52 protein-coding genes (2 of these 52 running past the window's edge) are annotated in these 57,671 nt (G+C 56.2%); 34 read left to right on the top strand and 18 right to left on the bottom strand.

The window, feature by feature from the left end:
* On the bottom strand, positions 1-649 hold the 5' portion of the coding sequence (locus ADIMK_RS02165; RefSeq protein WP_156042748.1) for a ComF family protein. Its footprint begins 59 nt before the window's first position; only the first 649 of its 708 coding nucleotides appear in the window; the start codon lies at positions 647-649; its stop codon lies off the left edge, out of view.
* A gap of 108 nt (positions 650-757) precedes the next feature.
* Here ADIMK_RS02165 and bioB point away from each other — a divergent pair, with 108 nt between their 5' ends.
* The 7 genes from bioB to ADIMK_RS21180 are packed head-to-tail and all read left to right on the top strand — an operon-like array spanning position 758 to position 6,546.
* Positions 758-1,807: a biotin synthase BioB gene (bioB, locus tag ADIMK_RS02160; protein ID WP_036182947.1), complete on the top strand. Its 1,050-nt coding sequence runs from the start codon at positions 758-760 to the stop codon at positions 1,805-1,807.
* A gap of 8 nt (positions 1,808-1,815) precedes the next feature.
* Positions 1,816-2,982, top strand: coding sequence for an 8-amino-7-oxononanoate synthase (bioF, locus tag ADIMK_RS02155; RefSeq protein WP_036182945.1), 1,167 nt, complete (start codon positions 1,816-1,818; stop codon positions 2,980-2,982).
* Positions 2,979-3,749, top strand: coding sequence for a pimeloyl-ACP methyl ester esterase BioH (gene bioH, locus ADIMK_RS02150; protein ID WP_036182943.1), 771 nt, complete (start codon positions 2,979-2,981; stop codon positions 3,747-3,749). Before bioF ends, bioH begins: the two co-directional genes overlap by 4 nt.
* Complete coding sequence (gene bioC, locus ADIMK_RS02145; protein WP_036182941.1) at positions 3,746-4,537, top strand: malonyl-ACP O-methyltransferase BioC; 792 nt, start codon at positions 3,746-3,748, stop codon at positions 4,535-4,537. The genes bioH and bioC overlap by 4 nt, the downstream gene beginning before the upstream one ends.
* The gene (bioD, locus tag ADIMK_RS02140) at positions 4,534-5,223 is read left to right on the top strand and encodes a dethiobiotin synthase (RefSeq protein ID WP_036182939.1); all 690 of its coding nucleotides are present in this window, start codon (positions 4,534-4,536) and stop codon (positions 5,221-5,223) included. The genes bioC and bioD overlap by 4 nt, the downstream gene beginning before the upstream one ends.
* Positions 5,224-5,283: 60 nt before the next feature.
* The gene (locus ADIMK_RS02135; RefSeq protein ID WP_051692327.1) at positions 5,284-5,532 is read left to right on the top strand and encodes a hypothetical protein; all 249 of its coding nucleotides are present in this window, start codon (positions 5,284-5,286) and stop codon (positions 5,530-5,532) included.
* Between the two features lie 57 nt (positions 5,533-5,589).
* Positions 5,590-6,546, top strand: coding sequence for a putative metalloprotease CJM1_0395 family protein (locus ADIMK_RS21180; RefSeq protein WP_051692325.1), 957 nt, complete (start codon positions 5,590-5,592; stop codon positions 6,544-6,546).
* On the opposite strand, the gene ADIMK_RS02125 is transcribed toward ADIMK_RS21180, so the two are convergent.
* From ADIMK_RS02125 to xseA, 4 genes are read right to left on the bottom strand one after another with little or no spacing between them, the layout of a single operon-like run.
* Complete coding sequence (locus ADIMK_RS02125; RefSeq protein WP_036182937.1) at positions 6,537-7,304, bottom strand: alpha/beta fold hydrolase; 768 nt, start codon at positions 7,302-7,304, stop codon at positions 6,537-6,539. The two genes, ADIMK_RS21180 and ADIMK_RS02125, sit on opposite strands and share 10 nt — an antisense overlap.
* Before the next feature lie 59 nt (positions 7,305-7,363).
* Positions 7,364-7,990 (bottom strand): BamJ family beta-barrel-assembly machinery protein, encoded by a 627-nt coding sequence (gene bamJ, locus ADIMK_RS02120; protein ID WP_036182935.1) that lies wholly within the window; start codon positions 7,988-7,990, stop codon positions 7,364-7,366.
* 55 nt (positions 7,991-8,045) lie between these two features.
* Positions 8,046-8,858 (bottom strand): peptidoglycan DD-metalloendopeptidase family protein, encoded by an 813-nt coding sequence (locus tag ADIMK_RS02115; RefSeq protein WP_036182933.1) that lies wholly within the window; start codon positions 8,856-8,858, stop codon positions 8,046-8,048.
* Positions 8,859-8,860: 2 nt separating this feature from the next.
* Positions 8,861-10,207: an exodeoxyribonuclease VII large subunit gene (gene xseA, locus ADIMK_RS02110; protein ID WP_036182931.1), complete on the bottom strand. Its 1,347-nt coding sequence runs from the start codon at positions 10,205-10,207 to the stop codon at positions 8,861-8,863.
* A gap of 163 nt (positions 10,208-10,370) precedes the next feature.
* On the opposite strand from xseA, the gene guaB reads away from it, so the two are divergent.
* Together guaB and guaA are read left to right on the top strand one after the other, a co-directional pair.
* Positions 10,371-11,840 carry an IMP dehydrogenase gene (guaB, locus tag ADIMK_RS02105; RefSeq protein WP_036182929.1) on the top strand — a complete coding sequence of 490 codons (1,470 nt, stop codon included), beginning with the start codon at positions 10,371-10,373 and terminating at the stop codon, positions 11,838-11,840.
* Between the two features lie 97 nt (positions 11,841-11,937).
* Complete coding sequence (gene guaA, locus ADIMK_RS02100; RefSeq protein WP_036182927.1) at positions 11,938-13,518, top strand: glutamine-hydrolyzing GMP synthase; 1,581 nt, start codon at positions 11,938-11,940, stop codon at positions 13,516-13,518.
* Between the two features lie 361 nt (positions 13,519-13,879).
* Here the strand turns inward: guaA and ADIMK_RS02095 are convergent, their stop codons facing one another.
* Positions 13,880-14,761, bottom strand: a complete 882-nt coding sequence (locus ADIMK_RS02095; protein ID WP_036182925.1) for a LysR family transcriptional regulator — start codon at positions 14,759-14,761, stop codon at positions 13,880-13,882.
* A 129-nt stretch (positions 14,762-14,890) separates the two neighbouring features.
* Here ADIMK_RS02095 and ADIMK_RS02090 point away from each other — a divergent pair, with 129 nt between their 5' ends.
* The 5 genes from ADIMK_RS02090 (at position 14,891) to tadA (ending at position 18,685) form a co-directional block, all read left to right on the top strand.
* Positions 14,891-15,529 (top strand): glutathione S-transferase family protein, encoded by a 639-nt coding sequence (locus tag ADIMK_RS02090; protein ID WP_036182922.1) that lies wholly within the window; start codon positions 14,891-14,893, stop codon positions 15,527-15,529.
* Positions 15,530-15,563: 34 nt separating this feature from the next.
* Positions 15,564-16,334, top strand: coding sequence for an enoyl-CoA hydratase/isomerase family protein (locus ADIMK_RS02085; RefSeq protein WP_081849623.1), 771 nt, complete (start codon positions 15,564-15,566; stop codon positions 16,332-16,334).
* A 63-nt stretch (positions 16,335-16,397) separates the two neighbouring features.
* Positions 16,398-17,072 (top strand): peroxiredoxin-like family protein, encoded by a 675-nt coding sequence (locus tag ADIMK_RS02080; RefSeq protein ID WP_036182920.1) that lies wholly within the window; start codon positions 16,398-16,400, stop codon positions 17,070-17,072.
* 47 nt (positions 17,073-17,119) lie between these two features.
* Positions 17,120-17,836 (top strand): SDR family oxidoreductase, encoded by a 717-nt coding sequence (locus tag ADIMK_RS02075; protein ID WP_036182918.1) that lies wholly within the window; start codon positions 17,120-17,122, stop codon positions 17,834-17,836.
* Positions 17,837-18,169: 333 nt separating this feature from the next.
* Complete coding sequence (tadA, locus tag ADIMK_RS02070) at positions 18,170-18,685, top strand: tRNA adenosine(34) deaminase TadA (protein ID WP_231516980.1); 516 nt, start codon at positions 18,170-18,172, stop codon at positions 18,683-18,685.
* On the opposite strand, the gene mltF is transcribed toward tadA, so the two are convergent.
* Positions 18,677-20,188 (bottom strand): membrane-bound lytic murein transglycosylase MltF, encoded by a 1,512-nt coding sequence (gene mltF, locus ADIMK_RS02065; RefSeq protein ID WP_051692323.1) that lies wholly within the window; start codon positions 20,186-20,188, stop codon positions 18,677-18,679. The genes tadA and mltF overlap by 9 nt on opposite strands.
* A 108-nt stretch (positions 20,189-20,296) precedes the next feature.
* On the opposite strand from mltF, the gene purL reads away from it, so the two are divergent.
* Positions 20,297-24,199: a phosphoribosylformylglycinamidine synthase gene (gene purL / locus ADIMK_RS02060; RefSeq protein WP_036182917.1), complete on the top strand. Its 3,903-nt coding sequence runs from the start codon at positions 20,297-20,299 to the stop codon at positions 24,197-24,199.
* Positions 24,200-24,315: 116 nt separating this feature from the next.
* On the opposite strand, the gene ADIMK_RS02055 is transcribed toward purL, so the two are convergent.
* The 3 genes from ADIMK_RS02055 to ADIMK_RS02045 all read right to left on the bottom strand — a co-directional run bounded on the left by ADIMK_RS02055 (position 24,316) and on the right by ADIMK_RS02045 (position 25,907).
* On the bottom strand, positions 24,316-24,918 hold the full coding sequence (locus ADIMK_RS02055; protein ID WP_036182916.1) for an OmpA family protein: 603 nt from the start codon (positions 24,916-24,918) through the stop codon (positions 24,316-24,318).
* A 125-nt stretch (positions 24,919-25,043) separates the two neighbouring features.
* Positions 25,044-25,343: a YciI family protein gene (locus ADIMK_RS02050; protein ID WP_036182914.1), complete on the bottom strand. Its 300-nt coding sequence runs from the start codon at positions 25,341-25,343 to the stop codon at positions 25,044-25,046.
* An 18-nt stretch (positions 25,344-25,361) separates the two neighbouring features.
* On the bottom strand, positions 25,362-25,907 hold the full coding sequence (locus ADIMK_RS02045) for a septation protein A (RefSeq protein ID WP_036182912.1): 546 nt from the start codon (positions 25,905-25,907) through the stop codon (positions 25,362-25,364).
* A gap of 60 nt (positions 25,908-25,967) precedes the next feature.
* Here ADIMK_RS02045 and ADIMK_RS02040 point away from each other — a divergent pair, with 60 nt between their 5' ends.
* The 4 genes from ADIMK_RS02040 to rluB all read left to right on the top strand — a co-directional run bounded on the left by ADIMK_RS02040 (position 25,968) and on the right by rluB (position 29,053).
* Positions 25,968-26,825 carry a PHP domain-containing protein gene (locus ADIMK_RS02040; RefSeq protein ID WP_197027452.1) on the top strand — a complete coding sequence of 286 codons (858 nt, stop codon included), beginning with the start codon at positions 25,968-25,970 and terminating at the stop codon, positions 26,823-26,825.
* A 70-nt stretch (positions 26,826-26,895) separates the two neighbouring features.
* Positions 26,896-27,516, top strand: coding sequence for an L-threonylcarbamoyladenylate synthase (locus ADIMK_RS02035; RefSeq protein ID WP_036183224.1), 621 nt, complete (start codon positions 26,896-26,898; stop codon positions 27,514-27,516).
* 110 nt (positions 27,517-27,626) lie between these two features.
* A complete protein-coding gene (locus ADIMK_RS02030) occupies positions 27,627-28,016 on the top strand; it encodes an H-NS family histone-like protein (protein WP_036182908.1) in 390 nt (129 codons plus the stop codon).
* Positions 28,017-28,144: 128 nt separating this feature from the next.
* Positions 28,145-29,053 carry a 23S rRNA pseudouridine(2605) synthase RluB gene (rluB, locus tag ADIMK_RS02025; RefSeq protein ID WP_036182906.1) on the top strand — a complete coding sequence of 303 codons (909 nt, stop codon included), beginning with the start codon at positions 28,145-28,147 and terminating at the stop codon, positions 29,051-29,053.
* Positions 29,054-29,122: 69 nt separating this feature from the next.
* On the opposite strand, the gene ADIMK_RS02020 is transcribed toward rluB, so the two are convergent.
* Genes ADIMK_RS02020 through ubiG form a run of 3 tightly spaced genes read right to left on the bottom strand, consistent with a single transcriptional unit; the run spans position 29,123 to position 31,303 of the window.
* Positions 29,123-29,878: a YciK family oxidoreductase gene (locus tag ADIMK_RS02020; protein WP_036182904.1), complete on the bottom strand. Its 756-nt coding sequence runs from the start codon at positions 29,876-29,878 to the stop codon at positions 29,123-29,125.
* Positions 29,879-29,912: 34 nt separating this feature from the next.
* Positions 29,913-30,590, bottom strand: coding sequence for an HAD family hydrolase (locus ADIMK_RS02015; RefSeq protein WP_036182902.1), 678 nt, complete (start codon positions 30,588-30,590; stop codon positions 29,913-29,915).
* Positions 30,590-31,303 (bottom strand): bifunctional 2-polyprenyl-6-hydroxyphenol methylase/3-demethylubiquinol 3-O-methyltransferase UbiG, encoded by a 714-nt coding sequence (ubiG, locus tag ADIMK_RS02010; RefSeq protein ID WP_036182900.1) that lies wholly within the window; start codon positions 31,301-31,303, stop codon positions 30,590-30,592. The genes ADIMK_RS02015 and ubiG overlap by 1 nt, the downstream gene beginning before the upstream one ends.
* Positions 31,304-31,577: 274 nt before the next feature.
* Here ubiG and gyrA point away from each other — a divergent pair, with 274 nt between their 5' ends.
* The 12 genes from gyrA (at position 31,578) to ADIMK_RS01950 (ending at position 45,287) form a co-directional block, all read left to right on the top strand.
* A complete protein-coding gene (gene gyrA / locus ADIMK_RS02005) occupies positions 31,578-34,226 on the top strand; it encodes a DNA gyrase subunit A (RefSeq protein WP_036182898.1) in 2,649 nt (882 codons plus the stop codon).
* Positions 34,227-34,315: 89 nt separating this feature from the next.
* A complete protein-coding gene (gene serC / locus ADIMK_RS02000; RefSeq protein WP_036182896.1) occupies positions 34,316-35,398 on the top strand; it encodes a 3-phosphoserine/phosphohydroxythreonine transaminase in 1,083 nt (360 codons plus the stop codon).
* A 13-nt stretch (positions 35,399-35,411) separates the two neighbouring features.
* Positions 35,412-36,521 carry a prephenate dehydratase gene (pheA, locus tag ADIMK_RS01995; RefSeq protein WP_036182894.1) on the top strand — a complete coding sequence of 370 codons (1,110 nt, stop codon included), beginning with the start codon at positions 35,412-35,414 and terminating at the stop codon, positions 36,519-36,521.
* 24 nt (positions 36,522-36,545) lie between these two features.
* Complete coding sequence (gene hisC, locus ADIMK_RS01990) at positions 36,546-37,652, top strand: histidinol-phosphate transaminase (protein WP_036182892.1); 1,107 nt, start codon at positions 36,546-36,548, stop codon at positions 37,650-37,652.
* A complete protein-coding gene (locus tag ADIMK_RS01985; protein ID WP_368085814.1) occupies positions 37,646-39,859 on the top strand; it encodes a bifunctional prephenate dehydrogenase/3-phosphoshikimate 1-carboxyvinyltransferase in 2,214 nt (737 codons plus the stop codon). Before hisC ends, ADIMK_RS01985 begins: the two co-directional genes overlap by 7 nt.
* Positions 39,859-40,554, top strand: coding sequence for a (d)CMP kinase (cmk, locus tag ADIMK_RS01980; RefSeq protein WP_036182891.1), 696 nt, complete (start codon positions 39,859-39,861; stop codon positions 40,552-40,554). Before ADIMK_RS01985 ends, cmk begins: the two co-directional genes overlap by 1 nt.
* A 28-nt stretch (positions 40,555-40,582) precedes the next feature.
* Entirely contained in the window at positions 40,583-42,262 is a 1,680-nt protein-coding gene (gene rpsA, locus ADIMK_RS01975; RefSeq protein ID WP_036182889.1) for a 30S ribosomal protein S1, read from the top strand.
* A 67-nt stretch (positions 42,263-42,329) separates the two neighbouring features.
* Positions 42,330-42,626 carry an integration host factor subunit beta gene (locus ADIMK_RS01970; protein ID WP_036182887.1) on the top strand — a complete coding sequence of 99 codons (297 nt, stop codon included), beginning with the start codon at positions 42,330-42,332 and terminating at the stop codon, positions 42,624-42,626.
* A 32-nt stretch (positions 42,627-42,658) separates the two neighbouring features.
* Positions 42,659-42,964, top strand: coding sequence for a LapA family protein (locus ADIMK_RS01965; protein WP_036182885.1), 306 nt, complete (start codon positions 42,659-42,661; stop codon positions 42,962-42,964).
* Positions 42,965-42,966: 2 nt separating this feature from the next.
* Entirely contained in the window at positions 42,967-44,163 is a 1,197-nt protein-coding gene (gene lapB, locus ADIMK_RS01960; protein ID WP_036182883.1) for a lipopolysaccharide assembly protein LapB, read from the top strand.
* A gap of 19 nt (positions 44,164-44,182) precedes the next feature.
* The gene (pyrF, locus tag ADIMK_RS01955) at positions 44,183-44,899 is read left to right on the top strand and encodes an orotidine-5'-phosphate decarboxylase (RefSeq protein WP_036182882.1); all 717 of its coding nucleotides are present in this window, start codon (positions 44,183-44,185) and stop codon (positions 44,897-44,899) included.
* Positions 44,900-45,008: 109 nt separating this feature from the next.
* Entirely contained in the window at positions 45,009-45,287 is a 279-nt protein-coding gene (locus ADIMK_RS01950; protein WP_081849621.1) for a ComEA family DNA-binding protein, read from the top strand.
* A 50-nt stretch (positions 45,288-45,337) separates the two neighbouring features.
* On the opposite strand, the gene ADIMK_RS01945 is transcribed toward ADIMK_RS01950, so the two are convergent.
* From ADIMK_RS01945 to ADIMK_RS01935, 3 genes are all read right to left on the bottom strand, one after another.
* Positions 45,338-46,231: an AEC family transporter gene (locus tag ADIMK_RS01945; RefSeq protein ID WP_036182880.1), complete on the bottom strand. Its 894-nt coding sequence runs from the start codon at positions 46,229-46,231 to the stop codon at positions 45,338-45,340.
* A gap of 78 nt (positions 46,232-46,309) precedes the next feature.
* On the bottom strand, positions 46,310-46,798 hold the full coding sequence (locus tag ADIMK_RS01940; RefSeq protein ID WP_036182877.1) for a universal stress protein: 489 nt from the start codon (positions 46,796-46,798) through the stop codon (positions 46,310-46,312).
* A gap of 49 nt (positions 46,799-46,847) precedes the next feature.
* Positions 46,848-49,685 (bottom strand): FAD-binding and (Fe-S)-binding domain-containing protein, encoded by a 2,838-nt coding sequence (locus ADIMK_RS01935; protein WP_036182875.1) that lies wholly within the window; start codon positions 49,683-49,685, stop codon positions 46,848-46,850.
* A 260-nt stretch (positions 49,686-49,945) separates the two neighbouring features.
* Between ADIMK_RS01935 and pdhR the strand changes: the two genes are divergently transcribed.
* The 3 genes from pdhR (at position 49,946) to aceF (ending at position 55,641) form a co-directional block, all read left to right on the top strand.
* Positions 49,946-50,707 carry a pyruvate dehydrogenase complex transcriptional repressor PdhR gene (pdhR, locus tag ADIMK_RS01930; protein WP_036182873.1) on the top strand — a complete coding sequence of 254 codons (762 nt, stop codon included), beginning with the start codon at positions 49,946-49,948 and terminating at the stop codon, positions 50,705-50,707.
* A gap of 273 nt (positions 50,708-50,980) precedes the next feature.
* Positions 50,981-53,629: a pyruvate dehydrogenase (acetyl-transferring), homodimeric type gene (gene aceE / locus ADIMK_RS01925; RefSeq protein WP_036183216.1), complete on the top strand. Its 2,649-nt coding sequence runs from the start codon at positions 50,981-50,983 to the stop codon at positions 53,627-53,629.
* Positions 53,630-53,670: 41 nt separating this feature from the next.
* A complete protein-coding gene (gene aceF, locus ADIMK_RS01920) occupies positions 53,671-55,641 on the top strand; it encodes a dihydrolipoyllysine-residue acetyltransferase (RefSeq protein ID WP_036182871.1) in 1,971 nt (656 codons plus the stop codon).
* A 65-nt stretch (positions 55,642-55,706) separates the two neighbouring features.
* Here aceF and astB read toward each other — a convergent pair whose 3' ends face one another.
* Both astB and ADIMK_RS01910 read right to left on the bottom strand, forming a co-directional pair.
* The gene (gene astB / locus ADIMK_RS01915; RefSeq protein WP_036182869.1) at positions 55,707-57,041 is read right to left on the bottom strand and encodes an N-succinylarginine dihydrolase; all 1,335 of its coding nucleotides are present in this window, start codon (positions 57,039-57,041) and stop codon (positions 55,707-55,709) included.
* Positions 57,038-57,671 carry the 3' portion of a hydrolase gene (locus ADIMK_RS01910; protein ID WP_036182867.1) on the bottom strand. Its footprint extends 617 nt past the window's final position, so 634 of the gene's 1,251 nt are visible here — the last part of the coding sequence; the start codon falls outside the window, past its right edge — the gene reads right to left on this strand; its stop codon occupies positions 57,038-57,040. Before ADIMK_RS01910 ends, astB begins: the two co-directional genes overlap by 4 nt.

Genomic DNA, 57,671 nt, shown 5'->3' with positions numbered 1-57,671 from the left:
CTTTAAGTAGCCTGGCCAACTCCTGAGCTGTGCTGCCAGTGGTCATGACATCGTCGATAAGGGCGACATGCGCAGGTATTGTTCCCGTGAGTCGAAAACTGCCGAAGAGGTTTGCACTTCGCGTGCTTCGATCAAGACCGGCTTGTGAAGCGGTAGCGCGCCGCTTGCGTATCAGTCCCTGATGCACGGGTAGGCGCAAATGTCGGCCCAGCTCACCGGCAATCAGCCCCGCCTGGTTGAAACCGCGCTTTAGCGCTCGCCAGGGATGCAGGGGTACAGGCAGCAGTAACTCAGGTGGCGAGTCGATGCGATCCTCAAGCATCTGTGCGAATACGAGGCTGAGCCAGCCGAGCGCTTCCGGTCGCCTGTTATATTTGATAGCCGGTATCAGTTGGTTGATCGGGAAGGTATAGGCAAAAGCGGCGTGGGTGCGATCAAAGGCGGGAGGGCTCTGTTGGCAATGACGGCATAGCTGAATGTCGTCGCTCCTGGGCGGTATCGGCTCGCCACATTGGTGGCAGGCACTGATCAACCAGGGGAGGTCGGAGTGGCATGCTTCGCACAGGCCGTGGGTGTCGGCCTTATATATTTGGCATAAATGGCACGACTGGTCAAAAAATAACCTGTAGTAACTCTTTAGGTTTTTCATAAGTTGACAGTTCCCTCTGTCGGTTTATGATTGGCGTCCAATGCTTTTGATCGCGCTATATCAGCGCTGAATCAGACCTACGGATATGCTGAACGGGAGCCGGATACAATGCAAACAATGGGCGAAGTGCGTCACGACTGGACCGAAAGTGAGGTAAGAGCGCTGTTTAAACTGCCGTTCAACGATCTTTTGTTCCGGGCTCAAAGTATTCATCGCCAGCATTTCGATCCCAATGAAGTACAGGTCAGCACCCTGTTGTCGATCAAGACAGGGTCTTGCCCGGAAGACTGTAAATATTGCCCGCAGAGTGCGCATTATGACACCGGTCTGGAAAAGCAGCGCCTGATGGAGGTTGAGGCGGTGCTGGCCAAGGCGCGACAGGCAAAGGAGGCCGGCTCCACCCGTTTCTGCATGGGCGCGGCCTGGAAGCATCCCACCGAACGTGATATGCCTTATGTGCTCGAGATGGTCAAAGGGGTTAAGGAGATGGGGCTGGAGACCTGTATGACCTTGGGTATGCTCAAGGAATCACAGGCACAGGAGCTGGCGGAAGCCGGTCTTGATTACTACAACCACAACCTCGATACCTCGCCGGAGTTCTACGACAAGATCATCACCACACGCACCTATCAGGACCGGCTTGATACGCTCGGTCACGTGCGCGATGCCGGCATGAAGATCTGCAGCGGTGGCATTCTCGGTATGGGTGAGACTGCCAAGGACCGTATCGGATTGCTGCGTCAGCTGGCCAACCTTCCGCAGCAGCCTGAGTCGGTGCCGATCAACATGCTGGTCAAGGTTGAGGGTACGCCGCTTGAGAATGTAGAAGATCTGGATCCTCTGGAGTTTATCCGCAACATCGCCGTTGCCCGAATCATGATGCCGAAGTCTCATGTGCGCCTGTCAGCCGGCCGTGAGCAGATGTCGGATGAGCTGCAGGCGATGGCGTTCTTCGCGGGCGCCAACTCCGTTTTCTACGGTGAGTGCCTGCTCACTACACCGAACCCCGAGACCCATCGTGATATCCAGCTGTTCAAGCGTTTGGGTATCAACATGGAGCAGCGCATCGAAGCCTCCGACGCTGAGCAGGAGCAGACGATCAACCGGGATCTGCAAGCACAGCAGGACAACGCGCTGTTTTACGAAGCGGCCAACTGAGGTCGCCGATGTCCTTCGATCAGCTTGAAACTGAACTGGCGGAGCGACGCGCTGCGCACCTCTATCGTCGACGTCGACTTCTGGAGTCCCCTCAAGGGCCGGAGATCGTGGTCGACGGTGTGAGGGGGCTTGCGTTCTGCTCCAACGACTACCTTGGCCTTGCCAACCATCCGGCGCTGAAACAGGCATTGATCGACGGTGCCGAACGTTTCGGTGTCGGTGGAGGCGCTTCGCATCTGGTGATGGGGCATTCCAGTGCGCATCATCAGTTGGAAGAGGCGTTGGCTGAGTGGACCGGACGCCCGCGTGCACTGCTGTTCTCCACCGGTTACATGGCCAACATGGGCGCAATCAATGCCCTGATCGACAAGCGCGATGCCGTGTTTCAGGATCGCCTGAACCATGCCTCGTTACTGGATGGCGGGCTGCTTAGCGGTGCTCGCTTTCAACGCTATCTGCACAATGATGTCACCAGTCTGGAACAGCGTCTGGCAAGAACCGATGCGCGCAGGAAACTGGTGGTGACCGACGGCGTGTTCAGCATGGATGGCGATATTGCTGACCTGCCCGCGCTTAGCGCGGTAACTCGACAGGCCGGTGGCTGGTTGATGGTCGATGACGCCCATGGCTTTGGTTGTCTTGGCCCGCAAGGCGGTGGCTGCGTTGAGCACTTTGGTCTTGGTATCGACGAAGTGCCTGTGCTGGTAGGGACTCTGGGTAAGGCGTTTGGCACGGCTGGAGCATTTGTGGCCGGTAGCGAAGCGTTGATCGAAACCCTGATTCAGCATGCACGCAGCTATATCTATACAACCAGTATGCCGCCTGCTGTGGCCTGGGCGACGCTTTCCAGTCTCAAGCTTGTTCGCGACGAGAGCTGGCGTCGTGACAAGCTCAACACGCTGATCGCGCTCTTTCGACAGGGGGCCTCGGCGCTTGGGTTTGAGTTGATGGACTCGCCGACACCGATACAGCCGATCCTGATCGGTGAGGCCAGCGAGGCCTTGCGTATAAGCCAGGCGCTGGAGGACGAGGGCATCTTTATCGGTGCTATCCGTCCGCCGACGGTGCCCGCCGGAAGTTCCCGCCTGCGTGTGACGTTCAGTGCATCGCACAGCGAAGAGCATGTGTTGCGTCTGCTTGATGCCCTGGAGCGTGTCGGGAGACCGCGGGCATGACACTCCATGTCGAACACTATGGCAAGACGGGTCCGCAGCTGGTGCTGCTTCACGGCTGGGGCCTTTCCAGTGCCATCTGGCAGACGCTCATCGAAGCATTGGCGCCACATTATCGTCTGACGCTTGTGGACCTGCCGGGGCTTGGACGTTCTTCCGAATTGGCCGAAACGTCTTTGGTGTCCATGGTCGATGCGATAGTCGCGGAAGTGCCTCAAGGTGCGATCTGGATCGGGTGGTCGCTTGGCGGCTCGGTGGCGCTGGCTGCGGCGGCCGCGGCTCCCGAGCGTGTGCGCGCGCTGGTGATGATCGCCTCGAACCCCTGCTTTGTGCAGCGAGACAATTGGCCCTGTGCCATGCCGGCTACTACGTTCGATGCCTTTGTTGGCGGGCTTTCAGATGATCCCGGCAAAACACTGAACCGTTTTGCGCTGTTGCAGACCCAGGGTAGCGCCTCTGCGCGTCAGGAGCTGCGGCTGTTAAAGCGTGTGATCGCCGAGAGTGATGCTAAGCCTTCGGGTTTGTCTGCAACGCTTGAGCTGCTCAGAGAGGATGCGCGGGCGTATCTGCAGAGGGCTTCACAGCCGACATTGCTGGTACTGGGAGAGCGCGATCCGCTGGTTCCAATGGCGGTGGCCGAACACATAACCGGACTGCGCGATGATCTTGTGATACGACGTTACGCAACGGCCGCTCACCTTCCTTTCGTGAACGACCCTGAGCGCTTTTTGGCAGACCTTGATGGCTTCGTTGCCGGAGTATTGTCATGACGCTTGCAGTGCGTGACAAAAGGCTGGTGGCTCAGTCATTCAGTCGGGCTGCATGTACCTATGACAGTGTGGCAGGCCTTCAGCGCAGTGTTGCCGACCGCTTGCTGGGCTGGCTTCCTGAGCTATCGCCTGAGGTGGTGCTGGATCTGGGTAGCGGAACCGGCTACGCCTCGTCTACTCTGCGACAGCGTTATCCTCAGGCGCTGCTGATCAGTCTCGATCTTGCCGAGGGTATGCTGAACTTTGCCCGAGGGCGGGAGCAGGCAGTACGTCATCATCATGTTTGCGGAGATGCGGAATCTCTGCCCTTGGCTGATGGCAGTGTCGATCTGGTCTATTCCAGCCTTGCCATACAATGGTGTGAACAACCGCAGCGGCTGTTTTGCGAGCTGTGTCGTGTTCTCAAACCCGGAGGGCAGCTACTGGTGGCAACTTTGGGGCCGCAGACTCTCTACGAGCTCAAGAAGGCCTGGGCTGAGGTGGATGATGATCGTCATGTGAACGAGTTTATCCCGCTGGAAGCGCTTAAGTCGGCTGGCGAAGGGCTTGTGCCGGTGCGTGAGATGATCGAACAGCGTGTGCTGGAGTATCGGCAACTGGGTGAGCTGATGCATGAGTTGAAAGCGCTGGGCGCGCACAACGTCAATCCGCGGCAGCAACAGGGATTGTCGGGGATGACCAGATTGCGCACGCTTTCCCGGGCGTATGATGGACAGCGTCTTGCCAATGGTTCGCTGCCGGCCAGTTACGAAATCTATTATCTGCAGTGGCAGAAGGGCTTGAAGTGAAACAGATCTATTTTGTGACCGGTACTGACACCGATGCCGGCAAGACGCTGGTTGCGGCTGGTTTGCTGCACAAGGTAAATGAGAGTGGCTTAAGAACCATTGGCCTCAAACCGCTTGCGGCCGGTTGTGACGAGACACCCGACGGGCTGAGAAATGCCGATGCGTTGATATTGCAGGCGACTGCCAGCGTGAAGCTTGCATACGAGCAGGTCAATCCGGTGGCGCTGCGTGAGCCGATGGCACCGCACATAGCTGCATTGCGTGAAAACCGTCGTCTCTCGTCGGATCGGTTGGTCTCGTTTTGTCGCGGTACTCTGATGCAGCCAGCGGACTTCGTGCTCATTGAGGGGGCCGGTGGCTGGCGTGTGCCACTGAATCCATCTGAGACGCTGGCGCGGGTGCCGCAACAGATGCAGATACCGGTAGTTATGGTGGTGGGGATGAAACTGGGTTGCATAAGCCACGCGCTGCTGACTGCTGAGGCGATTGCGCGCGATGGCCTGACCCTGGCCGGGTGGGTGGCCAATGTGGTCGACCCCGATATGCCGGTGCTGCAGGAGAATATCGATACGATTCGTGCTTCCCTGAGAGCGCCACTGCTTGGCGTGGTGCCCAGGCTGGAACCATGCACACCGGCGGCGGCAGCAGAATACCTTGATGTGGAACCCCTGCTGACTAAAAAGTGAACAATTTTTTTTGGCGCGCTATAATGCTCCCGATACTCACAAAGTGTTGAGGGGTGAACGATGATAAATGGAATTCTTTCCCAGAGCGCGGCACTGTATCAAACGAATCGTAGTGTTGATGGTGTGCAGCGTGCTGCAGGCGATATTCAGGGCTCTGGCCAGCCTCCGGAGCCGGAATTGGCATCTGGAAGCCAGATTGGCGCCAATCTGAAAGAGACCACTGTAGATCCTACCGCAGCAGGGGCCAGTACCCAGGTGGTAGAAGAGGCAAGTGAAGCGCTGGGTCTAATTATCGATACGCGTGCCTGAATCCTGATCTGAGCAGAGTGGGTTTGCCCTCGCGCGCAGTCGAATTCGGAAGACATGATGATTACGGCTATATCATCATATACAGCCTACACCTCCCAGCTCCCCAGCAATCGTGGAGCTGAGGCGGCTAATGTCGATGAGCGCGATCGTGCGCAGAGAAACTCGACGCCTGCCGATGCCACTTCTTCCCAATCCAGCTCACAATCCTCTACTCAGAATGATACCGGAAGCGGTCTGCGTGGCGAGAAGCGCGTAAACGGTACTCAGCGAAGTTCGGATGTGGATCAGCAGCTCATAGATGAACTTGCCGTCCGGGATCGTGAGGTGCGAGCCCATGAGCAGGCGCATCAAGCCGCTGGTGGTGGTTTGGCCGGCAGTGCGAGTTTTACATACGAGCGCGGGCCGAACGGAAAACAGTATGCCGTAGGCGGTGAAGTCAGCATCGCTGCCCCAGTCAGCAGTGACGACCCTCAGGCGGATCTTGAGAAGGCGCAGATTATTCTGCGTGCAGCACTGGCTCCGGCTGATCCGTCTGGGCAGGATCTCAAGGTGGCGGCCGCCGCCAGAGCGTTGGCGACCAATGCGCAGGTGGGACTGGCAACTCAAGGTAGCGAAGAATCCGAAAACAGCGCCAACCGGCAAGAAGCGGCGTCTGAGCGTCAGAGTGATGTGGAGGTTGCCCAGCAGGCTGAGAGTGTGCAGCCGCGTACCAGTGAGTTGCAGCAGGAACTTCCCTTGGCATCTGGAGATGCCAATACGGAGTCTCAGGTGGAGGAGTTCTCTCCCTCGGTAATAGAGCGCTATGAGCAGCGCCAGGCCGAATCCGAAGAACGTCGGGCGGCGTTAGAGGAGGAACAGCGTGCGCATGAGCAAAGAGCGGAGCAGTTGGCCGAATACCAGCAGGAGATGGCGCAAATACAGCAGCGACTTGCCGAGATCAATAAGAAGTTTGCCAACGCTGGCGCGCTCGATATCCCGTATCCGGTCGGTTCTTTCATCAATGATCAGGCCTGATGGGCCAAAAACCTTTCCACCAGACGCGTAAATGCACCGGGCTTTTCGGCATGCAGCCAATGCCCCGTGCCTTCGATAACCTTGTAACTGGCATTGGGAAAGCGAGTCTTGATCGCCTCAGCATGCTCCGGCAACAGGTAGTCTGAATCGCCCCCCTTGATGAAAAGCACAGGCCCTGTGTATTGCCCTTCTGAGGGAGCCGCCGCAATGTGGTCATATTCTCGATGAAGGGATTCCAGATTCATCTTCCAGGCAAATCGACCCTGAGCATCACGCTGCAGATTTTTCAGCAGAAAGGCGCGCACGCCTGCTGAGTCTACATGCTCGGCCAGTTGCTGGTCGGCGTTGGTCCGGGACTTGATCGTATTCAGATCGACATTGAGCAAGCCTTGGAATACGGCGTTGTGATGCGGGGGGTAGGTGACCGGCGCGATGTCGGCGACAATCAGTTTATCCACTCGGGATGGGTGATCGATCGCTAGCTGCATAGCCACTTTGCCACCCATGGAGTGTCCGAGAATGAACGCGTGCTCTATCTCAAGGCGATCCATCAGCTCAATAACATCTCCGGCCATCGAGCGATAGTCGACGGCGTCACTATGGGGGGAGCTGCCGTGGTTGCGCAGGTCGGCCGCGACGATATCAAATTGGTCGCTGAGCATTTTTATCTGGGCGCCCCAGTTCTCCCAAGTGCCGAACAGACCATGCAGAATGATCAGTGTTGGGCCTGATCCGGTACGATGATAGTGCAGTTCCACGCGATACACTCCTGACAGGCAGCACGTAAAAAGGGAGAGGCTAGCCTCTCCCGTTTCGATCAGATGATGTCGATCAGCTCGACATCGAATACCAGCGTCGAGTAGGGCGGGATACCACCCGGTGAACCCTGTGCACCGTATGCCAACTGGTAGGGGATGTAGAGCTTCCATTTGGCGCCTACATTCATCAGCTGAAGCGCTTCAGTCCAGCCCGCAATGACGCCGCCAACCGGAAACTCCGCCGGGGTGCCGCGCTGATAGGAACTGTCGAAAACGCGGCCATCGGTGAAGGTACCGTGATAGTGAACACGTACTTTGCTGCTGCGCTCTGGCTTGGCTGAGGCTTCATCACCGGCCTCGATCACTTCATATTGCAGACCGGATTCCAGAGTAACAACGCCGTCGCGTTTGCCGTTGTCAGCGAGGAAATCGACGCCGGCCTGCATCGCAACTTTGGCTTCCTGCTCCTGCTTCTCGCGCAGCCTTTTGCTCAGTTCATTGAAGGCTGCAGACAGGTCTTCAGGGTCTACGCGCAGCGCTTCACCGTTGAAGGCATCCTTCAGGCCCGCCGCAGCGGCTTCGATGTCGACGCCGTCGAAGCCGTTCTGGGCCAGTTGATCACCCATCTGGCGGCCGATGCCGTAGCTGGCGCGCTGCTCGATTGTTTCCAGGATCAGGTCACTCATTCTTGCATGTCCGTGTTTCGAAAATTAAGCGCACAAGACTACCACAGCAGTTGGGCTATTTCCCGTCGATGAACAGCAAGGGGTCAACACGCGTATTGTTCAGGCTGACGCTCCAGTGCAGGTGGGGACCGGTCACGCGCCCGGTTGCGCCAACCTGGCCAATACTGTCCCCTGTTTTCAGGGTGTCCCCGAGCTTCACGTCGATGTGGCTCATGTGACAGTACATGGTTGTCAGTCCATAGCCGTGATCGACTATCACTGTGTTGCCGTTGAAAAAGTAGTTGCCGACGGCGACCACTTTACCCGGGGCCGGCGCCGTTATCGCTGCGCCTGTTGGGGCGGCTATGTCCAGACCACTATGGGGTTTGCGTGGCTGTTCGTTGAAGAAGCGCCTCAAGCCAAACGGGCTGCTGAAAGGGCCTTCGGCAGGCAGTTTGAATTCGGTAATGGCGTGTTCGGGTTCGGACCAGCTCCTGAAGGCAGCCCCCATTTCTGCCGACTCTTTTCGCCAGCGCTTGATATCTTCAGGGTCGGGCTCGACATACCGCTTGTTGGCGACGGTCAGGTGTTGGCTTTCATAGGCCTTGTCGTTAATGCGAAAGCTGTATCCGCCCTGCTCAAGCGTGAGTTGCTGGGCTTCATCCGCCTTGGCATCCAGAGGGATACCCACAACCGCGACCCAGTTCGCATCGGATCCGGGCACTACCATGACACGGTTCTTGCCATAGTTGACGACTGGAGGCGTGGCGCTTTCCAGTCCGTCCAGCGGTACGATGGCGACACCGCCGGGTACGCGTGCCTCTTCTGGCAGGGCCAGGGCGGTGGTTGGAATCATCAGGGCTGTAAGCAGCCAGCGTCGCAAACTCATTATCACTCTCCAGTTTCAATACTTTCCACGGTGCAGGTCAAACGGCCTTTATGCAATCGCGCGTCGAGCCGGTCACCGGGTGTAACCTGTTCTGCTGAAGACACTGCTTGTCCCGCCGGGTTCAAAAGAATCGAGTAACCGCGCTCGAGAGTGGCCAGTGGGCTGACCGAGTGCAGCATGCCACTCTGTTGTGCCAGGCGCAGTCGGCTTCGTTCTATATGCCGCTGGATCAAACGCGGTAATAGCTGTTCGATTTGATCGAGACGTTGCCGGCTTTGCTCGATGCGCCGGGTCGGCGTGAGTCGCGCAAGGCGCTGGGTTGTCTGTGCCAGGTGTGTCCTGCGTTGCTGAACAAGCCTCAGCATCCCGCGTTGCAAGCGCAGCTCAAGTCGATCCAGCGCCTGCATATGTTCGCGTATCTTCTCGCCGGGGTGGCGAAGCCTCTGTCGGGTACCGAGCAGCTGTTGGCGTTTACGCTCAATCTGCCAGGAGATACGTGATTCAAGCCTTCTCTTGAGCTGCGAAAGGCGCAGCGTAAGCGCGTGTCTGTCGGGGCTTAACAGCTCAGCTGCCGCCGACGGGGTGGCTGCACGCTGGTCTGCACACAGGTCACTGATTGAAACATCCACTTCATGGCCAACGGCGGATACGATTGGGATCGCCGATGCGACGATAGCCCGTGCGACAATCTCTTCGTTGAATGGCCAGAGATCCTCAAGTGATCCGCCACCACGGCCAACAATCAGCACGTCGCACTGGTTATGCCGGTTGGCCAGCTCGATGGCCGAGACAATCTGCGCGGCAGCTTCGGCACCCTGTACGGCCGTCGGGTAGAGCGTGACGGGCAAACCAGGAAAACGGCGCTTCAGTACGGTGAGAATGTCGTGAATGGCGGCCCCGCTCGGAGAGGTTACAACGCCCAGGTGCTTGGGGTGGGGCGGCAGTCTGCGTTTACGTGCGACGTCGAAAAGCCCCTCTTTGTCCAGTTTTGCCTTCAGAGCATCGAAAGCCTGCTGCAGCTGGCCAAGGCCGCTTTTTTCCATACGCTCGCAAATCAACTGATAGTCGCCACGGCCCTCGTACAGGCTGACGCGGGCGGTCACCAGCACTTCGTCGCCCTCGCGAGGTACAAATCCTGTCCGTTGGTTGCTGTTGCGGAACATGGCGCAGCGCACCTGTGCCTTTGCGTCTTTCAGGGTGAAGTACCAGTGCCCGGATGAGGGGCGGGCAAAATTGCTGATTTCGCCGATGACCTGGATGGATAAAAACGAGTGCTCAAGCAGTGATTTTACCTGCCTGTTCAGCGCGCTGACGCTTAGCGCACGATTGGATGAGGGTTGTATAGTCATGCGCTCATTCTACAGTGGATCGAATACAAGATGGCAGTGTGATCCGTGGCAAGATTTCCTCTGTCATAACCGAGATGTAAATTGAGCTTAGCGGGGGATTTCTGTACAATTTCCCGTTTCACTTTTCACTGAACTCTTCTTTAGAAATACAGGCAGGCTAAGAATGTTGCGAATCGTTGAGGAAGCGCTCACTTTTGATGATGTTTTGCTGGTGCCTGGCTACTCCGAAGTCCTGCCCAAAAATGTTTCTCTGAAAACTCGACTGACCAAGGGGATTGAGCTGAACATCCCGTTGGTGTCGGCGGCAATGGATACGGTAACCGAGGCACGTCTGGCGATTGCAATGGCGCAGGAAGGCGGTATTGGAATCATCCACAAGAACCTGACACTCGAAGAGCAGGCCGCGCAGGTGCGTAAGGTCAAGAAGTTCGAGTCCGGTGTTGTGACCGACCCCGTTACCTGCTCGTCAGATACCACCGTGCGCGAAATTCTTGAGCTGTCCCAGCAGTACGGTTTTTCCGGTTTTCCGGTTGTCGATGGCGAAGAGCTGGTGGGTATCGTAACCAGCCGCGATGTGCGCTTTGAGAAGGATCTTGATGCCCGTGTCAGCACCATCATGACACCGAAGGAAAAGCTGGTAACGGCGCGTGAAGGCGAAGAGGTTTCTGTCATCAGCGAGCTGCTGCGCAAGCATCGCATCGAGAAGATTCTTCTGGTTGACGACAAGTTCGCGCTGCGCGGCATGGTAACTGTCAAGGATATGAACAAGGCCCAGGCCTACCCGAACGCTACAAAGGATGACAAGGGTCGTCTGATTGTAGGTGCCGCTGTCGGTACCGGTGCTGAAACAGAAGATCGCGTACGTGCACTGGCTGCTGCCGGTGTTGACCTGATCGTCGTTGATACAGCACACGGTCACTCCAAGGGCGTTATCGATCGTGTTGCCTGGGTTAAGCAGAACTTCCCGCAGGTACAGGTTGTCGGTGGCAATATCGCAACCGCAGAGGCGGCTATCGCACTGGCTGATGCAGGTGCCGATGGCGTCAAGGTCGGTATCGGCCCGGGCTCAATCTGTACTACCCGTATCGTTGCCGGTATCGGCGTGCCCCAGATCAGCGCTGTGGCTAATGTTGCAGAAGCGCTGAAAGATCGCGGTGTGCCGCTGATTGCAGACGGTGGTATTCGTTTCTCCGGTGATATCGCCAAAGCGATAGCAGCGGGTGCTGCGGCGGTCATGGTCGGTTCTATGCTGGCCGGTACCGATGAGGCGCCGGGTGAGGTTGAGCTGTTCCAGGGACGTGCTTTCAAATCCTATCGCGGTATGGGATCGCTCGGTGCCATGTCCGGTACAACCGGTTCGTCCGACCGTTATTTCCAGGATGCCAAGGCTGGGGTCGACAAGCTGGTGCCTGAAGGCATCGAAGGTCGCGTTCCCTGCAAGGGCCCGATGAGTGGTGTGGTCCACCAGCTGATGGGCGGTCTGCGGGCCTCCATGGGCTATACCGGTTCTGCAACGGTTGAAGAGATGCGCACCAAGCCCAAGTTTGTTCGTATCACCAATGCGGGCATGAGCGAAAGCCACGTGCACGATGTAAGCATTACCAAAGAAGCGCCGAACTATCGAGTCGGCTGATCGCTAAACTGAGATGTTAACGGGAGTGGGGCGGTTGCCGCCCCACTTTTCGTTTTTATCGCTTTAGAGCCTCCGGGTTTCGGTGGAGTCACGAGAGATGACCAAAGATATTCACGCACAACGTATCCTGATTCTTGATTTTGGATCCCAGTACACTCAGCTGATCGCACGTCGCGTACGTGAGATTGGGGTTTACTCTGAAATTCATGCCTTCGACATGACCGAAGAGGAGATCCGCGAGTTTGCGCCCAAGGGGATTATCCTGGCTGGCGGTCCTGAATCGGTTACCGAGCTGGATTCGCCTCGTGCGCCGGCGTGTGTGTTCGATATGGGAATTCCGGTGCTGGGTATCTGCTACGGTATGCAGACCATGGCCGAACAGCTCGGCGGTCGCGTAGCCAGCTCCGACAAGCGTGAATTCGGTTATGCGCGTGTGCGTCTGGCCGACAGCCCAAGCCGCATGCTCGAGGGTATCGAGGACCATATCGCCAACAACGGTTCTCTTTCTCTGGATGTGTGGATGAGTCATGGCGACAAAGTTGTTGAGTTGCCAGAAGGTTTCCACGTGATCGCCTCCACCGAGTCGGCCCCGATTGCCGCTATGTGCGATCCGAATCGTGGACTCTACGGTGTTCAGTTCCACCCTGAGGTGACCCATACCAAACAGGGTATGCGCATTCTGGAGCGTTTCGTGTGCGAGATCTCCGGTGCCGAGAAGTTGTGGACTGCTGCCAATATCATCAACGATCTGATCGCGAAAGTGCGTGCACAGGTTGGTGATGAAAAGGTGCTGCTCGGTTTGTCGGGCGGTGTCGATTCTTCCGTTGTGGCAGCGTTGCTGCACAAGGCGATTGGCGATCGCTTGACCTGTGTGTTTGTCGACAACGGCCTGTTGCGCAAGCACGAAGGCGATCAGGTAATGGATATGTTTGCCCGTAACATGGGTGTTAACGTGATCCGTTCCGATGCTGAAGATCAGTTCCTCGGTCGTCTTGAAGGCGTGAACGATCCGGAAGCCAAGCGCAAAATCATCGGCAATACCTTTATCGAAGTGTTCGATTATGAAGCTGCGCGCTTGACCGATTGCCGTTTCCTGGCTCAGGGAACCATCTATCCGGACGTGATCGAATCTGCCGCAGCCAAGACCGGCAAGGCGCATGTGATCAAGTCGCACCACAACGTGGGTGGTTTGCCGGAAGATATGAAGTTCGAACTGGTCGAACCGCTGCGTGAGCTGTTCAAAGATGAAGTCCGCAAGATCGGTCTGGAGCTGGGGCTGCCGTACGATATGGTTTATCGCCACCCGTTCCCGGGACCGGGCCTGGGTGTCCGAATTCTGGGTGAGGTGAAGAAAGAGTACGCCGATATCCTGCGTGAGGCGGATGCCATCTTTATCGAAGAGCTGCATAAGGCGGATTGGTATCACAAGACCAGCCAGGCGTTTGCCGTGTTCCTGCCGGTGAAATCGGTCGGTGTGGTCGGCGATGGCCGCCGTTACGAGTATGTCATTGCACTGCGTGCTGTCGAGACGATCGACTTTATGACCGCACGTTGGGCACATCTGCCGTACGAGCTTCTGGAAACCGTATCCGGTCGAATTATCAATGAAATCGCTCAGGTATCCCGTGTTACCTATGACGTTTCAAGTAAGCCGCCGGCCACGATTGAGTGGGAATGAGATCGTTTTATAAGTAATTGATTTGATTTTGTATTTTTTTATGCCATTGATGATGTGCTTCACATCATCAATGGCATTTTTCATGGTAAATCAAAATCCAAATGACAGCCGTGTCAAGCAATGCTGAGAAAGGTGAGTTGGTTTGTTCATGGTATTGAAGTCAATACGGGCAAAAGTCTCCGCTCGCTGCTTCGGATAGAGCACCGGATCCGAGGCAGGGGCGTCTCAGAATCCGGAAAATAAAGCCTGTTAAGCCGGGTCGGTATCCTGGACAGGAAATGACATTAGCCACAACTGTAGAGCAGGGGCTGCATTTAGGATTAAAGACCATTGTGGAAGCATCAATGTCAACTCAATAGCTTCAGCTTCCTTTCATAATGCTCTCCACAAACTTGGCGAACATACGTGCCTTGGCTGTGGCAAGGCGTCCCGTGGGAAACACCGCCCATAGGTCAGTGTCAGGTAACGACCAACTCTCCAGCAGACGAAGCACACGACCATTGGCCAACTCGGGAGCGAACATCCAGTCCGAGGCAATGGTCAGACCCATATCAGCGAGTACGGCGGCCCGGATGCCTTCGGCGGCGCTGAATCGCGCTCGTCCATGGACCAGAACGGATACCTCCGTCCCCTCGCGACGAAATTTCCACACATTGTTCAATTGGCTGTAGACGATAGTTTCGTGGTCGGCCAAGTCGGCGGGGACCTGCGGTGTCCCCTTTCTCGTCAAGTATTCGGTGGTCGCCAGCACTGAGCAACGCGAAGACGCCAGTTTGCGCGCCACGGCGCTGGTATCGGCCAGCGTTCCCATTCTCAACGAGATGTCGATCCCTTCAGCGATCAGGTCAATCATTCGATCGTCCAGCACCATGTCTACGTCAAGGCCGGGATGTGCCTCAAGGAACTGTGGTAAGTGAGGAATGATATGCAGGCGCGCGAATGTGGTGGCTGCCGAGATGCGCAGCCGGCCGGACAATCCCCCTCCAGCGCCCCGCGCGGCCAGTTCGGCCTCGTCCGCCTCTTGAATGGCTATCCGCGCCCGCTCGTAGAAGCGTAAACCCGCTTCGGTCGGCGTCAGCCCATGCGTAGAGCGCAGCAATAGTTTTACTTTCAGCCGCTGCTCCAGCTGAGCCACCGTTTTGGACACCGCCGGTTGCCCAACGTCCAGCACGCGGGCAGCCCCTGAAAACGAACCGGCTTCCAGCACGCGCACGAAGACGATCATTGCCTGTAATCGATCCATGTCATTCCTTTTGGGAATAGGTGTTATCGCCAGATCATATCTGCCATTCCTTCAAGGAACAATCCAGAATCTCGATCAATAGCTCACCGGACCTTTTCTATCCACCACATCCTGAACAAGGAAACCGTCATGATCGATGTCTACGCCTACGCCACCCCAAACAGCATCAAGGTGCCCATCACGCTGGAGGAACTGGGGCTGGATTACACCGTGCATGCGGTCAACGTGAAACAGGGGGAACAAAAGCAGGAAGCTTTCCTCACCCTGAATCCGAACGCGAAGGTGCCGGTGCTGGTACATGCTGACGCGGCTACTGGTGAGCGCCTGGTGCTGAGCGAGTCTGCCGCCATTCTGGTGTATCTCGCCGAACGGCAGGGTCGCTTGCTACCCGCCGCTGGCAACGAGCGCGCTCGTGTGTTCGAGCAATTGTTCTTCCACGCCTCGGCTGTCAGTCCAAACTTTGGCAACGCAGGCTTTTTCACCAAGCTTGCCTCCGAGGCGCAACCGCTGGCACAGCAGCGTTTCTCCGGCGAGTCCGAGCGTTTGACTGCGCTGCTCGATGGCGTGCTTGCCGGGTGCCGTTTCGTCGCCGGCGACAACTACAGCATTGCTGACATCGCCCACTTCGGCTGGTTCTGGCGTCGCGCTTTTGCCGGCATTGAACTGGACGCCTATCCGAACCTCTCCCGCTGGTACGCCAGCATCGAACAGCGGCCGGCGGTGCAGCGCGCCATCACGCGCGTCAATGCACTCGTCGCTTCTGCCTAAAACATCCACCCACCATTACCCAAGGAAAATCACCATGTCTCGCTTCGAAAATTACCGTAACGCCTACCCCAACGCCCGTCTGACCCGTTCGCCCGAAGGCGTGCTCGAAATTGCCCTGCACACCAACGGTGGCAAACTCGTCTTCGATGGTCACACGCATGAGCAGTTCGTCGACCTCTTCCACGATGTTGGAAGCGACCCGGACAACCGCGTCGTGATCCTCACCGGTACCGGCGATGCATTCATGGACGAAATCAGTCCTGAAGGCTTCGATTTCTTCACGCCGCGCGGCTATGACAAGATCTACCGGGAAGGCAAGAAGGTGTTGATGAATCTCCTCGACATCGAAGTGCCATTGATCGCCGCGCTCAACGGTCCGGTGCTACTGCATTCGGAATACGCCCTGCTGGCCGACATCGTGTTGGCTACACCGAATACGGTGTTTCAGGACAAGCCACATTTTGATTTCGGCATCGTGCCAGGGGATGGCGTCAACCTGTTATGGCCAGAAGTGATCGGTAGTGTGCGCGGTCGCTATTTCATCCTGACTCGCCAACAACTTGATGCACAGACCGCGAAGGAATGGGGTGCTGTCAACGAAGTCGTCCCCACCGAGCGCTTGTTAGCACGCGCTCATGAGATCGCCAGTGAACTGGCGAAGCTGCCGCCACTGACTAGCCGTTATACCCGCATCGCGCTGACTCAAAAGCTACGTCGGATCATCGACGAAGGTGTCGGTTATGGCCTGGCGCTGGAAGGAATCAGCGCAGCCGAAGTAGCGCGTTCGATGAATCCGTCCGCCTGATTTTCATAACAGTAAGTCAGGCGCAGATGTCTGCCCTGTCATTCTCTTTGAGGAGATTTCCCCATGTCACTGCAAGACAAACTTGATGCCTTCAAGGCTGACTTCCAAGCCGGCAAGCCGCCTTACAATGTGCCGTACTCAGTCATCGAAACCATGCATCGCGCCACTGCTGAACTGATTGCTTCCGGCGCTGCACTGAAAGCACTGAAGGCGGGCGACCAGGCGCCAGCCTTCACGCTCAACGACCCGGACGGCCAGCCGGTTTCGTCCATCGATCTGCTGCGTCGCGGACCGCTGGTGGTGACTTTCTACCGCGGCGTCTGGTGCCCGTACTGCAATATGGAGTTGCAGGCGCTACAAGCCGCATTGCCGGAAATCCGTGAAGCGGGTGCCAGCCTGGTGGCCATCTCGCCACAGGTTGCCGCAAACAGCCGCAAGGCGGTGCGTCAGAACGCGCTGACCTATCCGATTCTGTCGGATACACACAACGATACGGCGGCAGCGTTCGGCCTGCGCTTCGAATTGCCGGACTATTTAGTCGAACTCTACAAGTCATTGAAAAACGACCTGCCCGCGTTCAATGGTGATCCGAGCTGGACGCTGCCGATGCCGGGGCGCTACGTGATCGCGCCGGATGGCACCATCGTTTATGCCGAGGTCAATCCGGATTACACCCGCCGCCCCGATCCGTCGGAAATACTGCCCGCCATTCGCAAGGCCGCTGCAAGCGTCGCCTGAATCACACGAACCCCGCTCACCGCGTGGTGAGCGGCAAAGGAGCCCACATGTCTCGCACTTTTCTCATCACTGGCGCCAGCAAGGGCATCGGTCTTGCCCTTTCGGCACACCTTGCCGCTAACGGTCACCATGTCGTTGGCTTGGCACGCACTTCGCCACGCGACTTTCCCGGCACGTTCATTCCAGTCGATCTTGGCGATGACGATGCGACGCGAGTCGCATTGGATGACATCACGCAACGCTTCGATCTGGATGGCGTAGTGAACAATGTCGGTCTCGTTCGTCCCGCCTTACTGGAGGACGTCACACTGCCCGCACTGGACGAAGTCTTCGGCGTCAATCTACACCCCGCGCTGTTGGCCGCACAGGCTGCTTTGCCCGGCATGAGGGCGCGACGCTGGGGCCGCATCGTCAACATTTCCAGCTTGACCATCCTTGGAATACCGCACCGCACGGCCTATGCGGCCGCCAAGGCGGCGTTGGTCGGCTTCACACGCAGTTGGGCGATAGAGCTGGCCGACGCCGGCATCACCGTCAATGCCGTGGCTCCCGGACCGACCGAAACTGAACTATTCCGCGCCAACAATCCGGCCGGCAGCGAAGGCGAACAACGCTATCTGTCAGGCGTACCCATGGGGCGCTTCGGGAAGCCGGGCGAGATTGCCGCGACCATCGCGTTCCTGCTTTCGGAAGATGCCGGATTCATGACCGGACAGACCTTGCATGTCGATGGGGGCGCGTCTCTCGGACGCTCCCTGTTCTGAGGGAGTGCTCTCTTTTGTCTTTGATCGCTGATAGTGTTACCTATGCTGGGCCTTTGCAGATGGGGATATCTTTGCCCGACTCACGGTCGTAGGCATCGCCATCAAACGTTACGATACGGTTGCTTAAGCTTTGGTCTCATATAATTGTTGATCATGGTATTTTTCATGGCTCCGTTGGATTACTAATTACTAATAGGTAAGCGGCGGCCACATAATGAATTTTTCGTCTTGTGGACAACGGAGTGGGAATAAGCTGTTTTCGGTTATAGTGAAAGCCCGCTGATGCGGGCTTTTTTATGGCCGATTTCATTAATAGGTTTAGGAGAGTCTGATTTGAGTGAGCAGGTGGTGCACTCGGATGCGGATGAGTACTGGATGGAGCAGGCGCTGGCACTGGCAGAGCGTGCGGCGGAACTCGGCGAGGTGCCGGTAGGGGCGCTAGTCGTACGCGATGGTGAGATTATCGGCCGGGGCTGGAATCACCCCATCAGCGGTAATGATCCGACTGCCCATGCCGAAATCATGGCGCTAAGAGATGCCGCTCAGTCTGTGGATAACTACCGGCTGGTGGGGGCTGATCTGTACGTGACTATTGAGCCCTGTACCATGTGCGCAGGTGCCATTATTCATGCGAGGATACACCGTGTCGTTTTTGGCGCAGTAGAGCCCAAAGCGGGTGCGGTTCAGAGTCAATCAGCGCTGTTCGATGCCGGTTGGGCCAACCATCGTGTGCTTTGGCAGGGCGGAGTCCTTGCCAAACGCTGCAGTGAGAGGATTAGCGCGTTTTTTGCCGCCCGCCGAGCGCAGAAGCGGCAGCAAAAAAACACCAAGGCCGACCCTTCACTTTAGGGAAGAGGTGGCTGTGCTGGTGGGCGCTGTGCTCTCTGCTGAGTCAGGCGCAATAACGCTGTCGGTCTGGATGCTGTCTTCGTTTTTGTCGCCATCGCCATGATTGATGCGCGCCTGCGTGACCTGCTCCTCCCATCGCAGCATCTCCATATATTTGCGGATATTGGCGACGTAGGTGACCGGCTCGTAGCCTCGGGCATAGCCGTAGCGTACCTTTGAGTAATATTTCTCGTTGGCGAGCAAGGGTAGATACTCTCGGACGTCCTGCCAGCGATCGGGGTCCTTGCCTGCGCGTTGTGTCAGTACGCGGGCATCTTCCAGATGGCCAAAGCCGATGTTATATCCGGCGAGTGCGAACCAAGTGTGATCGGGCTCGGGGATGCGGTTGGGGATTTTGGCCCGAACATTCACCAGATAGTCTGCGCCGCCTAGAATGCTTTGCCGTGGGTCGGTGCGGTCGCTAACGCCTACTTCGCTGGCGGCGCCTTCGGTGAGCATCATGATGCCCTTGACGCCTGTTGGTGATATGGCATCTTCACGCCAGTGAGACTCCTGATAGGCGATAGCCGCTAACAGTAGGTGATCGATGCCTGTCTCCTGTGACGCGAGCATGAAATATTGTTCAAGAGGCGGGTAACGTTCCGTCAGGGCGCGTCTGAATTCAGTGGTGTCGAAGAAATTGAGCTTGTTCTGGCGCGAGAAATAACGCTCTTCAAGCTGCTTGATCAGCTGCTGGGTTTCGGGCAGAGCGAAAAATTTCTCCAGTTCATTTTTAAGCGTGCCGTCATAGTGGTTGGCCAGCATCCAGGCGATGGGCTGCGGAGCGTCCAGCTCGAAGCCTTTGCTCAGTCCCGGGTAAAACGACTTCTGGGCGTCGAATACGGCGGAGTCCATGATGGTGTAGTCGACACTGCTGTCATGGACCTGATCGAGCAGGTCGGTGGCGGCATCGTTATCCGATTCCTCCCACTGAAGATCGGGGTGGTCATGCTTGAGACGGTGCAAAAGATCGGCCTGGGCGGAGCCTGCCAGAACCAGTATTTTGCTGTTGTACAGGTCGTCGATGGTTTTGGGTTGTGCCTGCCCCTGCTTGACCCGGTAGATGACGGTAGGGGCGCTGTAACGGTACGTGGGCCCAAATTCGAACTGCTTTTTTCGCCGCTCTGAAACCGTGAGGTTGGCCGCAGCGATGTGCGCGTTGCGCTCCCGGATGCTGGTGAAAAGGTCTGCGAATGTCGTCGGGAGAATGAGTTCCAGCTTGACTCCCAGGTAATCGGCAAAGGCGGTTGCCAACTCGTACTCGAAACCCGCGGGCTTGCCTTTGTCGATGTAATAGGTCATCGGGGTGTTGCGCGTAGCAACACGCAAAACGCCGCGCTCTTTTATCGCTTCGACCTGGGTCGGTGTGTTGACGCTGATGAGCGTCAACAGGAAGGCGATAATCGTCAGGCCCCAGAAGTAGACCAGTTCGCGGAAGTGTGGATTTTGGCGGAGTACAAACATCGCTCTGCTTTTCTGGTTCCCATCTCTCTGATCAGGTAAAATCCGGCCCTGACTTTTCCCGCTGTCAACGCCTGACCGCTCAGGTATATCAAGAGGCTCGAAACTAACATGCTCGTACTGCGTGGAGCACCCGCTCTCTCAGCTTTCCGCCATGACAAACTTCTCTCTTCGCTCAGCAGCAGTCTGAGCACTGTCACAGGCGTGTATGCTGAATATGTTCACTTCGCCGACTTGTCTGCTGATTTGGACGAGCAGGAGCAGCAGGTGCTTGATCGTATCCTGCGATACGGTCCTAACGCCAGTACTGAAGATCCAAAAGGTGATCTCTACCTGGTGGTGCCGCGTCCGGGAACCATCTCTCCGTGGTCAAGCAAGGCAACCGATATTGCGCACAACTGCGGGCTTGAAAAGGTTCTTCGTCTGGAGCGAGGTGTAGCCTATTACCTCCAGAGCAGTGCAGCGTTGACTGATGCCGAGCGTGAGATTGCAAGCGCGGTACTGCATGATCGTATGGTCGAAGCGGTGCTGGGCGGTATCGATGAAGCGGGTGCGCTGTTTCGACACGAGCAGCCGCGTCCCATGTCGAGCGTGGATATACTCGGCGGCGGCCGGGAAGCCCTAGTTGCGGCGAATACCGAGTTGGGCCTCGCGCTGGCGGAAGACGAGATCGACTACTTGGTACAGAGTTTCACGGAGTTGGGCCGCAACCCCAACGATGTTGAGTTGATGATGTTTGCCCAGGCGAACTCCGAGCACTGCCGTCACAAGATTTTCAACGCGTCCTGGGATATCGATGGTCAGGAGCAGGAAAAGTCCCTGTTCGGGATGATCCGCAATACCTACCAGCAGGGCGGTGAAAACGTGTTGTCTGCCTACAAGGATAACGCGGCTGTTATGGTCGGCCACCGTGCGGGGCGTTTCTTCCCCAATCCCCAGACGCATGAGTATGCATACTCCGAAGAGGATATTCATATTCTGATGAAGGTTGAAACCCACAACCATCCGACCGCAATCGCGCCGTTCTCGGGAGCGGCGACCGGCTCCGGCGGTGAGATCCGCGACGAGGGCGCAACCGGTCGTGGGGCCAAGCCCAAGGCCGGTTTGACCGGTTTTACCGTTTCCGATCTGAAAATTCCCGATTTCGTGCAGCCGTGGGAATCTGATTATGGCAAGCCAGAACGTATAGTCTCGCCCCTGGATATCATGATCGAGGGGCCGATCGGCGGTGCTGCCTTCAATAACGAATTCGGACGCCCCAACCTGACCGGCTACTTCCGTACCTTCGAGCAGCAGGTCAATGGTGCCGCCGGCGAAGAGGTGCGCGGTTACCACAAGCCGATCATGATCGCAGGTGGTATGGGTAACATCCGCGCCGACCACGTTGAAAAGGGCGAAATCACCGTTGGTGCCAAACTGATATGCCTGGGTGGACCGGCAATGCTGATCGGCTTGGGCGGTGGTGCTGCATCATCCATGTCATCCGGCAGTTCATCCGCTGATCTGGATTTTGCGTCGGTACAGCGCGGTAACCCGGAACTGGAACGTCGTTGTCAGGAAGTGATCGATCAGTGCTGGCAGCTCGGTGATACCAACCCGATAGCGTTCATTCATGATGTGGGTGCCGGTGGTCTGTCCAATGCGTTCCCTGAGTTGGTCAAGGATGGCGGCCGTGGCGGTAACTTCGATCTGCGCAAGGTAAACAACGACGAACCGGGCATGTCTCCGCTGGAGATCTGGTGTAACGAAGCTCAAGAGCGCTATGTGATGGCGGTCAGGCCGGAAGATATGCCGCGCTTTGAAGCTATCTGTGAGCGTGAGCGCTGCCCTTATGCCATCGTGGGCGAGGCGACCGAAGAGCATCACCTGACGCTCGGCGATACCCATTTCGAAAACAAACCGGTGGACCTGCCGATGAGTGTGTTGTTCGGCAAGCCGCCGAAGATGCACCGTTCGGTTGAGCGCACCCGATATGACGTGGCGGATTTCGATACCGCTGATATCGATATGTCCGAGGCGATCGAGCGTGTTCTCAAGCTACCGGCGGTTGCTTCGAAGAGCTTCCTGATCACCATCGGGGATCGCTCGATAACAGGTCAGGTGGCGCGTGACCAGATGGTTGGCCCCTGGCAGGTGCCGGTTGCGGATTGCGCGGTCACCACTATTTCCTATGACAGTTATGCCGGCGAAGCGATGGCGATGGGAGAGCGCACGCCACTGGCACTGGTCGATGCGCCGGCGTCAGGTCGCATGGCGATCGGCGAGACGTTGACCAACCTGGCCGGTGCGCCGATTCGCGATGTATCCGATATCAAACTGTCAGCCAACTGGATGTGTGCTGCCGGCCACCCGGGTGAGGATGAAAAACTCTACGATACCGTGAAAGCGGTGGGTATGGAGCTGTGTCCGCAGTTGGGCATTACCATTCCGGTGGGTAAGGACTCCATGTCCATGCGTACCGTGTGGCAGGATAACGGTGAGCAGAAGAGTGTTACTGCACCGCTCTCGCTGATCATTTCCGGTTTTGCGCCGGTCAGTGACGCGCGCAAGGTGCTCACACCTCAGTTGCGCACGGATATGGGTGAAACCGACCTTATCCTTCTCGATCTGGGTAATGGTCAGAACCGCTTGGGCTTGTCTGCACTGGCTCAGGTATATAACAGGGTTGGGCGTCAGGTTCCGGATGTGGATGATGCGGAACAGTTGGCGACCTTCTTTGCTGCCGTGCAGGAGCTGAATGCCCAGGGCTTGCTGCTGGCCTACCATGACCGGGCTGACGGTGGTTTGCTGGCGACCGTGGCTGAAATGGCGTTTGCCGGTCACACCGGCGTTGATCTGAACCTTGATCTGCTGGCAGCTGATCAGAGTGAGCTGGTCGCTGCACTGTTCGCGGAAGAGCTTGGAGCCGTGGTTCAGGTACGCCGTGCCGATACCGAGCAGGTGCTGACTGAATTGAATGCGGCGGGTATTGGCGAGATCGCCAAGGTTATCGGTACCCTGAACCCGGATGGTCAGTTCAACATCTTCTTCGATGATGAGGAGGTGTATTCAAACAGCCGTATCCAGCTTCACCGCTGGTGGGCGGAAACATCCTTCCGCATCCAGTCGCTGCGTGACAACTCCGAGTGCGCACAGCAGGAGTTCGATGTGTTGTTGGATGTAGAGGACCCCGGTCTGAATGCTGCGCTGACATTTGATATCAACGAAAACATTGCAGCGCCTTATATCGCCAAAGGCGAGCGTCCGAGAATCGCGGTGTTGCGTGAACAGGGCGTCAATGGTCAGATCGAGATGGCTGCAGCTTTTGATCGCGCAGGTTTTGCCTCTGTCGATGTGCACATGAGCGATATTCTGGGCGGTAAGGTCACGCTTGATCAGTTTAAGGGGCTCGTGGCCTGTGGCGGTTTCTCGTATGGCGATGTGCTGGGGGCAGGTGAAGGCTGGGCCAAGTCGATTCTGTTCAACGCTCGGGCGCGAGATCAGTTCGCCCAGTTCTTCGAGCGTGAAGACACAATTGCGCTGGGGGTTTGTAACGGTTGCCAAATGTTATCGAACCTGCATGAGCTGATTCCGGGCGCTGAGCTTTGGCCCCACTTTGTGCGTAACCAGTCCGAGCAGTTCGAGGCGCGTGTGGCGATGGTTGAGGTGCAGGCTTCTCCGTCGATCTTCCTTGAGGGAATGGTGGGTTCGCGCATGCCGATCGCTGTTGCCCATGGGGAAGGTCGTGCCGAGTTCCGAGATGATGCGCATCTGGCCGGGCTGGAAAGTGCCGGTACTATCGCATTGCGCTATGTGGATAACCGAGGTCTGCAGGCGGCACAGTATCCGGCAAACCCCAACGGTTCACCCAAGGGGATTACGGGTATCACGACGCCTGATGGCCGGGTGACAATTATGATGCCGCATCCTGAGCGTGTCTTCCGTGCAATCCAGAACTCCTGGGCACCGGATGAGTGGAATGAAGATGGTGCCTGGATGCGGATGTTCCGTAACGCCAGAGTACGTATTGGCTGATCCATGCTGCAAATGAATAAAGGCGCCTAAGGCGCCTTTATTTTTACTCTGCGTTTGGATTGGGCAAAAATAAAGCCGGCATGAGCCAGCTTTATCTTCGCGCGCAGAGGATACGCTTACTTCATCACGCGCTTTTCGCCCATGATTTCAACGTCTACACGACGATCCGGACGCAGGCACGCGATCAACTCAGCGCCACGGCCGCTGCAGTTGGCGATCGGAGAAGATTCGCCCAGGTAGCCGATATCCATCTTGCTGGAATCGACACCGGCGTCAGCCAGCTTAGCCGCTACGGCTTCAGCACGACGCTTGGACAGTTTCTCGTTGTAGGCTTCGCTACCGATCGGGTCAGCATGACCAACCAGCTTGATCTCTTTCAGGCTAGACAGGGTGCCGATGTAGTTCACGATGTTAGATGTATCGCCCACTTGGGTGCTGTCGAAGTCGAAGTACAGAGCGAACTTCTTGGTGTCAGCCATCATGGCGTACATCGGTTCAGCCGGCTTTTCCTCAACCATGGGAGCAGCGGCAACCATGCCATCGCAGCCTACCACGGCCAAATCTTTGGTCCACAGGCTGTTGTGCCAGCATTCGCCCAGGCTGGTGCGCCAGATGGTACCGTTGCTGGTAGTAACGTAGCCTTTGTTCTCTTCATGTGCCTGAGCCATGGTGGCACCCATAGCCAAAGCCAAACCTGCTGCGATCGCGATCTTCTTCATAATCATATCCTTGTGACCGTAGTGATATTTGTCTACTACTTATAGACCATTAAAACTTAATTTTCCTTAACATCTCGTTAATCTTAAGGATTATCTATAGATGTCGAGATTCCAAATTCTATCCGTCAGGGCAATACTTTTTTGTAGGGCTTTACGACGACTTTCCCGTACACGCCAGCCTGTACGTAAGGATCGGCATCCGCCCAGCGCTTTGCTTCCTCCAGCGAGTCAAACTCTGCTATCACCAAGCTGCCGGTAAAGCCGGCAGGCCCTGGATCTTCACTGTCGATCGCCGGAAGCGGCCCCGCAGCGAACAAGCGCCCCTGTTGTTTTAACGACTCGAGTCTGGCTAGATGGTCGGGTCGTGTCTCCAGCCGTTTTGCCAGAGAGTTTTCTACATCTTCGGCTATGATAGCGTAATACATAAGTCTTTTCCGTCAATATTACTCGGGTTTGCTCTGTGGTGGGAGGTGTCGGGAGATATAAATTCCCTGTCCGAGAATAAAAATCAGCGTCATTCCCAAAATACCGAATAGTTTGAAGTTAACCCACACCTCTTCGCTGAAACCGTACGCGACGATAAGGTTGGCGATGCCGGTCACAGAGAAAAACAGTATCCAGCCTATATTCAGTCTGCGCCAGGTTTCCTGTGCGAGCTCAAGGCTGCTCTCCATCAATCGCTGAATCAGCGTTTTATTACCGATAAAGTGGCTACCCAGGCAAGCGATGCCGAATAGCCAGTTAACGATTGTGGGTTTCCACTGAATAAAGGTTTTGTCTCTGAATATGATCGTGGCGCCGCCGAGCAGTATTACCAGAGCAAGTGTTACCAGTTGCATTTTTTCAATGCGGTGTGTTTTGAACCAGGTGTAAGCCATCTGCGCCAGGGTGGCCGGTATCAGGATGCCGGTAGCAAGTATGATATCGCCTGTCATCTTGTAAACCACAAAAAAGACGATAACAGGCAGGAAATCGAGTAATATTTTCATAACATCCAGAACAGTTCGTGTTTGTCACAGTATAAAGGTCCCCTTAATAGAGTGAAACAGTTGGCTGGTTACGATTTGCACACACACAGCACCGCATCCGACGGTTCTCTCGAGCCGCGCGCGCTGGTCAATGCTGCGTACGACGCGGGTGTGCGGGTTTTGGCGCTAACCGACCATGACACCCTGGCAGGTCTGTCGGCTGCGAGGCAGACGGCCGATAAGCTTGAGGGGATGGTGTTTGTTGACGGCGTAGAGTTGACCTGTCTTTGGCAGACTCGCGTGATTCATCTGCTTGGCTTGGGTATCGACCCTGAGTTTTCGGGTTTTGCGGAATATATGCAGGTCCTGACAACGCTAAGAGATGAGCGGGCTGAAAAGATCGCTGAAAAGTTAGTAAAGAAAGGATTGCCGGATCTTCTGGCGGAGGCTCGGGCGATTGCCGGTGATGGTCAGATAGGTCGTCCGCATTTTGCGCAGGCGATGCTGAATCGAAAGATGGTGTCCACTGCACAGCAGGCGTTTGATATGTGGCTCGGTCAGGGGAAAGCCGGTGATGTAAAGGCAACCTGGCCATCGCTTGAAAAAGCGGTTGGGCTTGTAAAGCAATCGGGCGGTTATGCCATTGTCGCTCATCCGACAAAATACAAATTTACCTTTACGCGACTTAGAGCGCTCGTTGAAGACCTGCTGGCGGCGGGCGGTGATGGTGTCGAGGTCAGTTTTCCCGGTGTGACCCCCAATCACCTGCGTGACCTGCTACTGTTGGCTCAGAGGAAGGCGTTATGGGTATCGGCAGGCAGTGACTTTCATTCGCCTGAGCAGCGTTGGACGTCGCTGGGTCGTTTTCCTCAGTTTCAATCGCCAAAGCATATTGTAGAGCGGTTGATGCCGGACGGTATGGCAGGGCGCTTGGCGTAAGCACTTTATATCCGCGTATAACCTTAACCAGGGGTGGGCGGTGATGTCAGAAACAAATCAGGAGTTACAGGTGAGCCAGTTTTTCCAGATCCATCCGGAAACGCCCCAGGCGCGGTTGATTCAGCAGGCCGTCGAGATTATTCGTCAGGGTGGGGTAATCGTATATCCGACAGACTCGGCTTACGCTTTGGGATGTCACTTGGGTGACAAAAAAGCGATGGAGCGGATTAAGCGTATTCGTCAGTTGGATGATAAACATAATTTTACGTTGGTCTGTCGTGATCTTGCCGAAATAGCTACCTATGCGAAGGTTGATAACCAGGCGTATCGCACCATAAAGGCACATACGCCGGGGGCGTATACGTTTATTCTCAACGCAACCAGTGAAGTTCCGCGCCGTTTGCTTCATGCCAAACGACGCACTATCGGTATTCGTATTCCTGCGAATGAAATTGCACTGGCGCTGACCGAAGCTCTGGGTGAGCCGATTATGAGTACATCACTTATCATGCCGGGCGATGATATCCCTTTGACAGACCCCTATGAAATTCGTGATTTGCTTCAGCATCAGGTTGATCTAGTGATCGATGGCGGCTATTGCGGAATGGAAGCGACTAGCGTTGTGAGTCTGTTAAATGAGTTGCCGGAAATCTTGCGAAAAGGCGCAGGTGAAGTTTCGAGTTTTGATTAGTATTAAGTGCTTGGTAAAAGTTTCTATAAAATTGATTGTAATACCTTGCAAACGCGATTTTATTAACGATAATTGCAAGTATTAATCAACCGGATTGCAAAGAGCGAACGATGACCGACTTTATTAAAACACTCACACGTAAAAACTCCCTGCGCAAACAGACTCAGGAACTGGGTGTGTCCGAGCTCGAGAAGGTAATGTCCGACCTGGCTGATATCCTCGAAGAGCGCCGAGAGGAAGAGGTTGCGAAAGCTGAGGCGGAAGCGGCTAAAGTAGAAGCGATCGAGGCGATCCGCAAGCAGATGATGGATGCCGGTATCGCGCTGGAAGAGTTGGCCAGTCAGGTCGATACGGCTCCTCGCAAAAGTGTTAAAGCCAAGTATGTCATCGAAGTTGACGGTGAGGAGCATCACTGGTCAGGACGCGGTCGTACGCCGGTCGTTTTCGCCCAGTACATGGAAGAAAAGGGTATCTCGAAGGAGCAGCTGCCCACCGTGTGATAATGCGACCTTGAGTCGAGCATAACAAGGCTCTTCGGCTATGCTGCTGAAGAGCCTTTTTGTATTTTGGATATTTGTTAATTCGCTGCGTTGTACTATCGCTGCGGATCTGTTTGAGGCGACGTCAAATGCTAGATGAAAAACTGCAAAAGGTTTTGGCGCGCTCCGGTTTTGGCTCACGTCGTGAGATGGAGCGTGTTATTGATGAAGGGCGGGTCAGCTTAAATGGCGAACCTGCCAAACTCGGCGACAGGGTCAAGGAGGGGGATAAGGTCACTCTTGATGGACGGCCTGTCCAGCTTGTTTTTGCTGCAGAGGGTGCCCGTCGGGTACTGATATATAACAAGCCGCTTGGCGAGGTATGTACTCGCCATGATCCTGAAGGGCGGCCGACCGTTTTTGATAATCTGCCTCCGTTAAAGCAGGGGCGCTGGATTATAATCGGTAGGCTCGATATCAATACGACCGGTTTGTTGTTATTTACCACCGATGGTGAACTTGCCAACCGCATGATGCATCCTTCGGCGAACATTGACCGCGAATACGCCGTTCGTGTCTTGGGTGATGTGAATGATGAGATGCTCGAGCGACTCAAGCAGGGTGTTTTACTCGAGGATGGAATGGCGCAGTTTAGCGATGTCCGGTATTTCGATGGAGAGGGCGCCAACAAGTGGTACCACTGTGTCGTGATGGAAGGGCGCAACCGAGAGGTAAGGCGCTTGTGGGAATCGCAAGGTCTACAGGTTAACCGGCTTAAGCGAGTGCGTTTTGGACCTGTGTTTTTGCCGAGTGATGTCAAGGTGGGTACCTGGCGGGAGCTCGGCAGTAAAGAGGTAGATGTGCTCAGTGATGAGCTGAGCCTCGAGCGTGTAAAGGCCAGAGCCAGGACGCGTGAAGAGGTTGTCGAAGAGAAGCGTCGCTATGGGCGTCAACGCGCACGACAGAGTGCTCAGGCTCAGGGGCATAATGCGCCTGAGAAGCGTGCGAGTAAGCCGCGTGGGCGTTCTGTCGGGAAGCGTAATACGCGCAGAACCTGATTAAACGTGTTTGTAGAAGAAAAAACGCTGCCGTATCGGCAGCGTTTTTCGTATGTGAAACCGGTTCGTTCAGGCGCTGCCGTTGCCTTGGGCATCTATGGATTGGCCGTTGACGTTCAGGCTATCAGGCCCCATCAGGTAAAGGTAGAGCGGCATAATCTGTTCGGGAGTCGGGTTGTTCTCCGGCATCTCTGCCGGATAGGCGTAGGCGCGCATGGCTGTACGTGTGGCGCCAGGATTAATGCAGTTGACGCGCACAGGTGAGATGTTCTCCAGCTCATCCGCCAGTACCTGAGCCATGCCTTCTGTCGCGAATTTTGAAACAGCGTAGGCGCCCCAGTGAGCGCGGCCTTTTCGCCCAACTCCGGACGAGGTAAAGATAACCGATGCATCCTTCGAGCGGTTGAGTAATGGTAATAGCGTTTGGGTCAGCAGGAAGGGGGCGTTGACGTTAACCTGCATAACTTGTTGCCAGATAATCGGATCGTAGTTTTCGATCGATGTCAGTACGCCGAGCATGCCTGCATTGTGCAGAATACCGTCGAGTCTGCCGAACGTTTCTTCCAGTTGATTGGCCAGCTCTATGTAGTCGTGCTCAGCGGCCGTATCGAGATTGAGTGGAACGATCGCGGGTTGTGGATAACCTGCTGCTTCCAGCTCGTCGTAAACCTTCTCCAGTTTTTCCAGTGTTCGGCCAAGAAGTACAACCGTTGCGCCATGTGCTGCATAGGCGTGGGCCGCTGCGCGGCCGATGCCGTCTCCGGCGCCGGTTATCAAAATGATGCGGTCTTTGAGTAGAGCTTCCGGGGCGTCATAGGTGAACATGATGGTCTGAATTCCTTCTTCAGGGGCAGCGACGTTATCGTCTGTCGCTGTAAAGGCATTTTAGCAGTGTGCTGAGCTCGCGCGTATTGCTGACCAGGTGGTCGCTGTTCCAGAGATTCGGATTGTCGTCATTGTGGATGTAGCCATAGAGGCATCCGATGGTCGTCATGCCGGCGCGACGGCCTGCTTCTATATCCCGCCGGTGATCGCCAATATACAGTGTTTTATGCGGCGGGCGGCCTATCTCGTGGCTGGCCAGTAGCAGGGACTCAGGATCGGGTTTTCGATTGGTCACCTGTTCGGGGCAGATCAGACTGGAGCAGCGGGTGCTCAGGCCGAGTTTGTCGACAATGGTCCGGGTGAATCGTTCCGGTTTGTTGGTGACGATGCCCCATTTGACCTGCATCTCTTCGAGCCAGTCGAGAAGTTCAGGGATGCCGTCGAAAAGTCGGCTCTCGATCATCGAGTGCTGAGCATAGAGTTCAAGAAACTCCTCAAGCAGTGGTGTTATATCCGGCGCGTCGATGGGTATGTCGAATGCGCTGGCGACCATGGCGCGAGCGCCTTCCGACACGTGCTGACGAAAACGTGTGCGATCAATCGGGGCCAGGCCGCGAGTGCTCTTCATTCTGTCGGCGACCCAATAAAAGTCGAGCGCAGTGTCGAGCAGCGTGCCATCAAGATCGAACAGCACGCCGGAATATGAGGGCATCAGCTGTCGTCTCGTGTGGCGGCGATCATGTAGTTGACGCTGACATCCTCGGAGTCGAGCCGGTAGACTTTGGTCAGCGGGTTGTATACAAGGCCACTCATCTCCCGGATGTTCAGTCCGTTAGTGCGAATCCAACTGGCAAGTTCGGCTGGACGGATGAACTTATTGAAGTCGTGAGTGCCGTTAGGCACAAGCTTCAAGACCCGTTCAGCACCAAGAATCGCGAACAGATAGCTTTTGGGATTGCGGTTTAGAGTGGAGAAAAACAGCTGGCCGCCGGGGCGGACCAGTCGCGCACAGGCTGCAATAATGGAGGCTGGGTCGGGTACATGCTCAAGCATCTCCATGCAGGTGACGACATCGAAGGACTCGGGCTCTTCCTGGGCCAGTTGTTCGACAGTGACCTGTCGATACCGGACGCTGACGCCGCTCTCGAGTCCGTGGAGTTTGGCAACCTTAAGAGGGGCTTCGCCCATGTCGATGCCGGTAACCTCGGCGCCGCGTTTAGCCATCGACTCTGACAGGATGCCGCCGCCGCAGCCGACATCCAACACCCGCTTTCCGGCCAGTGACGCAATGCGGTCGATGAAACCGACGCGTAGCGGGTTGATGTCGTGCAAGGGTTTGAACTCACTTTCCCTATCCCACCAGCGGCTTGCCAATTCCTCGAATTTAGCAATTTCAGCCGGGTCTATGTTCTGTGTCTGGCTCATCTATGTTCCGCACCCTGATAAAGTATCCACACAGTCTACCATTCTGTGCTCATAGCATTAAGAGTGTGGTGGCGCGGTGAAGGTTGCAGGTTGACACGTAGGGTTTTCAGCTCGGTGTCGGTCGGTTTTAGTCGGGTGTTCGGGATAAGTTTGGCCGACGCCATTTAATCAAAGCGAGTTGGGCGTACTGGCTCCCTTCTCTGTGATATAATCTCGCGGTTTAAAAATGCGCGTCAGGCGCTGCAAGCCTTAGGAACCAAGGAAAGCTGAGCGAATGGGTGATCTAGCCAAAGAAGTTCTGCCAGTCAATATCGAAGATGAGCTGAAACAGTCCTATCTCGATTACGCCATGAGTGTAATCGTCGGTCGAGCTCTGCCCGACGCGCGTGACGGTCTGAAACCCGTGCACCGTCGCGTGCTCTTCGCCATGAACGAGCTGAACAACGACTGGAACAAGCCATATAAGAAATCGGCCCGTGTGGTCGGTGACGTTATCGGTAAATACCACCCGCATGGCGATAGCGCTGTGTACGACACTATCGTACGTATGGCGCAGGATTTCTCCATGCGCTACATGTTGGTCGATGGCCAGGGTAACTTTGGCTCGGTGGACGGGGACTCCGCGGCGGCGATGCGTTATACCGAGATTCGCATGGCGAAAATCTCGCACGAGCTGCTGGCCGATCTCGACAAAGAAACCGTCGACTACGTCGACAACTATGACGGCACCGAACGGATCCCGGCGGTCTTGCCGACGCGCGTGCCCAACCTGCTGGTTAACGGCTCGGCTGGTATCGCGGTGGGCATGGCGACCAACATTCCGCCGCACAACCTTGGTGAAGTCGTCCGAGGTTGTATCGCACTGATTCAGAACCCGGATCTGAGCATCGATGATCTGATGGAGTTCATCCCCGGCCCTGACTTCCCGACAGGCGGTATCATCAACGGTCGTGCGGGTATCCTTCAGGCATACCGCACGGGGCGTGGTCGCATCTACGTACGCGCCAAGCATCACATCGAAGAACATCCGAAAAACGGACGTCCGATGTTGGTGATCACCGAAATTCCTTACCAGCTGAACAAGGCGCGTCTGATCGAAAAGATCGCCGAACTGGTCAAAGAGAAGAAGATCGAGGGTATCAGCGAGCTGCGTGACGAATCCGACAAGGATGGTATGCGCATCGTGATCGAGCTGCGCCGTGGCGAAGTCCCAGAGGTTATCATCAATAACCTCTTCGCTCAGACCGCGCTGCAGAGCGTCTTCGGCATCAATATGGTGGCGCTCGTCGATGGTCAGCCCAAGATTCTGGATCTCAAGTCGGCGCTGGAGTGCTTCATTCGCCATCGTCGCGAAGTGGTAACCCGTCGCACGGTCTATGAGCTCCGCAAGGCCCGGGAGCGCGGCCACGTGCTGGAAGGTTTGGCCGTTGCGCTGGCCAACATTGATCCGGTTATCGAGCTGATCAAGCAATCACCGACACCGGCCGAAGCGAAAGAGCGTTTGATCGAGACGCCTTGGGCACCGGGATCTGTTCTGGATATGCTTGAGCGCGCGGGTGAAGACGCCTGTCGCCCTGATGATCTTGAGCCTCAGTATGGCCTGCGTGACGGTCATTATCACCTGTCCCCGGTTCAGGCCCAGGCCATTCTGGATCTGCGTTTGCACCGTCTGACCGGTCTCGAACACGAAAAACTGCTGGGCGAGTATCGTGAACTGATCGAAAAGATCGCCGAACTGCTGGAAATTCTGGGCTCTTACGAGCGGCTGATGGAAGTGATTCGCGAGGAGCTCGAGGCGATCATCGCTGAGTATGCCGATGATCGTCGCACCGAAATTCAGGCGTCCATGCAGGACCTGACGGTTGCCGATCTGATCACTGAAGAGGATATGGTCGTGACCATCTCCCACGGCGGTTACGCCAAGACTCAGCCGATCAGTGCCTATCAGGCTCAGCGTCGCGGCGGTAAGGGCAAGTCGGCGACGGCGATGAAAGATGAAGACTTCATCGAACATCTGCTGATTGCCAATACCCACGACACCATCCTCTGCTTTACCAACCACGGTAAGGTTTACTGGCGCAAGGTGTATGAGATTCCGCCGGCGAGCCGCACCTCCCGCGGTCGCCCGGTGGTGAATATCCTGCCGTTGGCGGAAGATGAGCGTATCAGCGCTATTCTGCCGGTGAAGGAGTTTGATTCCGAGCGCTTCATCTTCCTGGCCACGGCTAACGGCACGGTCAAGAAAACGCCGCTTGAAGCGTTTTCCCGCCCGCGCAGTACCGGTTTGATCGCCCTGGAGATCGTTGAGGGCGATCGCTTGATTGGAGCCTCGATCACTAATGGCAACGACGATGTGATGTTGGTGACCAGTGCCGGCAAGGCGATCCGTTTCAACGAAAACGACGTGCGTGCCATGGGCCGTACCGCCAGAGGTGTGCGCGGCGTACGCATGGAAGAATCGGCTTCGGTTATCTCGTTGATCATCCCGCGCGAAGGGGCTCGTGTACTGACGGCATCCGCCAATGGCTATGGCAAGCAGACGGCTGTTGAGGACTTCCCGCTGCGGGGTCGCGGCGGCCAGGGTGTTATCGCGATGCAGTGCACCGACCGTAACGGCGACTTGGCCGGTGCTGTCCAGGTACTCGATGGCGATGACGTCATGCTGATCAGCGATCGAGGCACACTGGTGCGTACCCGCTCGGAGGAGATTTCGACGCTGGGCCGCAACACGCAGGGCGTTATGCTCATCCGTCTGGCCGAGGGTGAAAAGCTGTCTGGTCTTGCTCGAATAGAGGAGCCGGACGAAGACGAGAGTGAAGAGGGTGAGGTGTCCTCCGGTGAGGGTGTGTCCGAGACTGAGGTCGAAGCGTCCGCCGAGGCTCAACATGATGAGCCAGCCGCGGGTGATGAGTCCGAAAGCTGAAGCAGTACCGCAAACCTCGAAAAAAATTAGTGTAAGACTCCGGAGCAGCAGCTCCGGAGCTGTTTCTTTTTCTGGAGTTGATACACACGATGACGCGCAAACATAACTTCAGTGCGGGTCCGGCCGCGCTGCCGGAAGCGGTACTGGCTCGTGCGGCAGAGGAGATGCTCGATTGGCACGGCAAGGGGCTCTCCATTATGGAAATGAGTCACCGCAGCCCAGAATTTGTTTCAGTGGCTGAGGCCGCTGAACAGGATCTGCGTGACTTGATGGATATCCCGGCCAATTACAAAGTGTTGTTCCTGCAGGGGGGCGCCACCAGCCAGTTTGGCATGGTGCCGATGAACCTGCTGCGTGGCGCTGGCACGGCTGACTATATCGATACCGGCATCTGGTCTGCCAAGGCGATGCAGGAAGCCTCGCGTTATACCCGGGTGGGTCTGGTTGCCAGCACCCAGGGCGAGAACTATACCCGTGTGCCGGCTCAGGCCGAACTCACGCTCAACCCTGAAGCCGCGTACGTACACTATACCAGCAACGAAACCATAGGCGGTCTGGAGTTCGACTACGTGCCGGAAACCGGCGAAGTGCCACTGGTTGTCGATATGTCGTCGGATATTCTGGCGCGTCCCATCGATGTCAGCCGCTATGGATTGATCTATGCCGGTGCCCAGAAAAATATCGGTCCCGCGGGTCTTACTGTCGTTATTGTGCGAGAGGAGCTGCTCGGTAACACGCTTCCAGGCACACCGACCATGTTTGACTACAAAGTGCATGCCGATGCGGATTCGATGAATAACACGCCGCCGACCTTCGCCTGGTACATGACAGGTCTTGTATTCAAGTGGCTCAAGGAGCAGGGTGGCGTTGAAGGGATCGCCAGGCTTAACGAGCGCAAAGCGTCCAGCCTCTATGCCGCGATCGATGCATCCGATTTCTACGCCAACCCGATCGCGCCGGCCAACCGCTCGATCATGAACGTACCGTTTACGCTGGCCGACAGCGCGCTGGATAAGCTGTTCCTTGAACGCGCCGAGCAGGCAGGCCTTTTAAACCTCAAAGGACACCGTTCTGTCGGCGGTATGCGAGCGAGTATCTACAACGCCGTTTCGCAGGACTCGGTCGACGCACTGATCGCCTTTATGCAGGAGTTCGAGCGCACAGCCGGTTAACGCGGAGATAGCGATGAGCGATCAACAGCAAAATCAGGAGCGGGCGCTGAAAGTCGTACGCGACCGTATCGATCAGGTCGACCGTGACATTCAACGACTGCTTAACGAGCGTGCACGCTGTGCTCAGGAAGTCGCCGAGATCAAATCCCGCTTTGACAGCCAGGATGCGATTTTCTACCGGCCAGAGCGCGAGGCCCAGGTGTTGCGCCGGGTTATGGCGCGTAATGAAGGGCCACTTCCTGATCAGGAAGTGGCACGCCTTTTCCGCGAAATCATGTCGGTCTGCCTTGCGCTTGAGCAGCCGCTCGATGTGGTTTTTCTGGGGCCTGAGGCGACCTTCACCCAGCAAGCGGCCTTGAAACATTTTGGGCATTCGGTGCGTTGCTCGTCCGTGGACAGTCTCGAAGCTGTATTTCGTGATGTGGAGTCCGGACATGCGAACTACGGAGTCGTGCCGATCGAAAATGCCGCCGATGGTATGATCAGCCATACATTGGATCTATTCAGTCGCTTCAACGTCAGCATCTGTGGTGAGGTGGAGTTGCGCACGCATCAGCACCTGCTGATGAGCAGTGCTGTGTCTCTGGAACAGCTTGAAGTGATCTATGCCCACCCCTTTGCCCTCAATCAGTGTCGAACCTGGCTCGATGCCCATTGCCCCGATATTGAACGTGTGGCGGTAAGCTCGAACGCGGAAGCTGCGCGAAGGGTAAAAGACTCCTCAGGAGTGGCCGCTGCAATTGGCGGTGATATCGCCGCTGACCTCTTCGAGCTGGAAGTGGTGCAGGCCAACATTGAGGATCAACCGGACAATACGACCCGTTATCTGGTTATCGGGCGGCAGGTTGTGGGCCCCAGCGGACAGGATAAAACCTCCATTTTGCTGATGGTGCATGACCGGCCAGGGGTGCTGTATGAGCTGCTGGATCCGTTCAGGAAGCGCAATATCAGCCTGACGCGTGTCGAAAGTCGCGCCGCGCCACAATCCGATTGGGATATGTTGTTCTATCTGGATTTTGAAGGGCACAGCGAAGAGGCGGCTGTTCAACAAGTGCTGGCAGAGCTGGAGTCAGGTTCTGTGGAGCTCAAGCTGCTAGGGTCTTACCCGAAAGCGGTGCTTTGAGAGCCTGCTATACGGAGCGACAAAGTGTCGATCGATTTTTATTCACAGGCAGTTCCAAGTATTACCGCGCTGAGTCCCTATCGACCTGGAAAGCCCGCCGGGGAGTTGCAGCGGGAGATGGGGCTGAGTGATATCATCAGTCTTGCCAGTAACGAGAATCCGTTGGGTCCCAGCCCGCGAGCCCTTGCAGCGGCTAGTGCTGCGCTTATGAGGGTCGAGCGCTACCCGGACGGTGCAGGGTTCGAACTCAAGGCTGCACTGAGCAGCGCATACAATGTTGGGCCCGAGCGCATCACGCTTGGCAACGGTTCCAACGAGTTGCTTAATCTTGTCGCACGGGTGTTTGTTCGCCCCGGCGATGAGGTGATCTATTCCCAGTACGCGTTCATCGCCTACCCAATTGCAACGCGTGCATGTCAGGCGCACCCTGTGGAAGTGCCTGCCAAGATGTATGGGCATGATCTAACAGCGATGGCTGGTGCGGTCACTGAACGCACGCGGCTGATCTATCTGGCCAACCCTAACAATCCCACCGGTACGGCGTTTAGCGACTCAGCGCTGCGTGCTTTTCTCGATGCAGTACCCGCCCATGTCGTGGTCGTGCTGGATGAGGCATATACCGAATATGTCGATGTGGATGCCGGGTTGCCAAATGGTCTGGCGCTGATTGATGAGTACGACAACCTCGTGGTGACACGTACCTTCTCCAAAGCCTTTGGCCTGGCCGGCCTGAGAGTGGGCTTTGCCGTGTCGAATCCCCAAATCTCGGACTTGATGAATCGTATTCGCGAGCCGTTCAATATCAATGTAGCGGCACAGGCTGCGGCTGCGGCAGTGCTGACCGACAGCGACTATCTGCAACAGGTTCTCGATACCAATCGCCGGGGCATGGTACAGGTATCGGAAGGGCTGCGACGTCTGGCCGTGGAGTTTCTGACCTCGCAGGGTAATTTCGTTACCCTTGATCTCAAGCGGGATGCACAGCCTATATTTGACTCGCTGCTCAGGCAAGGCGTCATTGTGCGTCCGTTGCAGCCCTACAACATGCCGCATCATCTGCGCGTGACCATAGGGCTTGAACAGGAAAATGCGCGTTTCCTTGCTGCGCTCGAGAGGGCTTTGATGTGCTGAGGTTTTCAACCCGTAAGGTGTTGGTTATCGGGCTGGGACTGATCGGAGGATCCTTTGCCCGAGCCCTGCGGACACGGGGGCTGGTTGATGAGGTTGCGGGATATGACCGCAATCGTGGCGAGTGTGAGCTTGGATTGTCACTGGGGGTGATCGATTGTGTCGTCGATGATCTCGAAGCGGCGGTTCGCAAGGCCGATCTGATTGTGCTCGCTGTGCCCGTAAAAGTGATGGAACAGGTGCTCTGTGAGATAAAGCCTTGGCTGAACCCCCAGACCCTCCTGACCGATGTCGGCAGCACCAAAGGCAATCTGGTGGAAGCTGCCAGGCGTCTGTTTGGCACATTGCCATCGGGCTTCGTACCGGGGCATCCCATAGCGGGTACTGAAAAAAGTGGTGTCGGCGCGTCTGATGAGTCGTTATTTGTACGGCGTAAACTGATTCTCACGCCGCTGCCCGAAACCGATCCTGAGGCGACCTTGGCGATCGCTCGTCTATGGCAGGGAGTGGGGTCGGAAGTGTTGCAGATGGAAGTGAGCCGTCACGACGAGGTTCTTGCTGCTACAAGTCATCTACCCCATCTTCTGGCGTTCTCTCTGGTCGATACCCTGGCTCATGAAGCCGAGAATACCGACATTTTCCGCTATGCCGCGGGTGGTTTTCGCGACTTTACGCGTATCGCCGCCAGTGATCCCACCATGTGGCATGATATCTGTTTCGCCAATCGTGATCAGTTACTCGCTCAGATCGATCGTTTTTCATCCGGCGTGGAACGGCTGCGTGATGCTATCGAGCGTGGCGACAGTCAGGCGCTGTTGGGCATCTTCACGCGCGCCAAGTCTGCCCGAGAGCATTTCTCCCGCATTCTTGCACGTGCCGCCTATTCACCGGACTTACACAATCACCCGGTAACCTTTCGCGTCCGTCCGGGTAACAGCATCAATGGGCGAGCTGATCTGCCTGGTGATCGTTCCATATCCCACCGTGCAGTCATGCTGGCGGCCTTGGCCGACGGCGTGACTGACATAGAAGGTTTTCTGGAAGGCGAAGACAGTCTTGCGACGCTGCAGGCGTTTCGGGATCTTGGAGTGGTTATCGAAGGCCCCCATCAGGGGCTGGTGAGGGTATATGGCGTCGGGCTTCACGGCTTGCAACCGCCGGTCGGGCCTATCTATTTGGGCTCCTCCGGTACCTCCATGCGATTATTGTGTGGCGTGTTGTCTGCTCAGCCGTTTGCCACCGAACTGTATGGCGATCAGACGTTGAGCACTGTTTCGATGTCCTCTGTGGTGGAGCCGCTTCGTCAGATGGGTGCTACGATCGAGACAGCGGAAAATGGTTGCCCGCCGATCAGGATAACGCCTGTGGAGGCGCTGGAAGGATCGGAGCAGCCGTTGCGTGTCAGTAGCGCACAGGTCAAATCGGCGCTGCTTCTGGCCGGGCTGTATACTCAAAAGCAGACCTGTATCGAGCAGGTAAAGCCATCGCGCGACCACACTGAGCGGATGTTAGGCCGATTCGGCTGTGAACTGAAGGAAAAGGGTGGCCTGCTGATGATGTCGCCGGGGCGGAAGCTGACAGCGACGCGACTGCGAGTGCCAGGCGATCTGTCAGCCGCAGCATTCTTCATCGTGGCGGCGACGCTGACTCCCGGCGCGGAATTGACGCTGGAACATGTTGGTATTAACCCGACGCGTATCGGATTGCTTGAGCTCCTTCGGCAGATGGGCGCAGATATTGAGTTGATCAATGCGCATGACGAATGTGCGGAACCGGTGGCTGATATCCGCGTGCGACATGCTCAACTGAGGGGGATAGAGATCCCCGAGCATTGGCAGTCGCTAGCACTTGATGAGTGTCCGGCGCTGTTGGTTGCCGCTGCGCTAGCCGAGGGTGAGACTAAATTGCATGGCGCTGCCGATCTGTTGGCCGCCAATAACCGACTGGCTCTGATGTCCGAGGCCCTGACCCAGCTTGGTGTGCCGGTCCGTGTCGAAGGCGACAGCGTTACGATTCGCGGCGCCAGGTTACATGGTGGGCGTGTCAGCAGTGGCGGTGATCCGCGCGTTGCGATGGCACTGTCCGTGGCTGGTCATTGTGCGAGCGCACCTCTGGACATTGATCAGTGTGCTTCGGTGGCACTGTTCTGTCCTGAATTTGTGGATCAGGCCAGACGTATAGGAATTGCACTGTATAAGGAGGAGGGCTGATGTCCCGCCGTGAACAACAGGTTCCCGTTCTGACCGTTGACGGTCCAAGTGGATCGGGGAAGGGAACAATCTGCCGCTTGCTGGCGCAAAATCTTGGATGGCATTTGCTGGACAGCGGAGCGCTTTATCGTCTGACAGCACTGGCCGCTCGCCACCACGGCGTGAGCCTTGATGATACCGAAGCGCTGGAGGTGCTGGCCGCTCACCTTGACGTGAAGTTCGTTGCCGGCGAGGCAGACCAGGAGCTGCAGATTGTGCTTGAAGGGGAGGAGGTGACCCTGGCGATTCGTACCGAAGAGGTTGGAAATGATGCGTCTGTCGTGGCCGCGCAGGGCCCCGTTCGAGAGGCATTGCTTAGCCGGCAGCGTGATTTCGCTCAGGCGCCGGGGCTGGTAGCTGACGGTCGTGATATGGGCACCGTCGTGTTCCCGGATGCTTCGTTGAAAATATATCTCGATGCCAGCGCACAGGAGCGTGCGAGGCGTCGCTATAACCAGTTGATTAGCAAGGGACTGGGTGCTAGCCTTGAATTGATATTGGACGATATCAGGGCACGTGACGAACGCGATATGAATCGTGCGGTTGCGCCTCTGAAACCGGCGCCTGAAGCAATAATTCTTGATACCACCAAGATGACGATAGATGAGGTTCTGCTGGCGGTGCTGGACGAAGCAAGACATAGAGGGCTGCGCTGACGCGGCTCCATTTTGAGGACCGAGGGTAATGAGCGAGAGTTTTGCTGAGCTGTTTGAGGAGAGTCTGAAGGATCTGGATATGGCGCCGGGCTCGATCGTGACCGGAACGGTGGTCGCTATCGACAACGATTTCGTTATCGTAAACGCCGGTCTGAAATCCGAGGGCGTCATTCCGCTGGATCAGTTCCGCAATGAGAGTGGCGAAGTCACGCTCAAGGTCGGAGACGAGGTTAAAGTTGCCCTTGAAACGCTCGAGGATGGTTTTGGCTCGACCCAGCTCTCTCGCGAAAAGGCCAAACGTGCTGAGGCATGGTCTGTCCTTGAAAAAGCCTATGAGGCCGAAGAGACGGTTACCGGCCACATTACCGGAAAGGTGAGGGGCGGTCTTACCGTCGACGTCAATGGTATCAACGCCTTTCTTCCCGGTTCTCTGGTCGATATACGCCCGTTGCGTGACACCTCTCATCTCGAAGGGCAAGAGCTCGAATTCAAGTTGGTGAAGCTGGATGCACGCAGCAATAACATCGTCGTTTCACGTCGGGCGGTGTTGGAAGCAGCGTACAGCGAAGAGCGTGAAAAGCTGCTTGAGAAAATGGAAGAGGGCGTTGTGCTCAAGGGCATCGTCAAGAATCTCACTGACTACGGTGCGTTTATCGATCTAGGTGGCATCGACGGTCTTCTGCACATTACTGACATCGCCTGGAAACGCGTGAAACACCCAAGCGAAGTGCTCAAGATCGGGGATGAAATCGACGTTAAGGTGCTTAAGTTCGATCGGGAGCGCAGTCGAGTATCACTCGGTCTCAAGCAGCTGCAGGATGATCCTTGGACCCAGCTCACTAAAGAGTACAAGGTCGGTGACCGGGTGACGGCACGTGTGACCAATCTGACCGATTACGGGTGTTTTGCCGAGATCGCCGAAGGTATCGAAGGGCTGGTTCACGTTTCCGAGATGGACTGGACCAACAAGAATATCCATCCCTCCAAGGTGGTGCAGATCGGAGAAGAGGTTGAGGTGATGATCCTCGATATCGATCAGCAGCGCCGCCGCATCTCTCTGGGTATGAAGCAGTGTCAGCAAAACCCCTGGCAATCGTTTGCATCTCGCTTCAAGAAGGGCGACACGATCAGTGGTGCTATCCGTTCTATCACCGACTTTGGCGTTTTTGTTGGCCTTGACGGTGGAATTGACGGTCTCGTTCACCTGTCGGATCTCTCATGGGACGAGCCCGGTGAAGAGGCTGTAAAGCATTACACCAAGGGACAGGAGGTCGAAACTCAGGTCCTGTCGGTCGATCCGGAGCGCGAGCGCATTGCTCTGGGTATCAAACAACTTAACTCTGATCCGTTCATAGAGTTTGCCGATGCCCATCCCAAAGGAAGCATTGTCACTGGACAGGTTGTCGAAGTGACGCCGCGTGAGGCTAAGGTCAGCCTGGTCGAGGGTGTCGAAGGCACTTTGAAGGTATCGGAACTGTCGCGTGACCGAATTGAAGATCTGACTGCCGAACTTAGCGTGGGCAGTGAGCTTGAAGCGGCAATCCTAAGTGTCGACAGACGTAATCGCGTGATCAATCTGTCCGCGAAGCAGGTCGAAATGCGGGAGCAGAAGGCGGCCCTGAAGTCTGTTCAGGAGCAGGTCGACGAGACCGGACCTACGACGATAGGCGATTTGATCAAGGCTCAGATGGATAAGCGAGATTCCTGATCAGGCTCTGAGGTCAGCTGGCTTTGGGGCCGGCTGACAGAGGCCTGTAACCCGGTGAGGAGCTGAAATGACAAAGTCTGAACTGATTGAGCACCTGATAGACGCCCATCCTCAGTTATCAGTTAAGGATGTCGAGCTTGCGGTGAAAACCATGCTGGATCATATGACCGAAGCACTGTCTGACGGTGATCGAATCGAGATCCGTGGATTTGGCAGTTTTTCCCTGCACTACAGAGCGCCACGCATTGGGCGCAACCCGAAGACCGGTGAGTCGGTGCCATTACCTGCGAAGTATGTGCCGCACTTCAAACCGGGAAAAGAGCTACGTGATCAGGTCAATCAGAGTCTTGATGGAGAGGTCTGACCGATTGGATCGATGGATAGAGGTGACGTGACTTGAACTGGCTTAAAACCCTGCTGGCGACGGTAATCGGGTTAGTAATTATTGCCGTAGGTATACTGTTTACTGTGCATAACACCGAGCCGGTCTCAATCGATTTGGTGTTTGTGCAGTTGCCGGAAGCGACACTGTCGCTGTGGTTGATTCTTGCGTTTGTAACCGGTGGCGTGTGTGGCGTGCTGTTGAGTACTCTGACCATCCTGGCTTTGAAGACGCGTCTGCGAAGTGCTCAGCGTAAAGTGAATAGCAGCCGGCAAGAGATTGACCGCCTGCGCACCGCGGCGCTGAAAGATTCCGCCTGAAAATGGGGCTCGATCCCTTATTACTGTTGCTGTTGGTAGCGGCCATCGGAATAGGGTGGTCGCTTGGGCGCTGGCAATATGGTGAAACCAGTCGGCGTTCGACAGCATCCCCGCCCAATTCGGATCTAAGCCGTGAATACTTTCAGGGTTTAGATCATCTCATGAGTGATCGTACGGACGAGGCCATCGAGAGTTTTGTCCGTGCTCTGGAGATCAACTCCGATACTATCCCTGCGCATCTTGCGTTGGCGCGACTGCTACGGCGCAAGGGCGATGTTGATCGGGCCATTCGAGTTCACCAGACCCTGTTGGCCCGTCCAGGGCTGTCTCATCAGGATTTTATTCGTATCCAGATGGCGTTGGCGCGTGACTACGAAGCCATAGGGTTGCTGGATCGGGCAGAAAACTTGCTGAATGAAATCATTCGCGATAATCCGGGGCCGGAGATGAAAGCTCAGGCCCTGAAGCTGCTTGTTAAACTCTACGAGAAAGAGGGCGAGTGGCAGCAGGCGCTTAACAGTGGGCGTAAGCTGGATGCGGCCAGCAGAAGTGGTATTACCGTCGCGTTGTCGCAGTATTGTTGCGAGTTGGCGGAAGCGAATCTAAGTCGGCGACAGTGGCGAGAGGCGGAATATACGTTGCAGGAGGCGCTGAGCCTGAATCCCAAATCTGTGCGGCCGAACCTGCTGATGGCGAAGATCGCAATGGAGCGGGAAGACTGGAAAGGAGCGATCAAAGCGCTGCGCGCGGTTCGGGAGCAGGAGCCCCTTCTGGTATCGGAGACTATCGATATGTTAAGCCGGTGTTATGAAAAAATCCGGCGTTTGGGCGAGTATGAAAGCTACCTTGAAGCGTGTATGGTGCATGCGCCTTCGACCACAGTATTGTTGGCACGCGCTGAGTTGATTCGCGAACGGGACGGTGTAGTGGCTGCCGGTCTATTCATCACTGAAGAGCTAAAAAGCAGGCCGTCGGTGCGAGGCTTCAACCGCCTGATTGACCTGCATCTGGAATATGGATCAAGCAGTGCCCGAGAGAGTTTGAGTGTTCTTCGCGGACTCACCGGGCAGTTGGAACAGAGTAAACCTATTTACCAGTGCGTCCGTTGCGGTTTTGCCGGGCGGATCCTGCATTGGCACTGCCCATCCTGCCGCGAGTGGGATAGCACCAGACCAATTCAGGGGCTGGAGGGTGAATGAAGCTGATTGAGAGAGCGTTATGAGTATTGAAAAGCCGGTTATTGTCGCATTGGACTATGCGGACCAGGGCAGTGCGCTGGAGATGGCCAGACAGTTGGACCCTAAAGCGTGCCGGGTCAAAGTGGGCAAGGAGTTGTTCACGCGGGCAGGGCCTTCGATAGTCGAGGCGTTGCAAGGGCTTGGGTTCGATCTGTTCCTGGACCTTAAATTCCACGACATACCCAATACCACAGCCAAAGCGGTGCGTGCCGCAGCGGAGCTGGGTGTATGGATGGTCAACGTTCACGCAAGCGGCGGTCGACGCATGATGGAAGCGGCGCGTGAGGAGTTGGGCAAGGTTTCAAGCGTTGATACCCAACTGATAGCGGTCACCGTTTTGACCAGTATGGAGCGAAGTGATTTGGCGGAAATCGGTCTGGATATCGATCCGCTTGAGCAGGTGCTGAGGTTGGCTCGACTGACCAAGGACTGTGGTCTCGATGGTGTCGTATGTTCTGCACAGGAAGCCAAGGTGTTGCGTACCGAGTTAGGTGATGCCTTCAGTTTGGTTACGCCGGGAATCCGTCCTGCCAGCGCGCAAGCGGGCGATCAGCGGCGCATTCTAACGCCAGCCGATGCGATAGCCGCGGGGTCCAGCTATCTAGTTGTTGGGCGTCCGATTACGCAGGCGGCATCTCCTGCTGAGGCTGTTGCAGCTATTCTGGCCGAGGTTAAGCAGGCGAAGTCTATGAAGTGACAGGCCGGTTGGCAAACGGTTAAGACGCAGGGTATAGTTTGCCTGTCGATCAATGGATGATCGGCAGGCTTATCCAAGCCAGCACAATTTAACTGAAAAGGAGTTCATCATGCGTACTTTTCTTAAGACGCTTGCACTAAGTCTCGCCTTTATATCCCCTCTTGGTTTTGCCTCACCCGTTAATATCAATACGGCCTCAGCGGAACAGATTTCCGATGCCTTGCGCGGCATTGGTCCTGCCAAAGCGCAGGCAATTGTTCAGTACCGGGAACAGAAAGGGGCATTTACCAGTGTTGAGCAGCTTGCCGAGGTAAAAGGGATCGGGAGCGCTACGCTGGAAAAGAACCGGGATCAGATAGTGATTGAGGCGGCCGAGGGCGAGCACTGATCGCCTGGAAAAAGGCCACCGGTCTTAGGGTGGTGGCCTTTTTCCAAATCCTAGAGTACGAACGCCAGGGTCAGCGGAATGATGGCGAGGCTAGCCATGTTGCTGATCAGGACGATCGAGGCGACTTGCTGAGGTTCCTGGTTGTAGCGCTCGGACACCATGTAGTTCAGCACCGCCGGGGGCAGTGCGCCGAAGAGTATCAGATACGCACTCTGTTCTTTATCAAGCCCCAGTAACCAGGTGGCGGGAACCGCAATCAAAAGTCCGCTCAGTGGTGCGATAATCGACCCCCAGAGACCGGGTTTCCAGTTACTGAAATCGATGCTGGTCATACGCACGCCGAGCGAGAACAGCATCAGCGGGATCGCGATTTTACCGAGCATGTCGATCGGTGTGGCGACGATCATCGGCAGCGGCAGTTCAAGCAGGCTCCATACGAGGCCCAGTCCTGTAGCCAGAATCATCGGATTGCGCAAAAGGGCCATCGGGTGGGTGCGATGATCCATGATGTACGCGCCCACTGTGAAGTGAAGCAGGTTTTCTACAAGAAACATCACCACGGCGGCCGGTAGTGCGTACTCGCCAAACGCGAGTACCACCAGTGGTATTCCCAGGTTACCGCTGTTATTGAACATCATTGGCGGAACGAAGGTTTTCGGCGCGACACCAATGACCCGGCAAAGAGGCCACACCAGCAGTCCTGATCCCAGAACCACAAGCAGTGCTCCAATTGCGAGATCCAAGTGTGCAATGAGGTCAAAGGATTTTGCCGACATAACGGAGAAAATCAGTGCCGGACAAAACAGATCCATATTGATCCGGTTGGCGACCGACATGTCGGTGTGGGAACGGCGAGCATAAACATAGCCAAGGCCGACGATAGCGACCAGGGGGATTACGGTCTGGCAGATACGCTCAATGAGCTGAAGCGGTGTGGCATCCATGTAACATCCTATACGCAGGGGCGAGCCCCTGCGAAGCCGGGACGCCCTTCGGCGCCAACCGGCAGGACGTCATTTGAATCAGAGGTATTGCTTGCCGGTCGGAACGACAAAAACTGGAATCTTAGCCTGACGTACCACGTGATGGGTAGTGGGGCTGTGATGTCCGAAGGTATTTTCCTGTCCCATGACGATCAGGTCGGCGCCGAGTTTTTCGGCCTGTCGCAAAATGGTTTCCGCATGCTGGCCTTCTGCGACGACAGGTTCGATGTCGAAATCGAAGTCTCGATCAATCGCCTTCAGCTCTTCATCGCGGAATTTCTCCAGGCGCTCTTTCATCTGCTCGAGTACGCGATTGATGCCTTCATCGTGCATTTTTTTGATCACGTCGTCCGGCAGGTAGCTATGGATCAGTGCGCGACCCATTTCACCAACCGGTTCTACAACGTGCAGCATAATGACGCGTGCCTTCAGATTATGGGCCAGCTGAACGGCCTGGCGAAATACGGGGCGAGTTTGGGCGCCCAGTGAACTCGTGTAGAGGATGGTTTTGATTTCAGGCAGTGCCATATTGTTCTCCTTCAGTGGCATTCGCTCACGCGTCTTCGCCGAGTGAGGCTTATGTCCGTCTGCTGGCGCAGCGCTCCAGCAGATAGATTATTGACTTGTACTCTATGCCGCTATGGTGGCTCAAGCCGATTTCGCAGGTTCTGCTGCTGGAAAAGCCCTCGGCACATTTATCTACCCGACGCTTAAGATGGCGCAGGGCACTTGCATTGAGCTCGGGTGTGCTGAACCCTTTATCGCCAGCGAATCCACAGCAGCTGATATCCTCGGGTATCACCACTTCAGATGCGCACAGCGCCGCTATTCGCTTAAGCGCATCGCTCTGGCCCAGCCGGGTTGCGCTGCAGGTGATATGCAGTGCAATCGGTTCCGCCACGGGCGTCAGCTGCAGCTTGTCCACCACGAACCTGTCGAGAAAGTCGATACTGTCATAAAGATTTATAGCAGGATCGATCTTCTCTTTGAGCCTCAGCGTACAGGGGCTTGTATCAGAATAGACCGGAATTTGTCCCCGTTCCGTGATGCGCAGCAATTCTTGGTTAAGCTCGCTGGATTTCATATCGGCTGCATCGAACATCCCCTTGGACTGGAACGGCATTCCGCAGCAGAGCGAGTCCAGCGCCAAGGGGTAGATCACCTCGAAACCCGCTTTGGTCAGCAGGGCGTGGGTGGTCTCGGCCAGAGAGCGGCTGCAGCTACTACCTCGCTGCGGGCCCATCATTCTGCTCGCACAACTGGGTAGATAGACAACCTTGGGTCGTGGATCTCCCGTCGAAGTGTCCGTCGTGATGCTCTTCGGTTGCCGTATACGAGGAGCAGCCGTCGGCATGGAGGGCGTCCATTGCTGAACGCGGTTGCCTGAGAGTTTTCGAAGCCCCTGTGTCAGGCTTTCCATATTGCGGCTGCCGAGAAGGGCGTGAGCGCTGTCTGCCAGCTTCAGGACGGTGCGGCTGGTGCTGGTAACGCCTGCGTAGTGGCGGGCAATCCAGTTGGCCGTGGAGGCGTGGCGTTTGTTGCGGTCGTGACGTATTGAGCGAGTCAGATCACCGGTATTGATGCCAACCGGGCAGGCAGTGGAGCAAAGTCCACAAGCAGCGCAGGTTTCATCGCCTTGATAGCCATAGTCTTTGCGTAGCCGACTCAAGCGCTGAGGGTCTTCCCCACTTCGTTCCAGTCGCGCAATCTCGCGCCAAGTCACGATGCGTTGCCTTGGTGTGAGTGTCAACGCACGTGATGGGCAGGTCGGCTCGCAAAAGCCGCACTCGATACAGGTGTCGACTAGCGGGTCAGCTGCCGGCATGGGCTTAAGGTTGCTGAGATGGACCTCGGCGTCACGATTAAGAATAACGCCGGGATTGAGGATCTGTTGGGGGTCAAGCAGTTGCTTGAGCTCCCACATCAGCGAGTAGGCCTCTTCTCCCCACTCCAGCTCAACATACGGGGCCATATTGCGACCGGTGCCGTGCTCTGCTTTAAGGGAACCGTCGTAATGTTCGACCACCAGCTTGGATACATCATCCATTAGATTGGCGTAACGATCGATTTCCGACTGACTATCGAATGCCTGGGTAAAAACGAAATGCAGGTTGCCTTCGAGCGCGTGGCCGAAGATCAGGGCTTCGCTGTAGCCCCAGCGTTCGAAAATCCGGTGCAGGTCGCTAACCGCATCGGCAAGCTGGGGAACGGGAACCGCGATATCTTCGATGATGACCGTGGTCCCGGTATCGCGAACTGCGCCAACGGCGGGAAACAGTCCCTTTCGAATCGCCCAGTAACGCGCACATGCGTCGGGATCTGATGTGAACTCGATGGGTTGACTGGTTGGCAGTTCCGATATCGCATCACTGATGCGGCATGATTGTTCGGTAAGTTGTTCAGCGTTTGCTGCACGCGTTTCGATCAGGAGCGCGGCGGCCTTCTCGGGTAGTTCGCGAATGAATGGAGGCATTCCCGGCTTGTTTTCGATAGAGCGCAGCCCCGCCCGGTCAATAAGCTCCACAGCATCCACCGGCTCTGACTTAACGCGAGCGACCGCTTCGCAGGCGGTATGCAACTCGTCAAAAAACACCAGTGCCGACGCCTTGTGGGGATGATCGGGGACGGTGCGATAGGTGATCTCGGAAATGAATCCGAGTGTGCCTTCCGAGCCGATCATCAGGTGCTGGAGAATGTCGATCGGGTCTTCGTAGTCTACCAGGGAGTTAAGCGCGTAGCCGGTGGTGTTCTTGAGTCGGTATTTGTGTGCGATGCGCTCTGACAAGGTGGGGTTGGCGCGTGTCAATCTAGCCAGTGCATCAAGTGCGTCGAGTAATCCCCGGTGAGTTTTACGGAAGGCTGAAACGCTCTCTGGATCGCCTGTATCGAGCAGGCAGCCATCAGCGAGTATAAGGCGCATCGAATCAAGCGTCCGGTAGCTGTTGTGGGCCGTTCCGCAGCACATGCCGCTGGCATTGTTGGCAGCGATGCCGCCGATTTTGGCGGCATTAATTGATGCGGGGTCAGGACCGATTTTGCGCTGATAGGGGGCCAGGTATCGGTTTGCCTGAGCGCCGATAATCCCGGGCTGCAGGCTAATCAGTCTGGCGTTGTCCACTATGCGATGATTGGTCCAGCCATCGCCCAGTGTCACCAGAACAGAATCGGTAATCGCTTGACCTGACAGGCTGGTGCCGGCTGCTCGGAAGGTGATCGGGACTTCATGCTCGCGAGCCGCACAGATCAGATGAGTTAGTTCCTGCTCAGATTCCACCTGTACCACCAGTTCGGGAATCAGGCGGTAAAAACTAGCGTCCGTACCATAAGCAAGTCGGCGCAATGGATCGGTTACCAACCTTTCCTTGGGAATAAACTGCTTGAGACGGGCAAAAAACTGCTGGTGCTCGGCTTTCATGCGCAGGGGTACCTTTACTTGACCGAGGTCTCCGATGCCTGTTTTTGAGGTGGCGGAGTCCGCGGTTTTTTCTATTGTTATGAGAGCGTTCACTCCAAGGGTTGAATAATTGGTAATACCAATTTACCATGCCTTGTGGCTTACTGTATTTTTTTTGATCGAGCCTTGTCAATTCGTTTGATGGCGGATGGTTTAAATTGTCTGTCCCTGAGAGTCGTCAGGTCAGATCACAGGCATGAAAATAAGCGGGTGAAAAGGTTATGGGGTATCGCAGCGTCAAGCAGCCGAAGTTGTCTGATGTGATCATGCAGCGTATCGAAGAGATGATCATGGAGGGTACATTGCGTCCGGGGCAGCGTTTGCCGCCAGAGCGAGAACTGGCGATCGAGTTTGATGTTTCGCGTCCCTCTTTGCGTGAAGCGTTGCAGAAATTGGCGGCAAAGGGGTTGTTGGTCAGTCGTCAGGGAGGCGGTACCTATGTTGCCGAGACGCTGGGTGATGGTCTGGTCGATCCGCTGCTGGACCTGTTTCGCACTCACCCCGAGGCGCAGTACGACTTGCTGGAGTTTCGTCATGCACTTGAAGGGGTGTCGGCTTACTACGCCGCATTGCGATCGACAGATGCGGATCGCAAGGTCATAAGGGCGCGGCTGGAGGATCTGGAGCGTTATCACCAGCAGAAGGCGTTCGACAAAGAGGTGTCGGCAGATGTGGAGTTTCATCTGGCTATCGCCGCGTCCACTCACAATGTGGTGCTACTACACATGATGAGAGCGCTGTTCACCTTGCTGCATCAGCATATTGGCGACAACTTGCAGAACATCTACCCGAAGGTCGATACCCGTAAGCGTATTCACGAGCAGCATCACGTGCTGATGGAAGCGATTTGTGCGGGTGAAGCCGAGCGTGCGAGGAAAGCAGCCCACGATCATCTGGTCTATGTTGAAGAGGCTTTGCTGGAGCAGGGTAAGGAAAATACCCGCGTCGAGCGTGCATTACGGCGCGCAGACCTCGCCGGCTGATGGTTTTGTACAAAAATTACAAGATGATTGTGTTGTTTAATAACAATATGGTGCGAAGGGGCTCTTTGTAGACTGATTGAAACACATTGTGTAGTATCTTTACACATAATAAGCGGCCCGCTCGATGTTGCAGTGCACCACCTCAAGCACTGTATTGGCAGGGTAGCAAAATAAGAAACGGATACACCGGACAGACCCCGGAGTAGAGCACGTTTCGCATCCAAACAAAAAAAGACGGCTACAGGAATCGGAGAAAGCACAGTGCAAGATGAGATGATTGACGATATCGATCCAATCGAAACCCGTGAATGGATGGAAGCGCTTGAGTCTGTCGCCAAAAACGACGGTAACGAGCGTGCGCGCTACCTGCTTACCCAGCTTGGCACCAAAGCGTCCGAAATTGGCGTTGGTGGTGCTGCAACTCTGAATACGCCTTACGTGAACACGATTTCGCCGCGCGACGAAGTGCGCATGCCGGGCGATCTGTTCATGGAGCGTCGCATTCGCTCGTTTATCCGCTGGAATGCGATGGCGATGGTTATGCGTGCAAACGACAACGATGAGGGTCTGGGTGGTCATATCTCCAGCTTCTCCTCTTCTGCCACCCTTTATGACATCGGTTTCAACTACTTTTTCCACGGTCCGGAAGGGGATCGTGAATCGGACATGGTGTTCTTCCAGGGGCATATTTCCCCGGGTATATACGCGCGCGCTTATCTGGAGGGTCGACTGACCGAAGATCAGCTGGATAACTTCCGTCGCGAAGTTGACGGTAATGGTCTCTCCTCCTATCCGCATCCCTGGCTGATGCCGAACTTCTGGCAGTTCCCGACCGTATCCATGGGTCTTGGGCCGATCCAGGCTATCTACCAGGCGCATGTCATGCGCTACCTGTCTGCTCGTGATCTGGTCAAGCGTGGCGATCGCAAGGTGTGGGCATTCCTCGGTGATGGCGAGTGCGATGAGCCGGAAACGCTGGGCGCCATTTCGCTGGCTGGACGTGAGCAGCTTGAGAACCTGGTATTCGTGATCAACTGTAACCTGCAGCGTCTGGATGGACCGGTTCGCGGTAACGGCAAGATCGTTCAGGAGTTGGAAGGTATCTTCCGCGGTGCCGGCTGGAACGTGATCAAGTGTCTGTGGGGTCGCCATTGGGATCCGTTATTTGAAAAGGACACCAAGGGACTGCTGGTCAAACGCATGAACGAAGTGTGCGACGGCGAACTGCAGAACTACAAAGCCAACGGCGGCGCTTACACCCGTGAGCACTTCTTCGGCAAATATCCGGAACTGGCCGAGATGGTCAAGGATATGTCCGATGACGAGATCATGAACCTGAACCGTGGTGGTCACGACCCGTACAAAGTGTATGCGGCCTACCATCAGGCGATGAATAACAAGGGTCAGCCGACCGTCATTCTGGCGCAGACCGTAAAAGGTTATGGCACCGGTCAGTCAGGTCAGGCCAAGAACGACACCCACTCGCTGAAGAAGGTAGCGATGGACGACTTGAAGTCGTTCCGTGACCGCTTCAACATCCCGCTGACCGATGATCAGCTCAAGTCTGTTCCGTACTACCGTCCGGCGCCGGATTCTCCGGAAATGAAGTACATGCTGGAACGTCGCCAGAAGCTGGGCGGCTTCTATCCTGTACGTCGTACTGAGTTCGAAAAACTGGAAACACCGGAACTGGAAGCGTTCTCCGGTCAGCTCAAATCCTCCGGTGAACGAACCCTGTCGACCCAGATGGCACTGAACCGCGTGTTGAGTACGCTGGCCAAAGACAAGAAGATGGGAAATCGTCTGGTTCCAATCGTGCCGGACGAAGCGCGTACCTTCGGTATGGAAGGTATGTTCCGTCAGCTCGGTATCTACTCCTCTGCCGGTCAGCGCTATGTGCCGCATGACTCCGATCAGATCATGTTCTACAAGGAGTCCAAGACTGGTCAGATCCTGGAAGAGGGGATCAACGAAGCGGGTGCGATGTCTGCGTGGATCGCGGCGGCGACCTCTTACGCGAACAACAACTGCACCATGGTGCCGTTCTACATCTACTACTCGATGTTCGGCTTCCAGCGCATCATGGATCTGGCGTGGGCTGCCGGTGATATGCAGGCACGTGGCTTCCTGATCGGTGCGACCTCCGGTCGTACTACCCTCAATGGTGAGGGGCTGCAGCATCAGGATGGTCACAGCCACCTGATGGCGCAGATGATTCCGAACTGTGTCAGCTACGATCCGACCTATGGCTACGAGTTGGCTGTTATCGTTCAGGACGGTCTCAAGCGGATGTATCAGAATCAGGAGAACCGGTTCTACTACATCACCACGCTGAACGAAAACTACCAGCATCCAGAAATGCCTCAGGGTGCCGAAGAGGGCATCGTTAAGGGTATGTACCTGCTGGAAGAGGGCAAGAAGGCGGATCTCAAGGTTCAGCTATTCGGTTGTGGCTCTATCCTGCGTGAAGTGCGTGAAGCAGCGACGCTGCTGCGTGACGAGTTCGGCGTTGAGGCGGATGTGTGGAGCACTACCTCGATTAACGAACTGCGCCGTGACGCTCAGGATGTGTATCGCTGGAACATGCTGCACCCGGAAGATCAGCCGCGCGAGTCTTACCTTGAGCAGGCGCTTAAAGGGCACGAAGGTCCGGTTATCGCGTCCACCGATTACATGCGTCTCTACGCCGACCAGTTGCGCGAGTATATCCCGCGTCGCTACAAGGTGTTGGGTACCGACGGTTTCGGTCGTTCCGATACGCGTACCAAACTGCGTGAGTTCTTCGAAGTTAACCGCTACTACGTCTGTGTTGCGGCGCTGAAAGCGCTGCAGGAGGAGGGCAAAATCGAGTCCTCCGTCGTTGCCAAGGCGATGCAGAAGTTCAATATCAACCCGGAAAAACCGGCCCCTTGGACCGTGTAAACCGGCACTGAACATCTGAAGGTTAACGAGAGGACAGTATTGTGAGCACTACAACTATTACAGTACCGGATATCGGCGGTTACGAAGGCGTAGACATCATCGAGATCTGCGTCAAAGTCGGCGATACCGTTGCCGAAGGCGATAGCCTGATCACCCTTGAAACCGATAAGGCCTCCATGGAGGTCCCGTCGACGGTGGCGGGTGTGGTCAAAAGTATTCTGGTCAGCGAAGGTGGTACCTGCAGCGAAGGCGATGCAATCGTCGAGCTGGAGACTGCGGGTGCTGCAGCTGAAGCCGCGCCCGCTGCCGAGCCTGCCCCCGCTGCCGAGCCTGCTCCTGCAGCGGCACCTGCACCTGCGGCAGCCCCGGCTGCCAGCAGTGTCGAACAGGTGCTGGTACCTGACTTGAGCGGCGCCAGTGACGTTGATGTCATTGAGGTGCTGGTCAAAGAGGGTGACACCATTGCAGAGGGTGATAGTCTGATCACCCTTGAGACCGATAAGGCCTCCATGGAAGTGCCTGCGCCCAAGGGTGGTGTGGTCAAGTCGATGAAGATCAAAGAGGGTGACAAGGTCAACGAAGGTGACCTGTTGCTCGAACTGGAGATCTCAGGTGGCGCTCCGGCGGCATCCGCTCCAGCTGCTGCGACTGAAGCGCCTGCTGCACCGGCACCTGCATCAGCACCTGCTGCGGCACCCGCAGCATCTGGCGGTATCGAGAAGGTGTTGGTTCCGGACCTCAGCGGTGCCAGCGATGTGGATGTTATCGAAGTGATGGTCAAGGATGGCGATACCATCTCCGAGGGCGACAGCCTGATCACACTGGAAACAGACAAAGCCTCGATGGAAGTGCCGGCGCCCAAGGGTGGCGTGGTCGTCTCGATGAAAATCAAAGAGGGCGATAAGGTCAACGAAGGTGACCTGCTGCTTGAGCTTGAGGTAGCCGGCAGTGCGCCAGCTTCCCCAGCCCCGGCTGCAGCAGCGCCTGCTCCAGCACCCACGCCTGCTGCCGCACCTGCAGCAGCTTCGGTACCGGCCAAGTCGGGTGCCGAGTTGTCCGCTGGCGATCTGGCTGCGCTGGATAAAAAGAATCGCTCTGTCTACGCAGGTCCGGCCGTGCGCGCGCTGGCGCGTGAGTTCGGCGTCGACCTGACCAAGGTAAGCGGCAGTGGGCGTAAAGGGCGTATCGTTAAAGAAGACGTGCAGAGTTTCGTCAAGAGTGCGTTGAAGCAGTTGGAACAGGGCGCTCCGGTCGCAGCGGGCGTCACAGGCGGTTCCGGTATTCCGCCTATTCCGGCTGTCGACTTCAGCAAGTTTGGCGAGATCGAGATGGTCAAGCTGAGCAAGATCGACAAGATCACCCGCGACAACATGTCGCGTTGCTGGCTGAACATTCCGCACGTAACTCAGTTCGACGAAGCGGATATCACCGAGCTGGAAGCGTTCCGTAAGGAGATGAAGGACGAAGCGGCCAAGTCCGGCGTCAAGCTGACCCCGCTGCCGTTCCTGATCAAGGCCGCCGCGATCGCGCTGAGCCGTCATCAGAAGTTCAATGCCTCCCTGCACGCCGATGGCGAGCATATTGTCTACAAAAAATATGTGAACATCGGTCTTGCCGTGGATACGCCGAACGGCCTGATGGTGCCGGTGATCAAGGATGCCGACAAGAAGAGCATCTATGAGCTGTCGAAGGAAGCGATCGAACTGGCCGGCAAGGCCAAGGATCGCAAACTGAAGCCGAACGAGATGCAGGGCGCCTGCTTCACCATCTCCAGCCTCGGCGGTATCGGCGGCACCGGCTTTACGCCGATCGTCAATGCGCCTGAAGTGGCGATCCTGGGTGTCTCCAAAGCGGATATCAAGCCGCGTTGGAATGGCAAGGAGTTCGAACCGCGTCAGATGCTGCCGTTGTGTCTGTCATACGATCACCGTGCAATTAACGGTGGCGATGCCGGTCGCTTCCTGACCGATCTGAACGCACTGCTCAGCGATATCCGCCGCTTGGTTCTGTGATCATCCGCTGAAATTGAAAAGGCTCCTTCGGGAGCCTTTTTTGCGTGTGTGTTGTTATCTGCGCGTTAGCGCTGGAAGGGGTAGATCGAGCCGAGATCAAGCAGCTGGGTCAATTCGTCCAGTGCCTGGCGTGACTCAAGAAGAAGGTTGGGGTCGGCCAGGTCGCGCTCTTCAAGGCGGTCGCGATAGTGTTTGTTTACCCAAAAAGTCAGCTGGGCGTACAGCGCGTCGCACATTAATGTTTGGGGATTGACGGCGGATTGTTCTTTTTCATTCAGTACCACGCGAAGACGTAGACACGCGGGGCCGCCGCCGTTTCGCATGCTCTGTTTCAGATCGAAGACCATCAGCTCATCTATCCCTTCGCCGTTAGCAACGAGCCGCTGTAGATAACGCCATACGGCCGGTGTTTGTCGGCACTCCTCGGGGATTACCAGCAGCGTATTGCCATTGGGCAGGCTGATCAGCTGACTGTTGAAGAGATAGGAACGGACAGCATCTTCAACGGATACAGCCTCGCTGGGAACTTCGATAAAGCGCATTTGGCCCTGCATGGCTCTAGCGAGGCTGCTTTTGATCCCTTCCTGATCGATGAATGCCTGTTGGTGGCAGAAAAGCAGATCTCGATTGCCGACAGCGATCACGTCGTTATGGAATACACCCTGATCGATTACGTCCGGGTTTTGTTGCGCAAAAATGACATGGTTGCTGCTCAGCTGGTGTTTGCGTGCGATCGCCTGTGAGGCTTCAAACGTGTGCCGGGCCGGGTATCGGGAGGGTGCAGGGCGATCGCTTTCGAAGGCGAAACGACCGAATACGAATAGCTCCACACCGCGTTCGCCATAGGTTTCGCAAAAGCGGGTATGGTTAGCGGCCCCTTCGTCCCCGAAGTGCTCTACGCCTGGCAGCGGCGCGTGGTGTCGGAAATAGTGTTCGTCGGGAAAGGTGGCGCGCAGAATGCGGGCGGTTGTCTCGTGCTCAATGGCACGATGGAATTTGTTGGTCAGGTTGGCTGGGGTGAAATGGATACGCGCGTCCAATGTATCGGCGCTGGGTGATACGGTGGCGGCGTTGGCAGTCCACATGCTGGATGCGGAGCAGCAGGCGGCCAATATCCGAGGGGCGTGCTGGGCTGCCTGAAACAGGACAGTTGCGTCCGATCCGGTAAAGCCAAGGCGGCGAAGGGTGAAAATGTCGGGTCGCTCCTGAGGGGCGAGTACGCCCTGCATCAGGCCTAGATCACTTAAGGCCTTCATCTTGTCCAGGCCTTGCAACGCGGCTTGCCGGGGGTTGGAGGCTTGTGTGCGATGGCTTTGCGAGGCGATGTTGCCGAACGACAGTCCGCTGTAATTGTGGGTCGGCCCTACGAGTCCATCGAAGTTGGCTTCTATGGCATTCATGATCTGCCCCTGTCAGGCGTGTGAAGGTGCTTGCTAAGATCGCCGTTGGCTAATCGCATGAGTATGAGTGCGCTTAGCTTTGCGCGTTCTGTCAGGCTGCTGACGATCATGTATTCGTCGCTGCTGTGAATCTTGCCGCCCTGAACGCCAAGGGTATCGATATTCGGAACGCCTGCTGCGGCCAGGTTGTTGCCGTCGCAGCAGCCACCTGTTGGCTTCCAGTCTAGATTTAGGCCGAGTTGAGCGCCGCTGTCACGTGCCAGCTCAAACAGCGCAAGGTTGGCCGTAGATAGTATCTTGGGCTTGCGGGTGAAGTTGCCGTGCAGTTCGGCCTTTATTCCGTCCCGGTCATTGATTCCGTCGATAATCTCCGTGATGCGTGTCTGGCACCAATGTTCGTCTTCCGGCTTTTCTATGCGGATATTGAAACGTGCCATGGCGATGTCGGGCACTGCATTAACAGCGCCGCCGCCGTGGATAAACCCCGGGTTTACGGTCACCCCCCTGCGCTGACCGTTCAGGTCGTCAAGTGAGGAGATGAAATCGCAGAGTGCGCGGATGGCGTTTCGCCCCAGGTGGTGCTCGCGGCCAGCGTGGGCGGCCCGTCCTTTGACGACTACGCTGAAATTG

Source organism: Marinobacterium lacunae, from assembly GCF_000705555.1.
GTDB lineage: Bacteria > Pseudomonadota > Gammaproteobacteria > Pseudomonadales > Balneatricaceae > Marinobacterium_D > Marinobacterium_D lacunae.
This window is presented reverse-complemented; position numbering and strand designations above follow the sequence as displayed.

Excerpts from the sequence above, each read along its gene's own strand:
- gyrA (WP_036182898.1), top strand. The coding sequence starts at position 31,578 with ATGGGTGATCTAGCCAAAGAAGTTCTGCCAGTCAATATCGAAGATGAG.
- guaA (WP_036182927.1), top strand. The coding sequence starts at position 11,938 with ATGACCAAAGATATTCACGCACAACGTATCCTGATTCTTGATTTTGGA.
- ADIMK_RS02020 (WP_036182904.1), bottom strand. The coding sequence starts at position 29,878 with ATGTTCACCTATGACGCCCCGGAAGCTCTACTCAAAGACCGCATCATT.
- ADIMK_RS02055 (WP_036182916.1), bottom strand. The coding sequence starts at position 24,918 with ATGAAGAAGATCGCGATCGCAGCAGGTTTGGCTTTGGCTATGGGTGCC.
- astB (WP_036182869.1), bottom strand. The coding sequence starts at position 57,041 with ATGAATGCCATAGAAGCCAACTTCGATGGACTCGTAGGGCCGACCCAC.
- bioH (WP_036182943.1), top strand. The coding sequence starts at position 2,979 with ATGACACTCCATGTCGAACACTATGGCAAGACGGGTCCGCAGCTGGTG.
- ADIMK_RS02080 (WP_036182920.1), top strand. The coding sequence starts at position 16,398 with ATGTCACTGCAAGACAAACTTGATGCCTTCAAGGCTGACTTCCAAGCC.
- pheA (WP_036182894.1), top strand. The coding sequence starts at position 35,412 with ATGAGCGATCAACAGCAAAATCAGGAGCGGGCGCTGAAAGTCGTACGC.
- ADIMK_RS02050 (WP_036182914.1), bottom strand. The coding sequence starts at position 25,343 with ATGTATTACGCTATCATAGCCGAAGATGTAGAAAACTCTCTGGCAAAA.
- guaB (WP_036182929.1), top strand. The coding sequence starts at position 10,371 with ATGTTGCGAATCGTTGAGGAAGCGCTCACTTTTGATGATGTTTTGCTG.
- bioF (WP_036182945.1), top strand. The coding sequence starts at position 1,816 with ATGTCCTTCGATCAGCTTGAAACTGAACTGGCGGAGCGACGCGCTGCG.
- ADIMK_RS02090 (WP_036182922.1), top strand. The coding sequence starts at position 14,891 with ATGATCGATGTCTACGCCTACGCCACCCCAAACAGCATCAAGGTGCCC.
- ADIMK_RS02015 (WP_036182902.1), bottom strand. The coding sequence starts at position 30,590 with ATGCCCTCATATTCCGGCGTGCTGTTCGATCTTGATGGCACGCTGCTC.
- ADIMK_RS02045 (WP_036182912.1), bottom strand. The coding sequence starts at position 25,907 with ATGAAAATATTACTCGATTTCCTGCCTGTTATCGTCTTTTTTGTGGTT.
- lapB (WP_036182883.1), top strand. The coding sequence starts at position 42,967 with ATGGGGCTCGATCCCTTATTACTGTTGCTGTTGGTAGCGGCCATCGGA.
- ADIMK_RS01935 (WP_036182875.1), bottom strand. The coding sequence starts at position 49,685 with ATGAAAGCCGAGCACCAGCAGTTTTTTGCCCGTCTCAAGCAGTTTATT.
- rpsA (WP_036182889.1), top strand. The coding sequence starts at position 40,583 with ATGAGCGAGAGTTTTGCTGAGCTGTTTGAGGAGAGTCTGAAGGATCTG.
- ADIMK_RS21180 (WP_051692325.1), top strand. The coding sequence starts at position 5,590 with ATGATTACGGCTATATCATCATATACAGCCTACACCTCCCAGCTCCCC.
- pyrF (WP_036182882.1), top strand. The coding sequence starts at position 44,183 with ATGAGTATTGAAAAGCCGGTTATTGTCGCATTGGACTATGCGGACCAG.
- pdhR (WP_036182873.1), top strand. The coding sequence starts at position 49,946 with ATGGGGTATCGCAGCGTCAAGCAGCCGAAGTTGTCTGATGTGATCATG.
- ADIMK_RS02115 (WP_036182933.1), bottom strand. The coding sequence starts at position 8,858 with ATGAGTTTGCGACGCTGGCTGCTTACAGCCCTGATGATTCCAACCACC.
- purL (WP_036182917.1), top strand. The coding sequence starts at position 20,297 with ATGCTCGTACTGCGTGGAGCACCCGCTCTCTCAGCTTTCCGCCATGAC.
- ADIMK_RS02095 (WP_036182925.1), bottom strand. The coding sequence starts at position 14,761 with ATGGATCGATTACAGGCAATGATCGTCTTCGTGCGCGTGCTGGAAGCC.
- ADIMK_RS01945 (WP_036182880.1), bottom strand. The coding sequence starts at position 46,231 with ATGGATGCCACACCGCTTCAGCTCATTGAGCGTATCTGCCAGACCGTA.
- ADIMK_RS02085 (WP_081849623.1), top strand. The coding sequence starts at position 15,564 with ATGTCTCGCTTCGAAAATTACCGTAACGCCTACCCCAACGCCCGTCTG.
- ADIMK_RS02075 (WP_036182918.1), top strand. The coding sequence starts at position 17,120 with ATGTCTCGCACTTTTCTCATCACTGGCGCCAGCAAGGGCATCGGTCTT.
- ADIMK_RS02135 (WP_051692327.1), top strand. The coding sequence starts at position 5,284 with ATGATAAATGGAATTCTTTCCCAGAGCGCGGCACTGTATCAAACGAAT.
- aceE (WP_036183216.1), top strand. The coding sequence starts at position 50,981 with ATGATTGACGATATCGATCCAATCGAAACCCGTGAATGGATGGAAGCG.
- ADIMK_RS02030 (WP_036182908.1), top strand. The coding sequence starts at position 27,627 with ATGACCGACTTTATTAAAACACTCACACGTAAAAACTCCCTGCGCAAA.
- xseA (WP_036182931.1), bottom strand. The coding sequence starts at position 10,207 with ATGACTATACAACCCTCATCCAATCGTGCGCTAAGCGTCAGCGCGCTG.
- ADIMK_RS01950 (WP_081849621.1), top strand. The coding sequence starts at position 45,009 with ATGCGTACTTTTCTTAAGACGCTTGCACTAAGTCTCGCCTTTATATCC.
- cmk (WP_036182891.1), top strand. The coding sequence starts at position 39,859 with ATGTCCCGCCGTGAACAACAGGTTCCCGTTCTGACCGTTGACGGTCCA.
- ADIMK_RS01970 (WP_036182887.1), top strand. The coding sequence starts at position 42,330 with ATGACAAAGTCTGAACTGATTGAGCACCTGATAGACGCCCATCCTCAG.
- serC (WP_036182896.1), top strand. The coding sequence starts at position 34,316 with ATGACGCGCAAACATAACTTCAGTGCGGGTCCGGCCGCGCTGCCGGAA.
- ADIMK_RS01940 (WP_036182877.1), bottom strand. The coding sequence starts at position 46,798 with ATGGCACTGCCTGAAATCAAAACCATCCTCTACACGAGTTCACTGGGC.
- ubiG (WP_036182900.1), bottom strand. The coding sequence starts at position 31,303 with ATGAGCCAGACACAGAACATAGACCCGGCTGAAATTGCTAAATTCGAG.
- bamJ (WP_036182935.1), bottom strand. The coding sequence starts at position 7,990 with ATGAGTGACCTGATCCTGGAAACAATCGAGCAGCGCGCCAGCTACGGC.
- bioC (WP_036182941.1), top strand. The coding sequence starts at position 3,746 with ATGACGCTTGCAGTGCGTGACAAAAGGCTGGTGGCTCAGTCATTCAGT.
- mltF (WP_051692323.1), bottom strand. The coding sequence starts at position 20,188 with ATGTTTGTACTCCGCCAAAATCCACACTTCCGCGAACTGGTCTACTTC.
- bioB (WP_036182947.1), top strand. The coding sequence starts at position 758 with ATGCAAACAATGGGCGAAGTGCGTCACGACTGGACCGAAAGTGAGGTA.
- rluB (WP_036182906.1), top strand. The coding sequence starts at position 28,145 with ATGCTAGATGAAAAACTGCAAAAGGTTTTGGCGCGCTCCGGTTTTGGC.